At 66.6% G+C, this 40943-nt stretch carries 44 protein-coding genes; 20 read left to right on the top strand and 24 right to left on the bottom strand.

The window, feature by feature from the left end:
• Positions 1-273: 273 nt before the first annotated feature.
• The 4 genes from DFR41_RS27055 to smpB all read right to left on the bottom strand — a co-directional run bounded on the left by DFR41_RS27055 (position 274) and on the right by smpB (position 2636).
• Positions 274-666, bottom strand: a complete 393-nt coding sequence (locus DFR41_RS27055) for a COG4315 family predicted lipoprotein (protein ID WP_043118015.1) — start codon at positions 664-666, stop codon at positions 274-276.
• A 102-nt stretch (positions 667-768) separates the two neighbouring features.
• Positions 769-1500 (bottom strand): anti-sigma factor family protein, encoded by a 732-nt coding sequence (locus tag DFR41_RS27050; RefSeq protein WP_114805011.1) that lies wholly within the window; start codon positions 1498-1500, stop codon positions 769-771.
• 16 nt (positions 1501-1516) lie between these two features.
• On the bottom strand, positions 1517-2041 hold the full coding sequence (locus DFR41_RS27045) for a sigma-70 family RNA polymerase sigma factor (protein WP_114805010.1): 525 nt from the start codon (positions 2039-2041) through the stop codon (positions 1517-1519).
• Between the two features lie 115 nt (positions 2042-2156).
• Positions 2157-2636: an SsrA-binding protein SmpB gene (smpB, locus tag DFR41_RS27040; protein ID WP_017756946.1), complete on the bottom strand. Its 480-nt coding sequence runs from the start codon at positions 2634-2636 to the stop codon at positions 2157-2159.
• A gap of 62 nt (positions 2637-2698) precedes the next feature.
• Here smpB and DFR41_RS27035 point away from each other — a divergent pair, with 62 nt between their 5' ends.
• Positions 2699-3157: a type II toxin-antitoxin system RatA family toxin gene (locus tag DFR41_RS27035; protein WP_043118012.1), complete on the top strand. Its 459-nt coding sequence runs from the start codon at positions 2699-2701 to the stop codon at positions 3155-3157.
• Positions 3154-3483 (top strand): RnfH family protein, encoded by a 330-nt coding sequence (locus tag DFR41_RS27030; RefSeq protein WP_017756948.1) that lies wholly within the window; start codon positions 3154-3156, stop codon positions 3481-3483. The genes DFR41_RS27035 and DFR41_RS27030 overlap by 4 nt, the downstream gene beginning before the upstream one ends.
• 73 nt (positions 3484-3556) lie before the next feature.
• Here the strand turns inward: DFR41_RS27030 and DFR41_RS27025 are convergent, their stop codons facing one another.
• On the bottom strand, positions 3557-4048 hold the full coding sequence (locus DFR41_RS27025) for a DUF4124 domain-containing protein (protein WP_114805009.1): 492 nt from the start codon (positions 4046-4048) through the stop codon (positions 3557-3559).
• A 59-nt stretch (positions 4049-4107) separates the two neighbouring features.
• Here DFR41_RS27025 and guaB point away from each other — a divergent pair, with 59 nt between their 5' ends.
• The 4 genes from guaB to guaA all read left to right on the top strand — a co-directional run bounded on the left by guaB (position 4108) and on the right by guaA (position 8082).
• Positions 4108-5574 (top strand): IMP dehydrogenase, encoded by a 1467-nt coding sequence (gene guaB / locus DFR41_RS27020; RefSeq protein WP_017760531.1) that lies wholly within the window; start codon positions 4108-4110, stop codon positions 5572-5574.
• Between the two features lie 96 nt (positions 5575-5670).
• The gene (locus DFR41_RS27015; RefSeq protein ID WP_017760532.1) at positions 5671-6015 is read left to right on the top strand and encodes a type II toxin-antitoxin system Phd/YefM family antitoxin; all 345 of its coding nucleotides are present in this window, start codon (positions 5671-5673) and stop codon (positions 6013-6015) included.
• Positions 6002-6418 (top strand): type II toxin-antitoxin system VapC family toxin, encoded by a 417-nt coding sequence (locus DFR41_RS27010; protein WP_114805008.1) that lies wholly within the window; start codon positions 6002-6004, stop codon positions 6416-6418. The genes DFR41_RS27015 and DFR41_RS27010 overlap by 14 nt, the downstream gene beginning before the upstream one ends.
• 44 nt (positions 6419-6462) lie before the next feature.
• Positions 6463-8082, top strand: coding sequence for a glutamine-hydrolyzing GMP synthase (gene guaA, locus DFR41_RS27005; RefSeq protein ID WP_114805007.1), 1620 nt, complete (start codon positions 6463-6465; stop codon positions 8080-8082).
• A 196-nt stretch (positions 8083-8278) separates the two neighbouring features.
• Here the strand turns inward: guaA and DFR41_RS27000 are convergent, their stop codons facing one another.
• The 4 genes from DFR41_RS27000 to DFR41_RS26985 are packed head-to-tail and all read right to left on the bottom strand — an operon-like array spanning position 8279 to position 13010.
• Entirely contained in the window at positions 8279-9766 is a 1488-nt protein-coding gene (locus tag DFR41_RS27000) for an efflux transporter outer membrane subunit (protein WP_425326733.1), read from the bottom strand.
• The gene (locus DFR41_RS26995; RefSeq protein WP_114805006.1) at positions 9763-10749 is read right to left on the bottom strand and encodes an HlyD family secretion protein; all 987 of its coding nucleotides are present in this window, start codon (positions 10747-10749) and stop codon (positions 9763-9765) included. Before DFR41_RS26995 ends, DFR41_RS27000 begins: the two co-directional genes overlap by 4 nt.
• A 27-nt stretch (positions 10750-10776) precedes the next feature.
• Positions 10777-10983, bottom strand: a complete 207-nt coding sequence (locus tag DFR41_RS26990; protein WP_017758672.1) for a DUF1656 domain-containing protein — start codon at positions 10981-10983, stop codon at positions 10777-10779.
• Complete coding sequence (locus tag DFR41_RS26985; protein ID WP_114805005.1) at positions 10980-13010, bottom strand: FUSC family protein; 2031 nt, start codon at positions 13008-13010, stop codon at positions 10980-10982. The genes DFR41_RS26990 and DFR41_RS26985 overlap by 4 nt, the downstream gene beginning before the upstream one ends.
• 226 nt (positions 13011-13236) lie before the next feature.
• Between DFR41_RS26985 and DFR41_RS26980 the strand changes: the two genes are divergently transcribed.
• A complete protein-coding gene (locus DFR41_RS26980; protein ID WP_017758670.1) occupies positions 13237-13962 on the top strand; it encodes an AraC family transcriptional regulator in 726 nt (241 codons plus the stop codon).
• Between the two features lie 64 nt (positions 13963-14026).
• On the opposite strand, the gene DFR41_RS26975 is transcribed toward DFR41_RS26980, so the two are convergent.
• On the bottom strand, positions 14027-14806 hold the full coding sequence (locus DFR41_RS26975; RefSeq protein ID WP_114805004.1) for an SDR family oxidoreductase: 780 nt from the start codon (positions 14804-14806) through the stop codon (positions 14027-14029).
• Positions 14803-15996 carry a 2-methylaconitate cis-trans isomerase PrpF family protein gene (locus DFR41_RS26970; RefSeq protein ID WP_114805003.1) on the bottom strand — a complete coding sequence of 398 codons (1194 nt, stop codon included), beginning with the start codon at positions 15994-15996 and terminating at the stop codon, positions 14803-14805. The genes DFR41_RS26975 and DFR41_RS26970 overlap by 4 nt, the downstream gene beginning before the upstream one ends.
• A 185-nt stretch (positions 15997-16181) precedes the next feature.
• Here DFR41_RS26970 and DFR41_RS26965 point away from each other — a divergent pair, with 185 nt between their 5' ends.
• From DFR41_RS26965 to DFR41_RS26935, 7 genes are all read left to right on the top strand, one after another.
• Complete coding sequence (locus DFR41_RS26965) at positions 16182-16538, top strand: Zn-ribbon domain-containing OB-fold protein (protein ID WP_114805002.1); 357 nt, start codon at positions 16182-16184, stop codon at positions 16536-16538.
• Positions 16539-16544: 6 nt separating this feature from the next.
• Positions 16545-17681, top strand: a complete 1137-nt coding sequence (locus DFR41_RS26960) for a thiolase family protein (RefSeq protein ID WP_017758666.1) — start codon at positions 16545-16547, stop codon at positions 17679-17681.
• Positions 17682-17692: 11 nt separating this feature from the next.
• Entirely contained in the window at positions 17693-18472 is a 780-nt protein-coding gene (locus DFR41_RS26955; protein ID WP_114805001.1) for an SDR family NAD(P)-dependent oxidoreductase, read from the top strand.
• Positions 18473-18498: 26 nt separating this feature from the next.
• Positions 18499-19467, top strand: a complete 969-nt coding sequence (locus tag DFR41_RS26950) for a Bug family tripartite tricarboxylate transporter substrate binding protein (RefSeq protein WP_114805000.1) — start codon at positions 18499-18501, stop codon at positions 19465-19467.
• Between the two features lie 25 nt (positions 19468-19492).
• Positions 19493-20659, top strand: a complete 1167-nt coding sequence (locus DFR41_RS26945; protein WP_244917894.1) for a CaiB/BaiF CoA transferase family protein — start codon at positions 19493-19495, stop codon at positions 20657-20659.
• A gap of 12 nt (positions 20660-20671) precedes the next feature.
• On the top strand, positions 20672-21448 hold the full coding sequence (locus DFR41_RS26940; protein ID WP_114804998.1) for an enoyl-CoA hydratase/isomerase family protein: 777 nt from the start codon (positions 20672-20674) through the stop codon (positions 21446-21448).
• Between the two features lie 111 nt (positions 21449-21559).
• Positions 21560-22543 carry a Bug family tripartite tricarboxylate transporter substrate binding protein gene (locus DFR41_RS26935; RefSeq protein WP_114804997.1) on the top strand — a complete coding sequence of 328 codons (984 nt, stop codon included), beginning with the start codon at positions 21560-21562 and terminating at the stop codon, positions 22541-22543.
• A gap of 16 nt (positions 22544-22559) precedes the next feature.
• Here the strand turns inward: DFR41_RS26935 and DFR41_RS26930 are convergent, their stop codons facing one another.
• From DFR41_RS26930 to DFR41_RS26870, 13 genes are all read right to left on the bottom strand, one after another.
• A complete protein-coding gene (locus DFR41_RS26930) occupies positions 22560-23432 on the bottom strand; it encodes a LysR substrate-binding domain-containing protein (protein ID WP_043117966.1) in 873 nt (290 codons plus the stop codon).
• An 83-nt stretch (positions 23433-23515) separates the two neighbouring features.
• Positions 23516-24238, bottom strand: coding sequence for an ABC transporter ATP-binding protein (locus tag DFR41_RS26925; RefSeq protein ID WP_114804996.1), 723 nt, complete (start codon positions 24236-24238; stop codon positions 23516-23518).
• Positions 24231-24986 carry an ABC transporter ATP-binding protein gene (locus DFR41_RS26920; RefSeq protein WP_017758658.1) on the bottom strand — a complete coding sequence of 252 codons (756 nt, stop codon included), beginning with the start codon at positions 24984-24986 and terminating at the stop codon, positions 24231-24233. The genes DFR41_RS26925 and DFR41_RS26920 overlap by 8 nt, the downstream gene beginning before the upstream one ends.
• Positions 24983-25996, bottom strand: coding sequence for a branched-chain amino acid ABC transporter permease (locus tag DFR41_RS26915; protein WP_114804995.1), 1014 nt, complete (start codon positions 25994-25996; stop codon positions 24983-24985). Before DFR41_RS26915 ends, DFR41_RS26920 begins: the two co-directional genes overlap by 4 nt.
• The gene (locus DFR41_RS26910; protein WP_017758656.1) at positions 25993-26862 is read right to left on the bottom strand and encodes a branched-chain amino acid ABC transporter permease; all 870 of its coding nucleotides are present in this window, start codon (positions 26860-26862) and stop codon (positions 25993-25995) included. Before DFR41_RS26910 ends, DFR41_RS26915 begins: the two co-directional genes overlap by 4 nt.
• Positions 26863-26877: 15 nt before the next feature.
• Entirely contained in the window at positions 26878-28056 is a 1179-nt protein-coding gene (locus tag DFR41_RS26905; protein ID WP_114804994.1) for an ABC transporter substrate-binding protein, read from the bottom strand.
• Positions 28057-28143: 87 nt separating this feature from the next.
• Positions 28144-28782 (bottom strand): isochorismatase family protein, encoded by a 639-nt coding sequence (locus tag DFR41_RS26900; RefSeq protein WP_114804993.1) that lies wholly within the window; start codon positions 28780-28782, stop codon positions 28144-28146.
• Positions 28779-29822 carry a 2,5-dihydroxypyridine 5,6-dioxygenase NicX family protein gene (locus DFR41_RS26895; RefSeq protein WP_114804992.1) on the bottom strand — a complete coding sequence of 348 codons (1044 nt, stop codon included), beginning with the start codon at positions 29820-29822 and terminating at the stop codon, positions 28779-28781. Before DFR41_RS26895 ends, DFR41_RS26900 begins: the two co-directional genes overlap by 4 nt.
• A gap of 23 nt (positions 29823-29845) precedes the next feature.
• Positions 29846-30841, bottom strand: coding sequence for an amidohydrolase family protein (locus DFR41_RS26890; RefSeq protein WP_114804991.1), 996 nt, complete (start codon positions 30839-30841; stop codon positions 29846-29848).
• 17 nt (positions 30842-30858) lie between these two features.
• On the bottom strand, positions 30859-31374 hold the full coding sequence (locus DFR41_RS26885) for an aromatic-ring-hydroxylating dioxygenase subunit beta (protein ID WP_114804990.1): 516 nt from the start codon (positions 31372-31374) through the stop codon (positions 30859-30861).
• Positions 31371-32681, bottom strand: coding sequence for an aromatic ring-hydroxylating oxygenase subunit alpha (locus DFR41_RS26880; protein WP_114804989.1), 1311 nt, complete (start codon positions 32679-32681; stop codon positions 31371-31373). Before DFR41_RS26880 ends, DFR41_RS26885 begins: the two co-directional genes overlap by 4 nt.
• Before the next feature lie 9 nt (positions 32682-32690).
• Positions 32691-33962 carry an NAD(P)/FAD-dependent oxidoreductase gene (locus tag DFR41_RS26875; protein WP_114804988.1) on the bottom strand — a complete coding sequence of 424 codons (1272 nt, stop codon included), beginning with the start codon at positions 33960-33962 and terminating at the stop codon, positions 32691-32693.
• Positions 33959-34276: a non-heme iron oxygenase ferredoxin subunit gene (locus tag DFR41_RS26870; protein WP_017758648.1), complete on the bottom strand. Its 318-nt coding sequence runs from the start codon at positions 34274-34276 to the stop codon at positions 33959-33961. The genes DFR41_RS26875 and DFR41_RS26870 overlap by 4 nt, the downstream gene beginning before the upstream one ends.
• Positions 34277-34701: 425 nt before the next feature.
• Between DFR41_RS26870 and DFR41_RS26865 the strand changes: the two genes are divergently transcribed.
• The 6 genes from DFR41_RS26865 to DFR41_RS26840 all read left to right on the top strand — a co-directional run.
• Entirely contained in the window at positions 34702-37083 is a 2382-nt protein-coding gene (locus tag DFR41_RS26865) for a xanthine dehydrogenase family protein molybdopterin-binding subunit (RefSeq protein ID WP_114804987.1), read from the top strand.
• Complete coding sequence (locus DFR41_RS26860) at positions 37080-37931, top strand: FAD binding domain-containing protein (RefSeq protein WP_017758646.1); 852 nt, start codon at positions 37080-37082, stop codon at positions 37929-37931. The genes DFR41_RS26865 and DFR41_RS26860 overlap by 4 nt, the downstream gene beginning before the upstream one ends.
• A gap of 6 nt (positions 37932-37937) precedes the next feature.
• Positions 37938-39155: a xanthine dehydrogenase family Fe-S subunit gene (locus tag DFR41_RS26855; RefSeq protein ID WP_114804986.1), complete on the top strand. Its 1218-nt coding sequence runs from the start codon at positions 37938-37940 to the stop codon at positions 39153-39155.
• Between the two features lie 118 nt (positions 39156-39273).
• Positions 39274-40080 (top strand): alpha/beta fold hydrolase, encoded by an 807-nt coding sequence (locus tag DFR41_RS26850; protein WP_114804985.1) that lies wholly within the window; start codon positions 39274-39276, stop codon positions 40078-40080.
• A gap of 89 nt (positions 40081-40169) precedes the next feature.
• Positions 40170-40721: a MarR family winged helix-turn-helix transcriptional regulator gene (locus tag DFR41_RS26845; RefSeq protein ID WP_017758551.1), complete on the top strand. Its 552-nt coding sequence runs from the start codon at positions 40170-40172 to the stop codon at positions 40719-40721.
• A 106-nt stretch (positions 40722-40827) separates the two neighbouring features.
• Positions 40828-40943: acyl-CoA dehydrogenase N-terminal domain-containing protein (locus tag DFR41_RS26840; RefSeq protein WP_147284450.1), on the top strand; the 116-nt coding region annotated here is incomplete at its 3' end.

Here is a 40943-nt window from a genome sequence, read left to right as displayed (position 1 = left end):
TGGCTCTTTGCCCACTCGCCCTGCTCGGCACTGCCTTCTATCCGGTTCTTGTTCATCGGCTCGCAGCTTCGCTCCACGCTTCCTCCCCACACTCGGTCGCCCTCGTGCAGTTGCGCTTCACTTCGTTCGTCGTGATCAACTTACGGCGGGACTTGCACCCGCAAGAGGGCGCCCATGCTGGGCGCACAAAGAAAAGGGGGCGTAATGCCCCCTTCGTGCTTTTGTCGCCCTGGTCGCCCTTCAAGTGCGACCGCGGCGCTTTTCAGTCTCGTCTCAAGGACGGGCAACCTTCCAGGCACCGTTGAGCATGCCTTCGCCGGTGCGGTCGCCCGGCTTGGCGTCCTTGGACCAGTAGTAGAGGGGCCAGCCGTTGTAGGCCCATTGCTTGCTGCCGTCATCGCGCATCACGATGGTGTAGCCGCCCATGGGCTTGGGATCGGCCGGGGCCATCAGCGGCGGCCAGTTGGTGGCGCACTGGGCATTGCACATCGACTTGCCGCTGTTCTGCGCGTCGCGGGCGAAGGTGTAGAGCGTCTTGCCGTTCGGGCCGATCAGCACGCCGTCCACGGTGCGGGTGGGCATGTCGGGCGCCGGGGTGGTGGCGCAGCCGGCCAACAGCGCAGCCAGTGCGAGGGCGGGTACACCGATCAGGGTGGTCTTCTTCATGGCAATCATGCAGTTCTCCTGGTTGAACGAAAGGCAGCGGGACGAGTGTAGGAAGAGGGTTGGGGCCTGCCGCGTAGGCGCAGGGCGAATTCGGTGCCTGTCTCACAGCTGCCCATGGACGGTTTGCGCCAGCGCAAGCAGGCGGTCGCGGCCGAGGGGCGCGCTCAGCGCATAGCCGAAGCCGTCGTCCACCCAATAGAAGGTCGACAGCTGTGGGCCGGCTTCGAAGCGGAAGGCGGCGCCCCTGGCTTCGGGTGCGCCGGCATCGATCTGCCCGAGGTAGAGCGTCAGGCGCTGACCTTCGGCGTTCTGGTACATGAACTGCGCCCGCGCGCCCGCCGTGCCCGGCAGCAGGCGGCCGCCGACCAGTGCGTAGCCTTGCGATGCCAGGTCAGGCAGTTTCAGGGGCCGATCCAGCCGGTGCGACAGCCACTGCACCAGGTGCTGCTCCTCCGCGGCCCTGACTTCGACAGGGTGGCGCTTCTCGGGCACGTAGAGGCTGTAGGCCACCGCGGCTTCGCGGACGAAGCCGTGCAGAGGCGGCGCCTGGGTTGCGGCCATGGTGTGCCCGCCGGTGGCACCTTGCAGTCCATTGGCCGACCAGCCGGCGCCGAAGGCGAGCACGACGGCGGCGGCCATACCGCTCCATCGCAGCGCCTGGGCTTGGCGACGCTTGCGCGCCACGGCTTCTTCGAATGCCTTGGCGGCGGCCAGGAGGCCGGGGGGCGGGGCTTCCTCCAGCACCGGCGCGTGAAGCTGCCGCAATTGCCGGCGCAGGCGATCCCACTCCTCGTCTGGAGAATGGTGCGTTGGCGGCGGGGCGGGGCGGTTCATGGCGCGGGTCGTGGGCTCATTTCAGGCGCCGCAGGGCAGGGCGGCCGCTGGGGCCTGTGCCGGCGCGCTCGGGGGGATGGCCGTCCATGAGCTGGCGTAGCCGCTCGCGGGCGCGGGACAGCCGAGACATCACGGTGCCGATGGGCACGCCGAGCACGCGGCCGATCTCGGCATAGGAGAGGTCTTCCAGCGCGGCCAGCAGCAGGACCGCACGCTGCTCGTCGGGCAGCAGCAACAGGCAGCGCTGGAGGTCGAGCGATCCGTCGGCTGCCGCCGGCATGGCCGCGGGTTCCGCTTCCAGCGCGTCGATATCCACCGCGGGTGCTGGCGCCCGCCGCAGCTGGCTGGCGTGCAGGTTGTGCATGAGGGTGAACAGCCAGGCCCGCAGGTCGGTGCCCGGCGTCCACAGCGACCACTTGTGGCAGGCGCGCTCCAGCGTGTCCTGCACCAGGTCATCGGCGGCCCAGACATCGCCCGTCAATGCGCGGGCGTAGCGCCGCAGGGCGGGGATCTGGCCGACGATGGCGTGGGAGGCGCTCATTGACTGCATGAACGCCAGCGCATCGCCGTTTATTCCAGGCGGGTCGAAAAAAATGTGCGGGCGCGGTGCCCGGCTGGCGGATTCGCGCTGGCGCGCATCCGCCCGTCCGGCCGCCTCAGCGGTTGTGCACCTTGAGCGCCCGCTCGACCTCGCGCTTGCCCTCGCGGTCCTTGATGGTGTCGCGCTTGTCGTGCTCGGCCTTGCCCTTGGCCAGGGCGATCTCGCATTTGACCTTGCCGGCCTTCCAGTGCAGGTTGAGCGGCACCAGCGTGTAGCCCTTCTGCTCGACCTTGCCGGTCAGGCGCCGGATCTCTTCCTTGTGCAGCAGCAGCTTCTTGGTGCGGATGGCGTCGGGATTGACGTGGGTCGATGCGCTCTTGAGGGGGTTGATCTGGCAGCCGACGATGAACATCTCGCCGTCGCGGATCATCACGTAGCCGTCGGTCAGTTGCACCTTGCCTTCGCGCAATGCCTTGACCTCCCAGCCTTCGAGCACCATGCCGGCCTCGTGACGCTCCTCGAAGAAATAGTTGTAAGCCGCCTTTTTGTTGTCGGCGATGCGGGGATTGGTGTTGTCCTGCTTTTTGTTGGCCATGTGGATTCCATTTGGGGGCGCATGGCATTTCTACAATCGGCCCGCACACACGTGCAGATTCTATGAAAAGTGTCCATAAGTCCGTCCTGATCTGGTACAGCGCCACCGAGATGTATGACCTGGTGACCGATGTGGCCCGCTATCCCGAGTTCCTTCCATGGTGTGACCGGGCCCAGGTGATCGAGCAGGACGATGCCGGCATGACCGCGGAAGTCGGCCTGGCGTTCGGCGGCATCCGCCAGAGCTTCACCACGCGCAACACGCATGTGCCCGGCCGCGAGGTGCAGCTCAAGCTCGTCAAGGGGCCGTTCTCGCAACTCGAAGGCATCTGGAAGTTCGCCCCGGTCGGCCAAGAGGGTGAACGGGCCTGCCGCGTCACGCTGGACCTGAACTACGGCTTCGACAACTTCGCGCTGCAGGCGCTGGTGGGCCCGGTATTCGACAAGATCGCATCGACGCTGGTCGAGGCCTTCGTCAAGCGGGCCGAGCAGGTCTACGGCGAGGGCGGCCCGGCTGCATGATCGACATCGTCGTGTGCTGGTCGGCCGCGCCGCGACAGGTGGGCGAGCAGCGGTTGCAACTTGCCGAAGGCTCGACGCTGCGCGAGGCGGCCGCCGCAAGCGCCGTGGGCGAGCAGTGGCCTGCCTGGGCCCATGAAGCCAGCCCTGGCATCTGGGGGCGAGGGGTGACCTGGGAGACGCCGTTGCGTCCTGGAGACCGTGTCGAGCTGTGCCGGCCTCTGCTGGTGGACCCGAAGGCGGCGCGGCGCGAACGCTTTCAACGGCAAGGTTCGCGGACGGCCGGGCTGTTTGCCAAGCGACGGCAGGGCGCCAAGGCGGGCTACTGAGGCCCACAGGCCCGCGCTTCGCCGGCGCGGGCGCGGGCGCCGATGCGCCGGTGGCGCATCCCTGCGGCGGACTTCAGCGCGCCACGCAATCGCTCTGGACCACGCCCTGCAGCCGTCGCTGTTCGGCCACGCGTGCGGCGTCGTCCATGATCTCGCGTTCGCCCTGGCCATTGACGCGGGCAATGCGGATGCCGCTGTCGAGGGTGGCCAGCCCCTGGCGGGCGCGGGCGCAGTTGTCCTGCCTGGCCTTGGCGGCCCTGGCCTCGGCCTCCGCCCGCTTGGCCTTCTCGGCCTCTTCCGCCTGACGGGCCTTTTCTTCCAGGACCCGGTCCACGCGCGGCGCGGAGGCGGGCGCAGCGGGGACGGGGGCCTGCGGCGCAGCCATCGCCGACACGCCAGCGCTGCCGCCTGCCGGCCGGCCGAGGATGTTGCGCGCCGGAACATCCGCGGGCGGTGGGCGGTCGCTGAACACCTTGCGTCCGTTGCCATCGATCCATTGCCACTGGGCTTGGGCGGCCAGCGGCAGTGCCAGCAGGGCCAACAGGACGCAGGTTGCGGGTCTCATCCGGCCAGTGTAGTGGCAGCAATGGCGGCTCGTTACAATCCGTCTTTTGGAGCTTCACCATGCGCCTTCTCGGCAAAGCGCTCACCTTCGACGATGTGTTGCTGGTGCCTGCGTTCTCCCAGGTCCTGCCCAAGGACGCCTCCCTCAAGACCCGCCTTTCCCGCAACATCGAGCTGAACCTGCCTCTGGTTTCGGCGGCGATGGACACCGTGACCGAAGCCCGCCTGGCGATTGCCATCGCCCAGGAAGGCGGCATCGGCATCGTGCACAAGAACCTCACGGCCCAGCAGCAGGCGGCCGAGGTGGCGAAGGTCAAGCGTTACGAATCCGGCGTCCTGCGCGACCCGGTCGTCATCACACCCCAGCACACGGTGCTGCAGGTGCTGCAGTTGTCGGAGGAGCTGGGCATTTCCGGCTTCCCGGTGATCGACGGCGGCAAGGTCGTCGGCATCGTCACCGGCCGTGACCTGCGCTTCGAGACGCGCTACGACGTGCCGGTCACCGAGATCATGACGCCGCGGGCCAAGCTCATCACCGTGAGCGAGGGCACTTCGCCCGCCGAGGCCAAGGCGCTGCTGAACAAGCACAAGCTCGAACGGTTGCTGGTCGTGGCCGACGACTTCGAGCTCAAGGGCCTGATCACCGTCAAGGACATCACCAAGCAGACCAGTTTCCCGAACGCGGCGCGCGACGCATCGGGCCGCTTGCGCGTGGGCGCGGCGGTGGGTGTGGGCGAAGGCACCGAGGAACGTGTCGAGGCCCTGGTCAAGGCCGGCGTGGACGCCATCGTGGTCGACACCGCCCACGGCCACAGCAAGGGCGTGATCGAGCGGGTGCGCTGGGTCAAGCAGAACTATCCGCAGGTCGATGTGATCGGCGGCAACATCGCCACCGGCGCCGCCGCCAAGGCGCTGGCCGAGGCGGGCGCGGATGCGGTCAAGGTCGGCATCGGCCCGGGTTCCATCTGCACCACGCGCATCGTGGCCGGCGTGGGCGTGCCGCAGATCATGGCCATCGACAACGTGGCCACGGCGCTGGGCGACAGCATTCCGCTGATCGCCGACGGCGGAATCCGCTACTCGGGCGACATCGCCAAGGCCATCGCGGCCGGCGCCAGCACCGTGATGATGGGCGGCATGTTTGCCGGCACCGAAGAGGCGCCGGGCGAGATCATCCTGTTCCAGGGCCGCAGCTACAAGAGCTATCGCGGGATGGGCTCCATCGGTGCGATGCAGCAGGGCAGCGCCGACCGCTACTTCCAGGAATCGAGCACGGGCAATCCCAATGCCGACAAGCTGGTGCCCGAAGGCATCGAAGGCCGTGTGCCCTACAAGGGGTCGATGCTGTCCATCGTCTACCAGATGGCCGGCGGCCTGCGGGCCTCGATGGGCTACTGCGGTTGCGCCACCATCGACGAGATGAAGTCGAACGCCGAGTTCGTGGAAATCACGGCGGCCGGCATCCGCGAAAGCCATGTGCACGATGTGCAGATCACCAAGGAAGCGCCCAACTACCGGGCGGAGTGACCCGGCGTCGCGCTGAAAAGGGCCAGATTGTTCTGGCCATTTTTCTTTCCTGGCTAGAATATGGTCCGAATTCCCCATAGACGGGCCAGATTCGACATGCACACCGTCCCCATCCACCAAGCCAAGAGCCAGCTTTCCGAACTGATCCGCGCTGTCGAGAACGGAGAGGAAGTCGTGCTGACTCGCCACGGCAAGCGGGTGATCCGGCTGATCAAGGAGCCCGAGTCGGTGCAACCCAGCATCGAGGCGCGTCGACAGGCCATCGTGGCAGAGCTGCAGGCGCTGCGCGCCAAGGTGGCCGCGACGGCGGCAGAGCAGGGTGCCGGCTTCGACCTGCTGTGGCAGCAGCACGAGGCCGCCCAGGCAGCGCGCACGGGGTCATGGGTCCAGGGCGACCTTCCCACGGCCGGGCACCCGAAGGACGACGATGCTGGTCATTGACGCCTCGGCCTTCACCCGCTGGGCCTTCCCGGCCGAGGGCAGTGACCGCGTGTCGCAGGCGCTGATCCGCGTCATGACCGAGGAAGAAAGCGCAACCAGCGCCGCCACCTTCCCCCTCGATGTGCTCCAGGCCACCGGTTGCGCGCTGGCCACCGGCCGGTTCACGACGGCCGTCCACCAGCACGTGCTGCGGCTGCTGAGCCGGCTGCCGGTGGCATTGGCGCCCATGCGCATCTCGCCGCTGGAGTTCTGGACCTGGGCGCAATCGATGCAGCTCGGCCCTCACGATGCGGCCTATCTCAAGTTGGCCGTCGACCTCAAGGCGCCGCTGGTCACCATGGCGCCTGCGCTGCACCGCGCCTGCCTTCAACTGGACCATCCCGTCATCACCGACCTGACCTGACGCGGCGCCCACGCGGCCGCATCTCCCTTCTTTCGGAGCCCACCATGCAACACGACAAGATCCTCATCCTCGACTTCGGCTCGCAGGTCACGCAGCTGATCGCCCGCCGCGTGCGCGAAGCCCATGTGCTGAGCGAAGTGCATCCCTGCGATGTGACCGACGAATGGGTGCGGCAGTACGCCGCCGACGGCTCGCTCAAGGGCGTGATCCTGTCGGGCAGCCATGCCAGCGTGTACGAAGAGAGCACCGACAAGGCACCGCAGGCCATCTTCGAACTGGGCGTGCCGGTGCTGGGCATCTGCTATGGCATGCAGACCATGGCGCACCAGCTGGGCGGCAAGGTCGAGGGCGGCCACAAGCGCGAGTTCGGCTTCGCGGCCGTGCGGGCGCGCGGCCACACCGAGCTGCTGCGCGACATCGCCGACTTCACTACGGACGAGGGCCACGGCATGCTCAACGTCTGGATGAGCCATGGCGACAAGGTGAGCGAGCTGCCGCCCGGCTTCAAGCTGATGGCCAGCACCGACAGCTGCCCCATCGCCGGCATGGCCGACGAAGCCCGCAAGTTCTATGCGGTGCAGTTCCACCCCGAGGTCACGCACACGCAGCAGGGCAAGGCGATCCTTGAGCGCTTCGTGCTCGGCATCTGTCAGGCCCAGCCCGACTGGGTCATGAAGGACCACATCGCCGAGGCGGTGGAGGCCATCCGCCAGCAAGTCGGCGACGAAGAGGTGATCCTCGGCCTGTCGGGCGGCGTCGATTCATCCGTGGCGGCGGCGCTGATCCACCGCGCCATCGGCGACCAGCTGACCTGCGTCTTCGTCGACCACGGCCTGCTGCGCCTGGACGAAGGCAAGATGGTGATGGAGATGTTTGCCGGCAAGCTGCATGCGCGGGTCATCCACGTCGACGCCAGCGAGCAGTTCCTGGGCCATCTGCAGGGCGTGCGCGACCCGGAGCAGAAGCGCAAGATCATCGGCCGCGAGTTCGTCGAGGTGTTCAAGGCCGAGGCCGCCAAGCTCAAGGCCGGCACCGGCGGCCACAAGGGCGCGACCTTCCTGGCACAGGGCACCATCTATCCGGACGTGATCGAGTCCGGCGGCGCCAAGAGCAAGAAGGCCGTCACCATCAAGAGCCACCACAACGTGGGCGGCCTGCCCGAACAGCTGGGCCTGAAGTTGCTGGAGCCCCTGCGCGACCTGTTCAAGGACGAGGTGCGCGAACTGGGCGTGGCGCTGGGCCTGCCGCCCGAGATGGTGTACCGCCATCCCTTCCCCGGCCCCGGCCTGGGCGTGCGCATCCTTGGCGAGGTGAAGAAGGAGTACGCCGACCTGCTGCGCCGTGCCGACGCGATCTTCATCGAGGAGCTGCGCAACTTCCGCGACGAGGCCACGGGCAAGAGCTGGTATGACCTCACCAGCCAGGCCTTCACGGTTTTCCTGCCGGTCAAGAGCGTGGGCGTGATGGGCGATGGCCGCACCTACGACTATGTGGTGGCGCTGCGCGCCGTGCAGACCAGCGACTTCATGACCGCCGACTGGGCCGAGCTGCCCTATGCCCTGCTCAAGAAGGTGTCGAGCCGCATCATCAACGAGGTGCGCGGCATCAACCGGGTGACCTACGACGTGTCGAGCAAGCCCCCGGCGACGATCGAGTGGGAGTGACGCTGAATCGCTGCAGCACGCCACTCGATGGAGTGCAGCTGGATCCCTGTTTACGACCACTGGCGCCCGCACCCGGCGCTGACCATGGCGCTCGAGATCCCGAGCATTGATGCTGGGATCGTCACGCGCGCACAATTCGATGCGCCGTTGCGGAATTCCGGATGCCTCACTGAAGCTCGTCGCGTGGGCTTGTTCTTCAAGTCTTGCCGGGCGGCCGTCGCCCGGGCCGGCTTGGGGGCGAGTGGTCTGCCGCTTGTTCCCAGCCGCCTCCCAAGGCCATGAACACGGCAATCTGGTACTGCGCAATCTGTGCATCCGAGACCGCCAGCGAAGCCTCGTGGGAAGCCAGGGTGCGCTGCGCATCCAGGACATCGAGCTGGCCGATCTTTCCGCTGATCAGAAGCGCCCAGGACTGCTCTGCCACGATCAGGCTCTGGTCCCGTGCGGCGACGAGCGCCGCATGGCGATCGAGCTCCCGCGCGTAAGCGCCCAGTGCGGTCTCGACTTCGCGCAGCGCATTGAGAACGGTGCCGTCGAACCGTGCGAGCGCACCTCGCGACGTTGCTTCGGCTTGGCTGATCCGCGCGCGGGCCACACCGGTGTTCGGAACCGTCCAACTGATCAGCGGACCAACGCCGTAGCTGAAGGTTTCACGGTTGGCGAAGCGTCCGAGAAAGCCTGACGATCCCGATGTCAGACCCAGTGTCACCTTGGGATAGAGATCACCTGTCGCCACACCGATTCGTGCGGTGGCCGCTGCCAGACTTCGCTCCGCCTGCCGTACATCGGGCCGACGTCCAAGCAGCGCGGCGCCTTCGCCGACCGGGAGCAAACCGGCCACACGCGGAGGCTGCTCGCACTGGCTGACGGCATGAGGAAAGTGGCGCGGCGGCGCACCCGTGAGCGCGGCAAGCCGATACAGGGCCTGCTGGCGTTGGGTTTCCAGCGGAGAAATCGCGGCGCGCAGGGCTTCAAGCTGAGCGCGCGCACGCGCGGCGTCCATGGCGCTGGCCTTGCCCGCGCGTTGCAAGCGCTGCGCGAGCGCGAGCGCCTCCTCCTGCAAACGTACCGACGCCTGCGCCACGCGCAACTGCAGACCGGCCGAGCACGCCGAAGCGTAGGCCTGTGCCGTGCCGCCCGCGACGCTCACGCGCACGACATCCACCGCTGCGCGCGCGGCGCCTGCATCCGCCTCGGCAGCGTCGATGGCGCGCCGCAGCTGGCCGACGAGGTCCAGTTGATAGGACACGGCCACCCCCGCGCTGTAGTTGGCTCGGCTCGGCGGCGCTTGATCCTGCTGCAGGACGGACAAGCCCGAAGCGTGACCAAAGCCCGGCCCGCCCTGGATGACGACCGATGGCTTCTCGCTGCCGTGCGCCTCGCTCCCGATCGCCGCGGCACGCTCGAAGTTGGCCAGGGCTTGCCGCAGATCAGTGTTGTGCGCCAGGGCCTGGGCAATCAGGCTGTCGAGCTGCGGGTCGTCGAAAAGGCGCCACCAGTGCGCGGGCATGGTTGCATCTGATGTGGCCTCGCCACCAGAGAGGAACGGCCCTGCCGAGGCGGACTGCTCTGCGGTGAGTGCTGCTGGCGCCACGTAGTCGGGGCCGACGGGAACCTGGGCACAGCCAGCCAGCATCCCACATGCGGCGACCATTGTTCGAGCGAGGACCCGAAGCGGCGTCATGACCGCGGCTCCTGAACGCCGGTCTCGGCGGCGGTGGCCGCTCCCCGACCTTCCATCACCTCGACGGAGACGGTCTGCCCGACGACCAGACGAACGTGGGCCGGCAGCGGATCGAGCTTCACCCGAACCGGAACACGCTGGGCGAGCCGCACCCAGTTGAAAGTGGGATTCACGCTGGACAGCAGGTTGGCGCCGGTGCTGCGGTCGCGGTCGCCGATACCAGCGGCAATGCTGTCAACCGAGCCTTCGAGCGAGGCTGCGCCCATGGGGGTCACGCGGACCCGGTCGCCCAGTCGGATGCGCGAGAGCTTGTTCTCCTCGAAGTAGCCCTCGACGTAAATGGAATCATCCGCCACCAGCGCCAACGCGGCGTGGCCGGCCGTCGCATAGGCGCCCTGGCGCAGATCGAGATTGGTGACACGACCTGCCGCGGGTGCGCGCACATCTGTGCGCTTGAGGTTCAGGCGGGCCACATCGAGCGTTACCTCCGCCTGGCGCAGGGCCGTTTCGGCAGCCCGCAGCGCTCCCTTGGCTTGCTCGACACGCAGGCGCGACTGCTCGCGCACCTCCTGCGCGACGAGCCCCTCCAGCTCGTCGTTGCGGCGGCGCTCGCGTTGCGCCTGGGTCAGTGCGACTCTCTGATTGCCGATGACGATCCGCTGCGCGGCGACGGCAGCCTCGGCCTGCCGCAGGGCCAGCGTGAAACGGGCTTCATCGATCGAGAAGAGCAACTCGCCGGCCACGACCGGCTGGTTGTCGCGCACCGCCACCTCGGCCACCATGCCGGACACATCGGGCGCGACCTGGACGACGTCCGCCCGCACCCGGCCGTTGCGTGTCCAGGGGGCAAGCTCATAGTGGTCCCAGAGTTGGAGAGCGGCCGAGCAGGCGGCGACCGCGACCAGCGCGGTCAGCAGCATCCGCAAAAGGGATGGAGTCCGGCGCAACAGCCAGTGGGGAAGACGGACGGATGTGGTATTCATGGTCGATCAGCAGGACAACGGGTCGGTTCAGGAGGAGAGGGCGCCGGTCAGCCTGACCAACGCATAGAGCGACAGGAGATACAGCCCCAGGTCGAAAAGCGGTGGGTGCCACACCCACCGGTAGGCACCCACGAGCGACAGCAGGCGGCGAACCCACCAGGCGCATGCCATGGCGCCTCCGGCGACCAGGAGCAGACCGGGAACGTAGATGCCGAAAACGCTGGTCTCGATCATGGTTGGAGCTCCGAAGGCGCTGAAGGAAAGAGGTCCCTGCGCAACCCCACGAGGGCCGACACAGCGGGCTCGCATGCGGTGCTCGCAAGGCAAAGGGCCAGCAGCCGGTCGATAACCGGCAACAGCGCGTCGAGCCGCCGCGGCGACTCCGTGGCTTGGGCGAGGAACGCGCGCTCAAGGCCGACCAGCAGCTCGCGCACCGGCGTTTCGGGCAGCAGGTGGCGCTGCTGTTGAAGGACGGCGACGCTCGCGCCCAAGCGAAGTTCGCGCATGGCGAGCTGCGCCGCCTGGCCGCCGTGATCTGCGGCGCTGCCGGCGGTGCGCGGGACCAGCAGCGCGATCCGGTCCAGCATGCGGCCGGCGAATGCGTCACGCGCCAATGCGCGTCCTGGCCGTGCCGCCGTGCCGGCCATCCCGGCAAGGTCGCGCCAGGTGGCCCGGTGGATGCGCCGCGCACTCCATTCGCTGCTCACGCTGCGCACGAGGGCGGTGACGCGCGCGGCGATCAGGGCACCGGCGAAGAGCGCCAGATTGCTCTCGAGAAAGCTGACCCAGTCGGCACTGGCGATGTCGTGCAGGGCCAGCGTACCGGCCACACCGAAAAACATGCCCAGCGCCGTGAGGCTGCTTGCCGGACGAGCGAGGTAGCCGCCCACGACCAGGAACAGCGGCGCGATACAAAGCACCAGCATGCCGAAGTCGTGCGCCAGCGGCATGACGCCGAGGATGTAGAAGGCCGACACGGGCATCGACCACAGCAGCGCGACCAGGAACTTGTGCATGCCCGGCAAAGGGTCGTCCATGGTCGCGAAGAAACTGCAGAAGATCGCTGCCGCCATGGCCATCGACGATCCCGCCCGCCAGCCGCTGAATATCCAAGCCGCGCATGCAGTGCAGGTGGACAGCACCACGGTGAACGCAGAACGCATCGCCAGGCCTCGGTCCACGTGAAGGACGGAAGGCCGCGAAGGCTTTCCTCGCGTCGGATGCGGGGCGTGGCCGGCCAGACCGGCGGCAATGTCGACGCGAAGCGCGTGGCACCGGCGCCATCCGGCGACCAGTTCGTCGACGTGGGCGGCCACGCCGATGTTCAGCGAACGCACCCAGGAAGAGTTCCGCCGGTCGGCGCCCTCCAGTCGTGCCGCCTCCCGAACGCCGTCCAAGGCGCCGGTCGACACGTCGGCGCCGAGGCCGGCGCTGTTTTGTGCCATGGCCCGTGCGATGCGGTTGGGCACGCCGCCCGTTGCATCGCGCAAGCCGGCGAGCCGGTCCTCCAGGGCCGAAAGCGAAGGTGTGAGTGCCGCAAGGCCATCGTGCAGCTCGCCCACGGCATATTGGGTCCATCGCAGGCCGCTGGTATCAAAGGGCACGTGGGTGGCCAGCAGGCGCAACTGGGTGATATCGGTGGCGATGCGCCGTCTGTCCTGCGCCAGCCGCGCCCGAAGCTCATCGTCGGTATCCGGGCTCAGCAGGTCGCCGGCCCATCGGCGGACGTCGCCCAGCGTGCGGTCGACAAGCCCGAGGAGCGAAGGTGCGAGGCTGGCGGGTAACACGATGCTGTGCACCAGGCTCGCGCAGACGATGCCGAGCGCGATCTCCTCGGTCCGGGCGACGGCGGTGTCGAACATCGAGGCGGGTGCGTCCACCAGCGGAAAGCCGATCAGGGCCGCAGAGTAGCCCCCGAGCATGAACGCATAGGAGCGCGCGCTTCGGTCCATCAGCGACAGGTAGAGGCACGCGCCAACCCACAGCGCAAGGGCGAGCGACAGAAGCACAGGCGAGCCCGACAGCGACGGAATCAGCACCACCGCGGCTGCGCACCCCAGCAAAGTGCCGCACAGGCGGTACAGCGACTTCGAGCGCACATGGCCCGCCAGGGGGTGGGCCACGATGTACGCGGTCATCATGGACCAGAAGGGCCGCGGCAGCCCGAAACGGCTGGACAGGTACAGCGCGAGCATGGCCGCGGCAAAGCTCTTGAGCGAAAAGAGCCACTCCTGCCTTGAGAAAGCGGGCCACGCGGTCATGCGGCACCCCTGGAGAGCGGGTTCGGCACGGTCGATGCGGCCCCGTCTTTGTTGAGAATGGTTTGCATGTAGAGATGCTAGGCATCGGCAGGCTCGTCAGAAATCGTAAACTTGGACAGATGATTTCTTTTTTCGGTCATCCAGGGTGAGTCGGCCGGTCCGTCCGACGTCTCGTGCCAGCCTCGACCTGCACTACGAGCCGTCGGTGCCCGTCATGGCACATCGCGTGGACGTCCAGGAACGCGAGCGCGAGGTTCCCGTTCACAGGCATCGCTCCGGCCAGCTGGTGATGGCGCTGCGCGGGGCGGTCTCGTGCGACGTGCCCGGTGCGATGTGGATGGTTCCGCCCCAGGCGGGCGTGTGGATTCCGGGCGGTACGCCGCACAGCAACCACGGCACGGCCAACGCGGTGATCTATTACCTGTTCGTCGCGCGCGACGCGGCGCCCTTGCCCGCCAGTTGCTGCACCCTGCGCATCAGCCCGCTGCTCAGCGAGATGATTCAGTACCTGGCAGCGCAGCCGCCCTCCTATGAGGCCGGCGGGCCGACGGGCCGGCTGGCGCGGGTGCTGCTGGACCAACTCTGCGCCATGCCCGCAGAAGAGGTCTCGCTGCCTTTGCCTGAGGACACCCGCCTGCGGCAGGTCTCGCGAGCCATGATGCGAGACCCCTCTGACCGCCGTACCCAGGCGGATTGGGCCCGCCATCTCGGCATGAGCGAGCGAACGTTGAATCGCCTTTGCACGTCGCAGACCGGCCTGAGCTTCGGGCGGTGGCGACGCCAATTGCACATGATGGTCGCGCTTCGTGAGCTGTCTGGCGGCGCGACCGTGCAGCAGGTCGCCTACGACCTCGGCTACGAGTCGCCCTCGGCCTTCATCACGATGTTCAAGAAGGCCTTCGGCAAGCCTCCGGCCACGTACATCAATGACCGGTTGATGGCCGGAGGATGAGGGCCTTCATCGGCCGGCAGCACGTCGTGTCCGCGTGAACGCAGCCGCGTTCCGCCTCCGGAATTCAGCGGTAGGGGCGCGCGTGGGTCACGCCGCCGTCCACCACGAGGGTGGCGCCCATCACGTAGTCGCCGGCGCGCGAGGCCAGGAAGATGGCGGCGCCCGCAATGTCGTCGGGTGTGCCGATGCGTCTTGCGGGAATGTGCTCCGACAGCGCTTCTCCGTGGTCGCGGGCATTGCGGTTCATCTCGGACGGAAACGCGCCTGGCGCAATGGCGGCGACCGCAATGTTGTCCTGTGCCAGGCGCATCGCCATCCGCCGTGTCAGGTGAATCAGCCCTGCCTTGCTGGCGACGTAGGAATAGTTTTCCTGGGGATTGAGCCCGATGCCGTCGGTGGAAGCGATGTTGATGATCTTCCCGACACGCGCCTGGGCTGCGGCGCGCATCGGTTGGGCCAGCGCCTTGGTCAGGAAGAAGGGCGTCTTGAGGTTCAGATCGACCACCTTGTCCCAGCCGCCTTCGGGAAAGGCGTCGAAATCCTCTCCCCAGGCCGCGCCCGCGTTGTTGACCAGGATGTCGAGCGTCGACTCATGCCGCCCGTAGGCGTCGGCCACGGCTCGGCAGCCTGCGACGGTGGACACGTCGTGGGGCAACGAAACGCAGCGGCCTGCGCTGGCGAGCTCCTGCGCTGCCAGATTGCAGGCCTGTGCCTTTCGCGCAGTGATATAGACGCGGGCGCCATGAGCGAGAAAGCCCTCGGCGATCATGCGTCCGATGCCTCGCGAACCGCCGGTGATGAGTGCCGTGCGCCCCTGCAGCGAGAAAAGATCCCCGCCGTTCATGACGTCGACCCCACAGCGACGGCCTGCACGGCGTTGTCGTCCCGTGCGTCCATCCCGAGGCGCGATCGCCGCACATAGGCCGTGCCGTCGAACAGCCGTCGGGCCGTGCGTGTGAAATGGACCTCCCGAACCGCCCATTCCTCGCCGCCCACATGTTCGACGTTCGCATAGATCTTGAGCACGCCGCTCGGATGCCCGATCCGGATGCGCGCCGGTCCGGCGTGCGTGCCTCGCGCTTCGGCGGGAATCGTCCCCGCAATCTGCGCCGCCACCGAAAGGCAGACCGAGCCGCCGCCGGGGAACGCCTTGTGCATCGCGCCACCGTTGAGCACCATGCGGGCAATGAAATCGACCTCCGACGAGTGCACGACGCGGTCGCCAGCGATGGTCCGGTAGTCCTGTGCTTCGCTGATGAGAATCTGGTAGGGCGTCAAGAACCCTGACGAAGGAAGGTCGCAGCGTTCCACGGCCCAGCGCCTGACCTCCTCGGCCATCTCATAGATGTCTGCGCTGAGCTGGCCCGGCAACTCTGTGCCGGTGATGCCCAGATCCGCCGCTCGAATGAAAACGCAGGCGGTACCGACATCGACCACGGACACCGGAATTTCGCGCCCAAGCTTCGATATGGGGACCCAATCGCGGGCCTGCCCTGTAGGCAGAAGCTTGCCGGTGGTGGAGCCGCTCGTGTCCGAATAGTCCAGCGCCACTTCCGCGCCGGTGCCGGGCACGCCGTCCACCTCGCTGTCGCCTTCCACGCGCGGCTCGCCGTCGGCGCACTGCACGGCCATGCGCAGGATCTTTCCGGTGTTCGTGTTGTGCACCCGCACGGTGGTGACGGGTTCATGCACGGGAATCAGCTTTTCCTGCAATGCATAGACCCCGGTGGCCGATGAGATGTTGCCGCAGACGATCTCGAAGCTGAGGGTGGGTTGATCGATGCCCACCTGCACGAAGGTGTAGTCGATGTCCGCGTCCGGGCGTGACGGCGGTCCAATGATGGCGCATTTGCTCGTCAGGATGTCAGCGCCTCCGAGCCCATCGATCTGACGGACGTCCGGACTTCCGAACAGAGCCAGAAGAAAGCGAAGACGCTCTTGCGGATCGCTGGGCACGTCATGCTGAGACAGAAAAACGGCCTTGCTGGTGCCACCACGCATCAGGGTGACAGGGACGCGAACTTGTTCTTTCATCGATCCAGTATGCGGCGCCAGAAGGTGCCTGTCCTTTGAGTTTTGCTGGCCTCTTTTTAGGTCCGCTAAATGCTCCGGATGCTTTAGCACCACTAAAGAGTGCCCAGCAAAAGTCCAATGACTGCAGACATTCGGATCTCGATACTTTTCCTCGCTGACGAACTCCAGACGAACAGGAGACACCTTTGAAGATCATCAAGCGAACGGAATCCCCCTTCCGTCAAGCCCCCGGCGGCATGGTGCTTGTCGCCACCCGAGTAGCCGGGCAGCCAGCCCAGTTTCCGCCGATCGAATTCACCCATGACGACCAACCGGTCGAAGTCGTCGAGCTCGGACCCATCGGTTCTCTCTACAGCTTCACGATCGTGCATCCCGGCAAGGAGAAGCAGCCCTATGGCCTGGCCATGGTCGACTTCGAACCGGGTGTGCGTGCGTTTGGTCGGCTGCTGTATGACGCCGAGCCGCCTGCCATCGGCGCCCGCCTTCGGGTGGTGCCCTTCGCGTTGCCGGACGGCACGCCCGACTATGCATTCCAGGAGTGATGCCCCATGAAGCAACCACTGATCACCGGCGTTGGCATCACTGACTTCGGTCGCTTTCCCGAGCTGACCGAAGAGGCCATGGCCCAGGCGGCCATCCTCGATGCGCTGGCCGATGCCGGCACACCGCTGTCCGAGGTTCAGGCGTTCTACTGCGGCAACGCGCTCGGCGCGATGCTGCCCGGGCAGCGCGCCTTGCGCGAACTGCACGCCAGCGGCGGCGCGGTCTACAACGTGGACAACGCCTGCTCCAGCGGAGCCACCGCGCTGAATCTCGCACTGCAGGCGCTCAAGGTCGGCCAGTACGACACCGTCGTAGTGTTCGGCATGGACCATCTGAGCAGCCTGGGCGGCGGCCCGCTGCAACTCAGCCAGAAGGACTGGAACAACCGACGCGGCATGATCATGCCCGCCCTGTACGCCATGCGGGCCCGGCGCTACATGCACGACCACGGCCTCGACCTGACGACGCTGGCGGACATCTCGGTCAAGAACCGCAAGCATGGCGTCCTGAATCCCATCGCCAAGTTTGCCAAGCTCGCGAGCCGCGACGAGGTTCTGGCGTCGCGTCCCGTGGCTGAGCCGCTCACGCTGCTGCAGTGCTGCCCCGCCGTGGTGGACGGCGCCGCTGCCCTCGTGCTCACGACCAAACCCTCCAGGGGCGTCGCCAAGCCGGTGCGTGTTCTGGCGTCCGTGGTGCAGTCCGGCTTGTTCGAGACCACACCGGTCGACATGACCGAGGCCGAGATCACCGCGCGTGCCGCCAGGCTGGCCTACGAGCAGGCCGGCATCGGGCCTGAGGACCTCAGCCTGCTGGAAGTGCACGACGCGTTCACCATTTCCGAGCTGCTGTACTACGAGGCGCTTGGCCTCTGCAAGCGCGGCGAAGCGGCAAGCCTGCTGAGGAGCGGCGCAACCACTCTGGGCGGCCGCGTGCCGGTCAACCCCAGCGGCGGACTGATCGCCAAGGGGCACCCGCCGGGCGCGACCGGTGTCGCACAGGTGGTGGAAGTCTGCGAACAACTGCAAGGCCGTGCCGGCGCGCGCCAAGTGCAGGACGCACGCATCGGCCTCACGCAGGTCACCGGCGGCGGTATCTGGGGCGTCGACCACGCCGCCTGCTCGATCAACATTCTTTCGCTGTGATGGCCCTCTCCATGAACCCGACAGACATCATCACGCCCACCTCGCTGCACGGCCTCGTCGCCGTCGTGACCGGTGGCGCCAAGGGCATCGGCCTCGGCATTGCGCGCGAGCTGGCACAGGCGGGGTGCCGCCTCGCACTGTGGGACTTCGACGATGCCGCGCTGGAGGAGGCCAGGCGCACGTTGTCGAGCGAAGGGGCGGACGTGAGCACCTTCAAGGTCGACGTCAGTTCCGTGGACCAGGTGGAGGCGGCGGTGGCGCGGCTGCTGGCGTCGCATGAACGCATCGACGTCCTGGTCAACAACGCCGGCATCGGCGGCGACAAGCTGGTCTCCAAGATGGATCTTGCGTTCTGGAGCCGCGTGATCGAGATCAACCTGACCTCGCAGTTCATCTGTGCGAAGGCGGTCCTTCCGCAGATGGCGCAGAACCGCTTTGGACGCATCATCAACATCGGTTCTCGCGCATGGCTGGGCAACCGCGGCCAGGCGGCCTACTCGGCCTCCAAGGGCGCCGTGGTGAGCCTGACACGCTCGCTGGCGCTCGAATATGCGCGCAAGGGCATCACCGTCAACGCTGTGGCGCCTGGCATCGTGGAGACGCCGCTGTTCGCCACGCTCACCGAGGACGTGCGGCAGAGCCTGCACAAGACCGTGCCGATGGACCGCATCGGCCAGCCGCAGGACATCGCCCGCGCGGTGCGCTTCTTTGCGGAGCCCGGGTCGAGCTACATCACGGGCCAGCTGCTGTACGTCTGTGGCGGCCGCAGTCTGAGCAGTCCTTCCGTCTGAAGCCCAACGACATCGGCGGGGCCGGAATGAATCGCAGAAAACTTATCCAGTCTCTCGCTGCGCTGGGGCCGGCATCGGTGGCCTCGGCGTTTGCGCAGGAGTATCCGGCCCGGCAACTCCGATTGCTCGTTCCCTATACCGCCGGTGGAGGCACCGATCTGGCGGCGCGCGTGGTGATGAAGAAGCTCAGCGAGCAGTTGGGTCAGCCGATCATCGTTGAAAACAAGCCTGGGGGCGGGGCTGCACTGGCTTACATCGAGCTCCTGCGCAGCAAGCCTGATGGATACGTGTTGACGACAGGCTCCGGCGTTACATCGCTGCTGAACCTTCTCAACAGCAAACTGCCATTCGATGCTGCGACAGAACTGGTGCAGGTCGCACCGCTGGCGAGCGTGCCGATTGTTCTGGTCGCGAGCAACAAGGTGCCCGCTGGAAACGTGGCCGAGCTCATCGCCTATGTGAAGCAGCACCCTGGATTGAGTTTCGGCACGCCCGGTCCCGCAACGCCACATCATCTTGCCGGGGTGCTGTTCGCCTCGATGGCCGGTCTGCAGATGACGCACGTGGGCTATCGCGGCACTGCGCCCGCCGTTCAGGATGTCGTCGGTGGGCACCTGCCGTTGGCCATCGTCGGACTGTCGACGGCAATTCAGTTTGCCCGAAGCGGTCAGTTGAAGGTTCTCGGCGTGGGAAGCTCGCAACGCTCCGGGCTGGCGCCCGACATACCGACGCTGGCCGAAGGCGGCCTCGCCGGGTATGACGCGAGTTACTGGTACGACATCTGTGTGGCGAGCGGGGTGCCACAGCCTGTCGTGGAACGCCTGCATGCCGGCATCACCAAGGCCGTCCAGGACCACGACGTCCGCGCAGCGCTCACCGCGGCGGGGCTGGAGCCCATGGCGGTGACCCGGGACGTGTACCGCCGCATGTTGCGATCGGAACGGGCCAAATGGGAGCCGGTCATCCGCGCCAACAACATCCAGATGGGTTCCTAGGATGCTGGCAAACGCTCTCCAGGGCTTGAGGGTCATCGACTTCACCCAGGTCATGGCCGGTCCGACCTGCACCTTGTGTCTGGCCGACCTCGGCGCCGATGTGGTGAAGGTCGAGGCGCCCAGCGGCGATCTCTCCCGCGCCCTTTCACCATGGGTCAACGGGGAGGGCGTCCCGTTCCTGGCGCTGAATCGCAACAAGCGCGGCATCGTGCTGGACCTGAAGCAGCCGTCGCACCGGAAGGCCGCGCAGAAACTGATCGCGCAGGCCGATGTGCTGGTCGAGAGTTTCCGTCCCGGCGTGATGGCGCGCTTCGGGCTGGACTACGCCACGGTGTCCGCGGACAACCCGCGGCTCATCTACTGCTCGGTTTCGGCCTACGGCCAGCAGGGTGCCAGCAAGGACTTGCCCGGTGTGGATGGCGTGCTGCAGGCCGTGAGCGGTCTGATGAGCGTCACCGGCGCGCCAAATGGCGAGCCGTGCAAGGTGCCGGTGCCGGTCGTCGACCTGGTCACCGGATCGCTTGCAGCCATCTCGGTGCTGGCCGCTCTTCAAGACCGCCTGCGCACCGGCAAGGGTCAGCACGTCGAGGCCAGCATGTTCGCCAGCGCCATCGCGCTGCAGCACGTGAGCTTCGCGTCCTACTTCGCGGACGGCGTTGTGCCCGGGCCGCAAGGCAACGCGGCCCCGTATTCGACGCCCAACGAGGCGCTGCGCTGCGCCGACGGGTGGATCATGGTGGCGGCCTATCACCCTGCCCGGTGGCAGGCCCTGTGTACCGTCATCGGTGCTCCGGAACTCGCCTGCGATCCGCGCTTCGCCGAGAACAAGAGCCGGTTGCAGCACCGCCAGGCGCTGCTGGACTTGCTGCAGATGCACATGGTCCCGCATCCACGCGCCTACTGGCTCGAGAAGTTTGCCGCGGTGGACATCATCTGCGGCCCCATCAACGACTATGCCGAGGTGTCGCAGTCCCACGCCTTTGCCGAGGCGGAACTCGCGGAGCGCGTGCAGCATCCCGTCGCCGGCGCGTTGACGTTGCCGCGCAGCGTGCTCGGCGCGGTGGGCGAGCGGCCGGCTGCGCGCCGCGCCGCACCCACGCTGGGCGAGCACACGCGCGAGGTGCTCGCCGAGCTGGGCATGTCAGCCATCGCCATCGATCCGGTGGCCCCCGCCAGCCCTTCACTCACCTGAACAACGATACCCATGCCCATCATCTACACAGTCCAGGATGGCGTCGCCATCGTCACCCTGAACCGGCCCGAGGCCATGAACGCCATCGACCCGGAATCCAACGAGCAGCTGCTCAGCATCTGGGATGAAGTCTCCAACAACGAGGACGTCCGCGTGCTCGTGCTCACCGGTGCGGGTGAGCGTGCCTTCTGCACGGGTGCGGACCTCAAGAAGACGATGCCGTCAGCGGATGGCGTCGCCCGCGAAGTCTTTCGCGGCGGCAGCCGGCACTTCAACTTCGGCACGCTGCATACCGACAAGCCCGTCGTGGCGGCGATCAACGGCTATGCCCTCGGCGGCGGACTCGAACTGGCCCTGCTGGCGGATATCCGCATCTGCTCGGACAACGCCCAGTTCGGCCTGCCGGAGGTGCGTGTCGGCAGCATCCCGGGGGCTGGCGGCACACAGCGCCTGATCCGCGCGGTGGGTCAGTCCGATGCCATGTGGATGCTGCTGACGGGTGAGCGCATCGATGCCGCCGAGGCACTGCGGATCGGCCTGGTCAGCAAGGTGGTGCCGCTTCCTGCGTTGCAGGACACGGCCATCCGGATCGCACGCGCGATGGCGGCCAATGCCCCGCTGGCAATGACGGCCGCCAAGCGGCTCGCGATCAATGGGCGAGAGCTGCCTCTTGCCGGCGGGCTGGCGCTGGAACGCCAGGCTTTCGGGCTGCTGCGAGACAGCGAGGACCGGCTTGAGGGACGCCGCGCCTTCGCCGAGAAGCGCGCTCCGGTGTTCCGGGGCCGCTGAGTTCTTCGACTGAAGTACGGCAGGGGCCGACGAAGACGTCACCGCTTGTCCGCGCCACCTGAATCGGCCTGCATTCGGACAGCCGATCCGACCTTCCTCCTGGAGCACCCCGTGAAGACACCCCCGGCTTTCTTGCGCTGTAGCCTCGCACTCGCCATCGCGGCCTTCCTCGGCGCACCGCCGGTCGTCGCTCAGCAAGCCGGTCGGCCACCGGCCAGGATACTGGTGGGCTTTTCTGCCGGCGGCACTCTCGACGTGGTGACGCGTGCGCTTGCAGATCAGCTGGATGACTCGCTCCACCGTGCAGTGGTGGTGGAGAACAAGCCGGGCGCCGGAGGAAAAATCGCCATCGATGCGATGCGCGCCGCCCCCACGGACGGCAGCGTCGCCATGCTGTGTCCCGACTTCCTTGCGTCGATCTATCCCTTCGTCTTCAACAAGCTCAACTACGACCCGCAGCGGGACATCCTGCCGGTATCGACGGTGGTCGAGTTTGCGATGGCGCTGGCCGTTCCTTCCTCATCGCCCGTGAAGACCTTCGGCGAATATGCACAATGGGTGCGCGCACATCCCGAAGGTGCCAACTTCGGTCATGCGGCGTCTGGCGGTCCTACGCATTTCCTGGGGCTGCAGATCGGCAAGATCATCGGTACGCCGCTGCAGGACGTCCCTTTCCAAGGCGCAGCCCCGATGATCGTGAACCTGGCCGGCGCCAATATTGCCGCGGGCACGTCCACGGTCGGGGACTTCGCGCAGCACCACGAGGCCGGCAAATTGCGCGTGCTCGCCGTCACCTCGGCCCAGCGCTCCGCGCTCCTGCCGGACGTGCCGACCTTCTCTGAGCTGGGTCGCAAGGAGCTCACCACGGTCGGCGTGCTGGCCATCTGCCTGGCGCCTGGCACGCCGGCACCCGTCATCGCCGAATGGAGTGATGCCGTGCGAAGGGCGGCCGCAGCCGATCAGTTTGCGAAGAAGATCCGGACGCTCGGTTTCGTGAACACCGGAAGCTCGCCCGCCGATGCCCGTGCAAGGTTCGGCGAGATGCGGGCATTCTGGGAGCCTGTCGTCAGGGCCTCGGACTTCAAGGCCGACTAGCGGCGCCGCAGCGCGCCTAGCGGACCGTCCGGATCCAGTCTCTGAAGAGCTGCACTGGCGCCGTGGCGGCCTTGATCGGGTCGCAGACAAGGTAGTAGCCGAGTTCCGTCCGCGCCGAGTGATCGACGGCAACGACCAGTCGACCCGTGCGCAGGTCGTCTGCGACATAGGCGCGCTGCGCCATTGCGACACCCAGCCCGTCCGCAGCAGCCTGATAGCACAGCGCGGCGTTCGCCAGCGTGATGCCGCGCGGGCGAGCGGGATCCGCAAGGCCGGCAGAACCGAACCAGAGCGGCCACGCCTGTGGTCGCATCATGGAGTGCAGCAGGTTGGCCTGCAGCAGGTCGCGAGGCGCCTGCAGCTGCCCGGCCTGGCCCGGTGCGCAGACCGGGACGAACTCGTCGTCGAAGAGATGGTCCAGCTCGACGTCGGCCCATTCGCCCATGCCATGGCGTATGGCGCAATCGGCGCCTTCGAGCCGCACGTCATCGGCGATGGCGATCGTTGCAATTTCCAAGGCGATGTCGGGGTGCTTTGCATAAAAACCATGCAGCCGAGGAACAAGCCAGCGGATGGCCAGGCTGGGCGTCACCTTGAGGCGCAGCTTCTTCTGCCTCTGGTCGTCGGCCAGATCGCCAAGCGCGTCCTGGAGGCGGTCGAAGGCGTCGCAGACGCGGTGGGCAAGCCGCTCGCCCACTGCCGTGAACTCGATCACGCGGCCGGACTTCTGGAGCAGCTGCACGCCCAGCCCGGCCTCGAGCTGCTTGATCTGCTGACTCACGGCCCCGGGGGTGACGTGAAGCAGCTGGGCCGCCCGAGACACGCCCTTGGTCCGGTAAACCGCATCGAAAGCGCGCAGCGGACTCAGAAAAGCGCGAAGGTTCTGCATGGCCGACCGCAGCTGTACGGATCAGCCGCCGCTGCAGAGAAGGGCCCTGACCCGTTGCCGCGGCCGAAGGGTGCGGATCGACCTCAGCATTTCTGGATACCGATGGTGCGGTTCAGCAGTTCCTCTTCCTGACGAAGCGCGACTGCAGGGCCGGAATAGGCGGCAAGGCCGCGTTCCAGCACGATGACGTCGGTGGAAAAGTCGAGCACGACGTCGACGTGCTGTTCCACGAGGACGCAGCCGACTCCGAGCTGGTCGCTCATCCGCACGATCGCGTCCATCAGTTCCTCGCGCACCATCGGGGCCAGGCCCTCGAGCGGCTCGTCGAGCAGCAGGATGCGCGGCTGCCCGACGAGCGCCCGCGCCACGGAGAGCATCTGCTGCTCGCCGCCCGACAGTTGGGTGCCACCGTTGCGCCGCCGCTCCTTCAGCCGTGGGAACAACGCATAGACCTCGGGAAGGGCCGTGGCGGCCGAGCGCCCCTGCAGGCCCGACAGCAGGTTCTCTTCCACCGTGAGCGAAGGGAAGATGTCGCGGCTCTGCGGTACGTAGCCCAGGCCGGCCCGGGCCCGAGCGAATGTGCTGGCGCCGCTGATGTCGTGGCCGCCGAAATGAACGCGCCCCTTCATCAGATCGGCCAGGCCCATCGCGGTCGCCAGCGTCGTCGTCTTGCCGGCGCCGTTGCGCCCGATCAGCCCCAGGCGCTCGCCTTCGCGCACGCGGAAGCTCAGATGCTCGACCACGGGCACACCGGCGTAGCCGGTGGTGACGTCGTCGAACCGAAGTTCGATGGGGGTGCTAGGCATGGTGACCGTCTCGTCCGAAGTAGATCTGCTTGACTTGTTCGTTGGCCGCGACTTCCTGCGGCGTCCCCTCCACCATCACTGCGCCGGCCACCAGGACGATGATGTGCGTCGCGAAGCGGAACACCAGGTCCATGTCATGCTCGATGAGCAGGACCGACAGGTCCTTCGGAAGGCGCTCGATGGCGCTCATGATGCGGCCGCCTTCTCCCTGCGGAACGCCCGCGCCGGGCTCGTCCAGAAGCAGTACTTCGGGTTTCATGGCGAGCGCAAGCGCGATCTCGGCAAGCCGCTGCTCGCCGAGCGCCAGCCGCCCCACCACCCGGTCCGCATAGGGCTGCAGGCCCAGCATGGCGAGGGTCTCGTGGACCTCTTCTTGTACGCGCGCCGAGCGCCGCGGGGAGGGCCACCACTGCATGGAGGCACGCAGCCGCTGCAGCACAGCGACCTTGACGTTGTCCTCGACGGTCAGCTCCTTGAACAGGCGGCTGATCTGGAACGTGCGAACGATGCCGTTGCGCACGCGTGCGTACTGCGGCAGCTGCACGATCGAGCGGCCGTCGAGCTGGATGTCGCCTGACCGCGGCCGGATCGCGCCGCTGAGCAGGTTGACCAGCGTGGTCTTGCCCGCGCCGTTCGGGCCGATCAGCGCCGTTCGAGCGCCCTGCGGCAGCGAAAGTGTGACGTTCTGCGTGACAGCCAGGCCCCCGAAGGCATGGCACAGGTTGTGGGTGTGCAGCCGGGGCGTCATCGGGTGCCTCCGCTGCGGTGCAGACGCTTGGCAACTGCCACGGCGCGGTCCGGAAGTCCCACCAGGCCTTCGGGCAGGACGACGAGCACGAAGATCAGCATCGAGCCGATCACGAAGAGCCAGTGGTACGGATTCAACGTCGATGCGATGTGGTGGATGGTCATGTATGCGACCGTGCCGAGCACCGCACCGGCAAGGCGGCGTGTGCCACCCAGGACGATCATGACCACGACACCGGCGGACGTCGTGAAGTCCAGCATGAAGAGATTGGCCACTTTGCTGGTTTGTGCGGTCAGCGCGCCCGCCAGGCCCGCCACGACGCCGCCGACGGTGTAGACGGCCAGAAGGTGCAGGTAGACACGGCCTCCCAGCGCCTGGACGCGGCCCGGGTCCTGCCGTATCGCCCTGGCCGTCAGGCCGAAGGGGGACTCGACCAGGTTGCGCACGAGGAAGTACACCAGCACCAGCGCACCCAGCGCATAGAAGTAGCCGGTGTGACCCATGAAGTTGAATTCCCAGATGCCGAACAGCGGAGCGACTTCGAATCCGGCAAGTCCGTCGTCGCCGCCGGTGAGCCATCTGGCCCAGTTGGCGAGTTCGAGCAGCAACTGCGCCACGGCGATGGTCAGCATGACCAGCGTGAGCTTGGTCGAGCGCAGCATCACCGCGCCGCTGAGCAGCGCGATCAAGCCGCCGCCCAGTGCGCCGAGCAGCAGCCCGATGATCGGATCGGCCGTCAGGTACAGCGCGGTCCAGCCCGCGACATAGGCTCCTGTGCCGTACAGCGCGGCCTGTCCGAGCGTCGCGATGCCTGCCTGTCCCAGCACGAGGCTCAGTGAAAGCGCGAAGATCGACATCGTCGCCATGTTGGTCAGCAACCCGAGGTCCGTCGGGAACAGCATGAAGGCCAGAAGCCCCACCAGCGTCAGGACGATCTCGGCACGCAGCTGCTTCCACGGGCGAGTGCGAGGTGGCGCAGCCAGCGTCATCGGCGGGATCACCGTACTCATGCCTGCCTCCCGAACAGCCCCTGAGGCCGGAGCAGCAGGACTATGATCATCGTCAAGAAGAACGCAGCCGATGCGAGCTGCGGAACCATGTACTTCATCGAGGTCTCCACGATGCCAAGCAGCAATGCTGCGAAGAACGAGCCAAAGAGATTTCCGTTTCCTCCCACGGCAACGACGGCCAGGAGGATCACGAGGTACTTGGAGGCGTAGGTCGGCTCCATCGGCAGCATCTCGGCGCCGGCAATGCCCCCCAGCGCCGCGAGCGCGGCGCCGATGGCGAAGGTGGCTGCGTAGATCTTCGTCGTGTCGATGCCGATGGCCCGGGCGATGGGCGCGTTGTCCACGGCGGCGCGCACCCGGATGCCGAAGGACGACCGGTCGACGGTCAGCCACAGGACGACGACCACCGCCAGTCCGCAGGCCACGACGATGAGCCGGTGCCGGGGAATGGCGCGAAAGCCAAGGTCCACCGAGCCGCCAAATGCCTCGGGCAGCGCGACGGAGGTCACGGACGATCCGAACATCAGGTTGACCGCCGCGGTCGCGACGAACATTAGTCCGATCGTCACCAGCATCTGGTCGAGATCGTCGCGCCGGTAGAAATGGCGCAGCAGAGTGCGCTCGAAGAGGACGGCCAGGACGGCCACCAGGGCGATCGCCAGCACGAAGCCCAGCCCGATGGGCACGCCCAGGCGCTGCGGAATGCTCGCCGCGAGAAATCCGCCGAGCATCGCAAAAGCGCCATGGGCCAGGTTCACCACACGCATCAGACCCATCGTCATCGACAGGCCGACCGTGATCATGAACAGGATCATGGCGTACGTGACGCCGTCGATCAGGATGCTGCTGAGAAGCGCAAACGACATGCTGCGGTCTCTGCGCTACTTGGCTGCGCCCTGGATGCGCCCATAGTCGGGTTGCATCTCGAAGGTGCGGAACTCGCGGTTGACGAAGCGCCCGGCGGAATCCTTCTCGACCACCCGCATGTAGACGTTCTGCACGAACTCGCGGGATACCGGGTCGATCTTCACGGGGCCGCGCGGGCTCTCCCAGGAAAAGCCTTTGGCAGCGGCGAGGGCCTTGGGCCCGTCGCGCTTGCCGTCCGTCGCCTTGACCATGTGATAGATCACATGCAGGCCGTCGAACGCATTCGCGAGCTGGACGGTCGGAATGGCCTTGGGGGCCACCTCGGCCAGGGCCTTGACGGCGGCATGGTTCAACGGCGAGTTGTGCGTTGCCGAATAGAACATGCCGGTCTCGATCCCCAGCAGCTCGGGGCCGATCGCGCGCAGATGGTCCTCGTCCGTCTCGGCCGTGCCCAGGAAGCGCACACCCGCGGCCCGCAATCCCGCCTCGTTGTAGGCCTTGATCATCGCGTAGGTCGCCGGCCCGCCGGGACCGAAGACGTAGAGCGCATCGGGCTTGAGCGCCTTCACGCGTTGCATCAGGGGGCCGAAGTCCGTGGTCTTCAGCGGCGCACGGATGGCTTCGAGCAGCTTGCCGCCGCCGGCGATGAACTCGGTGTTGAACGCCTTCTCCGCGTCGAGGCCGGGCCCGAAGTCGCTCACGAGAGACACGACGGTCTTGACGTTCTTCTCGAGCGCGTACTTGGCCACGGGCACCGCCATCTGCGGCAGCGTGTACGAGGTGCGCAGCAGGTACGCAGACCTCTCAAGAAGCGAAGAGGTCGAGGCATTGAAGATCACGACGGGCACCTTCGCCTCCTGCGCGAGGGCAGCGACTGCCAGGGTGTCCGGCGTGAAATACAGGCCGGCGATGTACTGGGCGCCATCCTTGATGATGAGCTCTTGCGCCAACGCCTTGGCCTGCGCCGGATTGATCTCCGGCAGGTCGCGGTAGATGAGCTCGATCGTGTGTCCGCCCGCTGTCGTGCCGTTGAGCTTCTGGTAGGCCTTGGTCGCTCCTTCCCAGGTCTGCCCCACCGCGGAGAAGGGTCCGGACATGGGCGCGATCACACCCACCTTGATGACGTCGGCGCGGCTGTGCAGCGCGATTGACGCCAGTGAGACCGCGATCGCGGCAATGAGTTTTTGGGTCATATTCTTCTCCAGGTAGCGGGGTTTCTGGGGGGCGTGCGCCCGGGTTTCGACGAGATGGGGAAGGGGGAGGGCGGGAAGCAGCGGGCTTCAGGCAGGCACGCCGTGCGCTGCTTCGGTGGCGTGCAGGGCGGCATCGCGCGGCATCAAGGTCGCGTATTTCTGCTCCATGTCGAACAGGTTGGCCTCGTGCGCCTGCAGCGACCGGTCTCCCACGCAGTCCGTCACGACCAGGGGGCGAAAGCCGTGACACATGGCATCCACCACGCTGGCCCGGACGCACCCGCTGGTGGTGCATCCCGCGATCAACAGGGTCTGCACGCCGCGCTGAGACAACCAGGACGCCAGCGAAGAACCGAAGAAGGCCGAGGGGTGGATCTTGCGCAGCACGAGCTCGCCACTGGCCGGCTGCAGTTGCGGCACGATCTGGCTCTGCGGCGCGTCCTCGCGCAGGGCCAGGATGGGCGGTACCTTGAGCGCGAAGATGTTGGCGTCGGCACTGTCGTCCTGGTACACGACCCGCGTGTGGACGATGGGCCATCCGCGCTCGCGTGCCGCGTCCAGCAGGCCGCGCGTGCATTCGATGGCCGGCGCGATGTTGCCGCCGCCGAACGTGAGAGGATCCGCGAATCCGGTGACGAAGTCGATGATCAGCAGGGCGTACGGCGCCTTCGGTGCGACGGCGTGGCCGAAGCCCTGCTTCTGGTAGACGTCCGGATCGGCGCTCATCGGAAGGCCTCGTCGATGACCTTGCCGTCACGAACCACGACGACGTCGTCGAGCTTCACCGTGCAGTTGCGCAAGGGGATGTCGAGGTGGCAAGGCGTGGTGCGAGGCCCTCCAGCCTCGTTGTTGGGGCCCAGCGAGAACAGGAAGTTGCCCTCGAACGCACGCGCGTCCTGCCCCGATGTGGCTTCGCGGTCCACCAGCGACAACGTATGCCAGTAGCAGCGCGGCTGCATTCCCCAGCCGATGTGCGCGATGGCATAGGCCTCGGGGTCGTTGTAGGCCTCCATGAACTCGCGAAGCAGGGCGGCATCGACGTCACCTTCGATGCTGCGCACGAAGCCTTCGCGCAGGTGCATGGTGATCTTGTCCGAGACATAGTTCTTCTGCGGCAGGAGGATGTCGCCGCGGTCGATCACGATGGTGCCGTCGCTGCCGCCTTCATTGGCGAAGGTGAAGAGGAAGCCGCTGGGCCAATGGTCCCACCGCCCCGGCTCCTCGCAGAAGCCGTACTCGGAAATGGTCGGGAACTCGCCGAGCTTGAAGGTCACGTCCGTGCCGGCCGGCGAGGTCACATGCATGCGCTTGGCGGACTTGAGCAGCCTCGATGCGGCGAGTACGCGTTCGCGATCGGCCTCGGTGGGCACTGCCCGGACCAGCACCTCCGGTGGCTCGACAGCCAGGAGGATCTTCGTCCCCGACTCGAGAATCTCCATCTGCTCGGGCGAGAACAGCAGCAGCATCAGGTCCAGGACGATGTCGCTGTTCTTCATCGCCGCGAGCGCGACCGGGTTGTTGGTGAGGGGCGTCTCCCCCAAATAGTTCATCAGGTCGCGGCTGGTGGCCTTCTCCGCGTTGATGGGCTGCAGATCGATCCGGGTGACGACCGCGCCCGCGGCCTGCGCTGCGATCGTTGCGGTCTGCAGCGTCTGCGGATGGGTGTGGGGACCGCAGAGGATCGTGACCTTCTGGCCGCGCTCCACCTTGCTGAGCTTCAGAACCGCGTCCCAGGCCTTGACCATCTGGTAATCGCTGACTGGCATTTTTCGTCCTTGGTTTGAAAGTTTCAGATCTGCAGGAGTGCGAGGTCCTGCGGGCTGCCCAGCTTGAAGAGTCGGCGGGCATTGCCATGGCACACCAGCTCGCGGGTGCGCGCGTCGAGCGGTGCCTGCTCGATGAAGGTGCAGGCCTCGGCCGTGGACTCGTAGGGATAGTCCACGGAGAAGAGCACGGCCTGGGCGCCGAGCTCGCCGATGGCGCCCAGCAGTGCCGGCGCGGAGCACACGCCGGATGTCGTGATCAGGATGTTGCTGCCGATGTACGCGCTGGGCTTGCGCGCCAGCTTGATGCCCGAGGGGTACGCGGCGAAGCGGCTGTCGATGCGCCAGCGTTGGTACGGCAGTGCCTCGCCCATGTGGCCCAGCAGCAAGGTGAGTCGCGGGAAGCGGTCGAGCACGCCGCCGAACAGCAGGCGCAGTGCGTGCCCTGCCGTCTCTACGCCCCAGCCCCAGGTCGCGCCCTGGAGCACCGGCATGCCCTCCAACAGAGCCGGCGGCTGGCTGAACGCGTTGGGGTGCAGATAGATGGGCACGCCGAGTGCTTCCGCACGCTCCCAGAACACGTCGTACTCGCTGCCTTCGTAGTAGCGGCCCAGGGTATGGCCGTTGATCAGCGCCCCTTTGAAGCCGTACTCGACGACGGTGCGCTCCAGCTCGTGGGCTGCGGCCGCCGGGTCCTGGAGCGCGACATGCGCGAAAGCGCCGAAGCGTTTCGGATGGCGTGCCACGCGCTCGGCGAGGAACTCGTTGTTCTCGCGTGCGCGCCGCACGGCGGCGGCGCCATCGACCTCGGCCTGGACGCCAGGCATCGTTTGCGACAGCACGGCGTACTCGATGTTCCCGGCGTCCATCTCGGCCAGGCGCTGGTCGTCGAAGTCGCTCAGCCTGGCGTCGAGCCGGGCGACGAAGTCGGCCGGCAACGCTCGCGTGTACTTCGCGGAATAGGCGTCGAATCCGGGCGCGCTGAAGTGCTCTTCGAGCGCGATCTTGGGAGTTGAATTCATTGGGGTCCTCGATGCATTCAGGCCGGATAAGCCAGGGCCGTGTCCAGAATTTCTGTGTCGTGCACGACCTCGCGGCTCGCGATGAGCAGCCGCTCACCGTCGCGGACGAAGCGGTCGTGATAGATGCCCGCGAGATGCACGGTCGAAGGCCCCTCGACCAGGGTCTGCATCAGGATGAAGGGCGTCTGCGAGCTGATCGTGTCGCCCGTTTCCTCCAGCACACGCGTGATTCCCAGCACATGCAGGATGTGCCGGGGGGCGAACATCTGCGAGTGCGCCACGGCGAGGGCGCGGTCGGTGATCATGTCCAGGCCCTCGCAGTAGATGAGGCCCACGGGCATGCCCAGCAGCGCGTTCTGGCGCGAGGTGATCCGGTAGCTCGCGTCCTTGCTGAAGAACTCGGGCCAGCGCTCGATGTCGTTGGCGTCGAGGGCGGCGCAGTACTCGACGTGGAAGGAGTCGATCTCTGCGCGCAGATCGGCTGCACGGCGAGGCAGGATCGTGGATCTGGTGTAGGCGAGCCGCTCTTTCATGCTGCCACCTCCGCGACGGGGATGCCCATGACGCCCCGGTAGTACTGGTAGAGCGAGCGGATGCACGACTCCGAGATCAGGTTGCGCGCCGTTCCCTGGTGGCCCGCATCGAGCTTGACGACGTTGTTGTCGGTGGACGAATTGCGGATGCCCTCCTGGACGAACTTCAATGCCTCGTTGTCTTCGAGACCCAGGAATCCGGAGGGTCCCATCAGGTTGCCCTGCCGGAGGCGGTGCCGTGTCATCTCGGGCGAGTCGTCCTCGTAGCCGAACATGGTCCACTGCATCACCATGCTGTTCGGGCCGTTCGGAATGATCTGGCGCACACCCATCGTGTTCATCTGGCGCTGCACGATCAGGTTCGGCCACATGGTCATCATGTTGGCGGACCACGGCGAGTCGAACTCGCGCACATAGTCCAGGAAGCGCTCGTCGCGCAGCCGGAGCTTGTCGCTGAACGACCGCATTTCCGCCTTGTCGTCGGCGGCGACCGTGGCATAGACCTGGTCGGGCTTGGACGAAGCCATGTAGCCGTGACGGCCATGCTCCTTGTCGGCGAAGACGATCGACTTGATGCCAGGCACCAGAAGGCCAAACACCACGAGGAACGAATGCAGCAGCGTAGCGTGGTACGGATCCTTGAGGTTCTCGTGGTACATCTTCCAGTTGCACGGAAGCTCGTTGCGGCAATACCCCAGGATCTTGAGCTTCCTGCCCGAGAACGGAACGTCGAACTCCTCGACGATCTCCTTGGTCATGTACTCCTCCAGCGGCGGCGTCTTGTCGGAGTAGGTGGCGAACACCACGCCGTTGCGCGTGGCCACGCTCAGTTGCCGGGTGCCGTGCTCGTCATTCTTGAAGTCCGGTGGCATGCCGCCGACCTTGTTGATTCCGCGCTTGAACGGGACGCCCTGCAGATTGCCCTTGAGGTCGTACGACCACTGGTGGTAAGGGCAGACGAACTCCTTCGTGTTGCCGTGGCTGGCGCGGCAAAACTCGGCGCCGCGGTGGGCGCAGCGGTTCTCGAAGACGGCGATCGTGTTGTCTTCCGCGCGAACGATCACCACCGCCGTGGCGCCCACATAGCCTCGCTTGTAGTCGCCGGGATTCGGGATCTCGGCTTCCAGCGCGACGAAGTTCCAGGTGTCGCCCCGGAAGATGCGCTCGATCTCCTGGTCGTAGATGGCTTGGCTGGTGTAGACCCAGTCCGGAATGTTGTTGAGTGCGTCCGCGGGCCAGACGCACTGCTCCAGGGGCGGGTTCTTCCGGGCATTGGTGATGCCGATGACCGCCTGCGATTGATACATGAATGCTCCTTAGGCTTTGAGGGGTGGTTGAACGGTGGAACGCACGCCGCCGCGCATCTGCTTGGCCCATGCACGCAGATCGGTGGCGTCCTGCTGGAATTCGTCGAGCAGGACCGGCTTCCCCTGTTCGAAGAGGGGCCGGATGGCGCGGAGATCGGCGCCGGCGTCGATCGCCACGCCGTGCAACGGAACGCCGCCGCGGTGGCCGATCCACAGCACCTTGCCGGTGGCTGGATCGCCTCGGCGCACGTATTCGAGACCGGGGGCTGGCAGACCCAGCATCTGGATGTTGTGCCGGCCCTGGTCGGTCCAGAACCACGGCACTGCCGGTGCGGGTGCGGTCGCACCGACCATGGCGGCAGCGGCGGTGCGTGCCTGCTCGTTGGCGTTCTGCCAGGATTCCAGGCGCGTCGGCGTCTCGTACCCGGGCCGTTGCTGGCTGGTGCAGTCGCCACACGCGAACACGTGTTCGTTGCTGGTGCGGCAATGCGCGTCGACGAGTACGCCACCGCCGGCGGCGACCTCCAGGCCGGCATCGCGCGCCAGTGCGTCATTGGGCGTGAGTCCGATGGCCACGACGATCTCGTCGGCCTCCAGTTCGCCGACATCGGTCGACAGGCGCATGCGATCCTCCGGCAGGATGTCGATGCGTTCGAGCGCGGCGCCGAGCATGAGCCGCGCGCCAGCCTGCTGCAGACCGGATTCGAGCCAGGCCGACGCTTCCGGCGGAAGGAATCGATCAAGCAGGGATGTGGCGCGTTCGATCACCGTCACGGCCGAACCCGCCGCCATCGCGGAACTGGCGATCTCGAGGCCGAGAAAGCCGCCACCCAGGATCGCGATCCGCGGCTTGCCCTGAAGGGCGGCGCGCAACCTTCGCGCGTCATCGATGGTGCGCACGTAATGCACGTGCGATCGGCCCGGGGGTGCTGACGCCAGTGTGCGTGCTTCGCCGCCTGTGGCGATCAGGCATATCTCGTAAGGGAGCACCTGGCCGTCGGCAAGGCGAACTTCTCGGGCCGAGAGATCGAGCGCGACCGCCTCGTTGCTGCTTCGCAGATCGATGTCGACCCGTTCCCACGCATCCTGCGCAATGACGTCAAGGCCCGGCTCCTCGGGTGCCACCAGCACGGCCTTGGACAGTGGAGGACGCTCGTACGGCTTGTGGCGCTCCCGCCCGAGCATCGTGATGCGTCCGCGATAGCCGTGTCCACGCAGTGCGTGGGCAGCCACGGCCGCAGCCTGTCCGGCACCCACGATGACGACGCCGGGCGCGGTCATGGCTGGTCAGGCGACATCACGTAGATGTCATCGCCGTCCTGCTTTACGGCATGGGTGCGCAGGTCCACGGTGACCGGCGCGCACATCGCCTTGCCGGTGCGAATGTCGAAACGGCCCTGGTGCAGCGGGCACTCGACACAACCGTCCTCGACATAGCCATCCGCCAGCAGCGCGGTGGCATGCGTGCACATGCTGTCCGTTGCGAAGAACTCGTCGTCGATGCGAAAGAGCGCGACGCCGTGGCCTGCGACATTGACGGTCTTCGCTTCATCGTTTTGCAGCTCTTGCGCCGAAGCGACTTTGATCCAGTTCATGGCTCCATCCGGTGATCTCCGGATCTCTCAAAAGTAGTCAGTGAACTGTCATATTAGTGAGAGTTGAGGATGTTTTCAAGTGCGGGTTTGCACTGCAACGTGGCTGCACCAGAGTGGGCCATCGCGGCCTGAAGGTACCCCATTGATGGGCATTAAAAGTACTCTGATGCACCAGATTCAGGAGGCAATGCTCTTAGGGTTTGCATCGACTTTGGCAAGCTTCCCTCGTTCTGCCATCCGCCCTATACTTTTTATCAGTGAACTGTCATATATTGATGGTGTTGCCCGGAGGGGCGTTGGCAGCAGGGCCCGGCACGAGTGCGGCGAAGAGGCTTGCTCCGCACGTCGATCACCCGGGCATTGCCGGAGATGGGCGGACTCGATGGAGTCCGGCACCCGCAAACAACTCAAGGAAAAGGAATTGCATGGACCGAGCAGACATTCCGGCGAGGCTCTTGAAGCACGAGGGCATTGGCGCCCGGGTCCCTCGAAAGGAGGATGCGCGCCACCTGGTGGGCAAGGGCAACTTCGTGGGCGACTTCGTGCTGCCGGGCCTTCAGGAGGTCGCGTTCCTGCGCAGCCCGCTGGCGCATGCGGTGGTCACGGGTGTCGACATTCCCCCCGCTCTCGCGGGGAAGGTGTTCGTGCGGGACATGATGTTGGACGCCGCCGACATCGGCTCGCCGTCTTCGGTGCCCACCTACCAGTACTCGGCATTGCCTCCGTTGGCCTCGGGCAAGGTCCGTCACGTGGGGGAGGCCGTCGCCATGGCCGTTGCTCCGACGCGTGCCATCGCTGAAGACCTGCTGGAGGAGGTGGACGTCTCGTACGACGAATTGCCCGTGTACTACAGCGCTGAGGCGGCCCTCGCGGCCACCGGCGAGTTCATGCATCCCGAATGGAAAGACAACGTCTTCCTTACGCTGCGTGCAGACCGCGACTTCGACGCGCTGGCCGCCCAGGCCGAAGTGAAGGTCAGCCGCACGGTCGAGTTGTCGCGCCAGTGCATCGTTCCGCTTGAAGGCAAGTCGGTCCTGGCCTACTGGGATTTCCAGACCGATCAGCTGGTCGTCGTCAGTGCCACCCAGGTCCCGCATCTGCTTCGCGTCGGCATCGCTCAGCACCTTGGCATGAACGAGGAAGCGGTGCGCGTCGTGTCCCCCGACGTCGGCGGTGCTTTCGGCTACAAGGGGCAGCTCTATCCCGAAGACCTCTGCGTCGCCTGGCTGGCCAAGACCTACCGCACGCCGTTCCGCTACCTCGAGGATCGGCGCGAGCACCTGATCGTCGGTGCCAATACGCGGCAGCATCACTACCAGCTCACGGCCTATGCGGACCGCACCGGCAAGCTGCTGGCCCTCGATGCGGTCATCACCATCGATGGGGGAGCCTATTCCTACTATCCCTTCTTCGTCGGACTCGAGCCTGGCCAGGCGATCGGAAACCTGCCCGGTCCGTACAGCTTCCGCGGCTACCGGTGTGAAACCGTGTGCGTCGCGACCAACAAGCCCGGGTTCATGGCCTACCGTGGCGTGGCGCGCACGGGCGTGTGCTTCGCGATCGAGCTCCTCATGGACGCGGTGGCCCGGGAGGTGGGCCGCGAGCCCTGGGAGGTCCGGCTGGAGAACCTGGTGCCGGCCTCGGCCATGCCCTACGTCAACGTGGCCAACAAGCACTTCGACAGCGGCGACTTTCCGGCGAGCCTGCGCCGCGCCGTGGAGATGATCGGACTGAAGGCCGTCCGAGAGCGGCAGGCGCGCGGTGAGCCGGACGGGCGCCTCATCGGGTTTGGCACCGCCACATACACCGAGCAATCGGCCCATGGCACGACGGTGTTCGCCAACTGGGGCCTGCCCGTGGTGCCCGGCTTCGATCAGGCGGTCGTGAGGATGACGGCGGACGGCGGTCTTGAGGTTCGCGTGGGCGTGCACTCGCATGGCCAGGGCATGGAAACCAGCTTCGCGCAGATTGCCAATGACGTTCTGGGCATTCCGGTCGCAAGAATCCGGGTGGTGCATGGCGACACCGCACTCACGCCGTTTTCCTCGGGTACCTACGCCTCGCGCGCCACCGTCATGTCCGGCGGTGCGATCTCGGTCGCGTGCAAGGAACTGCTGCCGCGCATCCAGTCGATCGCCGGCTATCTCATGGGCGTAGAGGCGCAGACCGTTGCATTGGTCGAAGGACGCGCAGTGTCGGGCGACAAGTCGATTCCGCTGTCGGACGTCGGTGGCGCCTGGTATCTCACGCCGCAGGACCTGCCCGCCAACGTCCATCTGGGGGGGCTGGAGGTGTCACGCGCCTACAAGCCCGCCGTCGACACCGGCACTTTCACGTATGCCACACATGCCGTGGTGGTGGCCGTCGACACCGAGACGGGCGAGGTCGAGATCCTCGACTACGTGGTCGTCGAGGACTGCGGGACCATGGTCAATCCGATGATCGTCGAGGGTCAGACCATCGGCGGCATTGCGCAGGGCATCGGGACTGCGATGTACGAGGAGAGTCCGTACGACGAACAGGGCCAGCCTCTGGCGTCCACGCTGGCGGACTACATCCTTCCTGGCGCCACCGAGGTGCCACGCATCCGCATCGACCATTTCGAGACCCCTTCGCCGCACACCGAGTTCGGCGCCAAAGGCGTGGGGGAGGGAGGGGCGATTGCACCGCCTGCGGTGATCTTCAACGCGGTGAACGACGCCCTGCGCGGCACCGGTGCCGCCGAGGTGCTGATGACGCCGCTGACGCCGCGTCGCCTGCTCACCGCTCTCGAGACCGCGAAGCGCGGGCAGGAGCACATGCGATGAAGGCACCGAAGTTCGGATACACGCGCGTTCTCTCCATCGACGACGCGATTTCGGCACTGGCGGCGGGCGCGGGCACCGCCAAGGCCATGGGCGGCAGCCAGTCCCTCGGCCCGATGCTCAACCTGCGGCTGGCGCGGCCGGCGCAGGTGGTCGACGTGGCGCAGATTGCCAGCCTGCGCACCGTCAGCCGCACGGCCGGCTGGATCGAAATCGGCGCCGCCGTCACCCACGCGGAGATCGAGGACGGCATACATCCTCCGCTGGCGGAGCACCCCATGCGTCAGGTGGCGTCCGGTATCGCCTATCGCGCGATACGTACCCGAGGCACCGTGGGTGGCAGCCTGGCCCATGCCGATCCTGCGGCGGACTGGGTGGTGGTGCTTGCCGCACTCGGCGCACGGGTGGTGGTCAGATCGCCGCGCGGCGAACGCACGATCGACGTCGATTCGTTCATGCTCGGTGCCTACACGACGGTGCTCGAGTCCGATGAACTGATCGTGTCCGTCGCGGTGCCGGCGCCGACCTCTGCAACGCACTGGGGCTACCACAAGGTCTGCCGCAAACCAGGCGAGTTCGCGGAAGCGAGCGCGGCGGTCTACTTTGACGCTTCGGCCCAGCGTGCACGGATTGTCTTGGGGGCCGCGGATGGTCCTCCCATCCTTCTGCATGCCCTTGCAGCCGAGATCGAGCGCAAGGGCGCCAGTGCTTCCGATCGGAAGTCGCTCGGGGCGGCGGTGCGTGCGGGGCTGCCCGGCCGCGACGCGATCGATCACAAGCTCTTCACCGCCTGCGTGGAGCGCGCACTCGAGCAGTCCGGCGTCCTGACCGGTACCCAACACGCGGAGTAGAAGCACTTGGACCCCATCAGCATTCACGTCAACGGTCGCAGCGTCACCCGGGCGAGCGAGCCCCGGACGCATCTTGCCGACTTCCTGCGCGACGAACTCCGCCTCACCGGCACCCACCTCGGCTGCGAACACGGCGTGTGCGGCGCCTGTACCGTGCTTGTCGATGGCCAGCCCACGCGCTCCTGCATCACCTTTGCGGTGGCATGCGAGGGCCGGGAAGTCACCACCATCGAGGGTTACGACGACGATGCAGCGATGCGACTGCTGCGCCAGGCGTTCACGCGGCACCATGCGCTGCAGTGCGGCTTCTGCACGCCCGGGATGCTGGCCACATCGCGAGACATCGTGCTTCGACTTCCCGATGCCGACGAAGCCCGTGTGCGTCTGGAGCTTTCCGGGAATCTGTGCCGTTGCACGGGATACCAGGGCATCGTCGATGCCATCCTCGACGTGCTGCAGCAGCAGCGCGACGCGCCCGACGCGCAGTTCGAAAGGCTGCGCCAGAGACTGAGCGCGCCGCGGACGGCCGCGGTGACGCGTCCAGATGCCACCTTGCCGGCCGAACCACCGGCGCCATCGCCCGCCAATGCTGCCGCGTCTGATGCGGCCGGCATCGCCGACATGGCGGAAGTCGATCCGGTGGCCATGGCCAAAGCCAAGGCAAAGGGCAATGCGATCGAAGTCCACTTCGATGTGCCTCATCCCATCGACCGGGTATGGGCGTTCATGGGTGACCTGCCCGCGGTGGCGTCCTGTCTGCCCGGCGCGACCATCGACTCGCACGAGGGAGAAAAGGTCAAGGGCACCATCGCCATCAAGTTCGGCCCGATGTCGGCCGCTTTCGCAGGCGCGGCGCGGCTGGAGCGCGACGATGCCGCCCGGCGCGCCGTCCTCAGGGGCGCAGGTCAGGACAGCCTGAGCAAATCGCGCACCCAGGGCGACATCACCTATCGGCTCGAAGCGCTGTCCGCCGACAGCACCCGGGTCCACGTGGACATGATCTACGCGCTGCAGGGCCCGCTCGCGCAGTTCTCGCGCTCGGGCCTCGTGAAGGATTTCGTGCGCCGCATGGTGGCCGACTTCGGCCAGCAGATCTCGCGCCGGCTGAGCGGGCAGGCGGGGCCGATCGATGGAGCGCCCCCCACGGTGTCCGTGGCCGGGATGATGTGGAGCGTGCTGTGGAACCGGATTCGCGGCTGGCTCGGAGCGAAGCCGCGTTCATGAGAGTTCCCCCGTCATGTGTCGCCATGCACCAGAGAAGACGGCGCCAGCGCGTGTCCACGCAAGCTCCGACGCGCCCCTGGCTGACCGCGGCTGCTGAGCGGACGACCGAGGAGTTGCATTGAGCCACTTTCTTTATGGGTACCAAGTCCGTGCCAACGGGGTTCGCCTGCACCTGCTGCGCTACGGCGGGCAGGGCCCCTGCATGCTGCTGCTCCCAGGCATCACCAGTCCCGCGATCACCTGGGGCTTCGTTGCCGAGCGGCTGGCCCGCCACTTCGACGTCCACGTCCTGGACTTCCGTGGGCGGGGCTTGTCGTTTAGCGGGCCCGGCATGGACGCGAGTCTCGACGCCATGGCAAGCGATGTGGTCGAGCTGATGGCGCTGCAGGGTTGGGCTCCCGTGACGCTGCTCGGGCACTCCATGGGTGCCCGCGTCGCGATCCGCGCTGCCACGCGAGACGCTCGGCGCATCGATCGGCTGCTGCTGATCGATCCCCCTGTCTCCGGCCCGGGCCGCCGTCCCTATCCGGTGCCGCTGTCGTGGTACGTGGATTCCATCCGGCTGGCTGCACAGGGGATCTCGGCCGAGGAACTGCGCCGCTACGCGCCCACCTGGACCGACGAACAGCTGCAGTTGCGGGCCGAATGGCTGCACACGTGCAGCGAGGAGGCGATTGCCCAGGCGCATGCCGGTTTCCACGACGACGACATCCATAGCGATCTGGCGAGCCTCAAGACGCCCGGACTACTGATGGCTGCAGGGAAGGGCGGCACAGTGCTCCCGGACGACCTGGCAGAGATCAAGGCGCTGGCGCCGGGCTTGACGCAGTGCGTGGTGCACGGCGCCGGGCACATGATCCCCTGGGACGACGAAGATTCGTTCTACCGCTTGCTGGGAGCGCATCTTGAGGTTGAATTCCTCTAGCGTCGGCCGCAGCGTTGGGACAGTTGCATCGTGCTTTGGGCAATGAGGCAGTCGATACACTCGATGGAGAAAGTACTGGCGATCTCGACATGACGAAGCGTTCCTCCGTGGCCAAAGAGAAGAAGGGTGGGTCGGCAGCGCCGGTGAAGCGGCAGGGTGCCCAGCCCTTCAATCCGTTGCGCGAGGTGATGTGGCGTCGCCCTGGGTTCCTGATTCGCCGACTCACCCAGATCGGCCAGGCACTGTTTTTCGATCTGTGCAAGTCCGAGAGCATCACGCCTCTCCAGGTGGGCATGCTCACGGCGCTGTCCATGAACCCTTGGCTGGACCAGAAGGCCATCGGTCGGGAGCTCTCCCTGGACCGTACGACGACGGCCGAGGTGCTCAAGCGCCTGGCGGACAAGGGGCTGGTCGAGACGCGCGTGAACCCCGAGGACCGCCGCTCCAGGCTGTCTGTCATCACCGCGGAGGGCTTGAAGCTCATCAACGACCTGCAGGAGAGCATTCATCGATCGCAGGAACTGCTGATCGAGCCGCTGCCTCCCGAGGACCGGGAAGTCTTCATGAAGCTCCTGGCGCGGCTTGTCGATGCGCACGAGAAGATGGAGCGGCAACTGGAGCAGCAGGAGCACCCGGAATAGCCGAGGGGCTCCACCCTCCAGCACTGTCACTGGCGGCGCGGTGCATACGGCATCGTGCCAGTCGCGTTCACGCCTGCGGCGCAGGCATACCAACCAATTCGCTGATATGAGCTACACGGCCCCCCTGAAGGACATGCTGTTCGACATCGAGCATCTGGCGCGCATCGACGAGATCGCCCAGATGCCGGGTTTTGGCGACGCCGGCCTGGACACCGCCGCCGC

Origin of the sequence: Pseudacidovorax intermedius (assembly GCF_003350475.1) — a bacterium.
GTDB classification, from domain to species: domain Bacteria; phylum Pseudomonadota; class Gammaproteobacteria; order Burkholderiales; family Burkholderiaceae_C; genus Xenophilus; species Xenophilus intermedius.
This window is presented reverse-complemented; position numbering and strand designations above follow the sequence as displayed.

What these genes read in the sequence shown, in the direction of transcription:
- DFR41_RS26950 (WP_114805000.1), top strand. Translation starts at nt 18,499, where the DNA reads ATGAATCGCAGAAAACTTATCCAGTCTCTCGCTGCGCTGGGGCCGGCA.
- DFR41_RS26955 (WP_114805001.1), top strand. Translation starts at nt 17,693, where the DNA reads ATGAACCCGACAGACATCATCACGCCCACCTCGCTGCACGGCCTCGTC.
- DFR41_RS26880 (WP_114804989.1), bottom strand. Translation starts at nt 32,681, where the DNA reads ATGTATCAATCGCAGGCGGTCATCGGCATCACCAATGCCCGGAAGAAC.
- DFR41_RS27035 (WP_043118012.1), top strand. Translation starts at nt 2,699, where the DNA reads ATGAAAAGTGTCCATAAGTCCGTCCTGATCTGGTACAGCGCCACCGAG.
- DFR41_RS27050 (WP_114805011.1), bottom strand. Translation starts at nt 1,500, where the DNA reads ATGAACCGCCCCGCCCCGCCGCCAACGCACCATTCTCCAGACGAGGAG.
- DFR41_RS26895 (WP_114804992.1), bottom strand. Translation starts at nt 29,822, where the DNA reads ATGCCAGTCAGCGATTACCAGATGGTCAAGGCCTGGGACGCGGTTCTG.
- DFR41_RS26915 (WP_114804995.1), bottom strand. Translation starts at nt 25,996, where the DNA reads ATGAGTACGGTGATCCCGCCGATGACGCTGGCTGCGCCACCTCGCACT.
- DFR41_RS26985 (WP_114805005.1), bottom strand. Translation starts at nt 13,010, where the DNA reads ATGACCGCGTGGCCCGCTTTCTCAAGGCAGGAGTGGCTCTTTTCGCTC.
- DFR41_RS27000 (WP_425326733.1), bottom strand. Translation starts at nt 9,766, where the DNA reads ATGACGCCGCTTCGGGTCCTCGCTCGAACAATGGTCGCCGCATGTGGG.
- DFR41_RS27055 (WP_043118015.1), bottom strand. Translation starts at nt 666, where the DNA reads ATGAAGAAGACCACCCTGATCGGTGTACCCGCCCTCGCACTGGCTGCG.
- DFR41_RS26910 (WP_017758656.1), bottom strand. Translation starts at nt 26,862, where the DNA reads ATGTCGTTTGCGCTTCTCAGCAGCATCCTGATCGACGGCGTCACGTAC.
- DFR41_RS26930 (WP_043117966.1), bottom strand. Translation starts at nt 23,432, where the DNA reads ATGCAGAACCTTCGCGCTTTTCTGAGTCCGCTGCGCGCTTTCGATGCG.
- guaA (WP_114805007.1), top strand. Translation starts at nt 6,463, where the DNA reads ATGCAACACGACAAGATCCTCATCCTCGACTTCGGCTCGCAGGTCACG.
- DFR41_RS26940 (WP_114804998.1), top strand. Translation starts at nt 20,672, where the DNA reads ATGCCCATCATCTACACAGTCCAGGATGGCGTCGCCATCGTCACCCTG.
- DFR41_RS27015 (WP_017760532.1), top strand. Translation starts at nt 5,671, where the DNA reads ATGCACACCGTCCCCATCCACCAAGCCAAGAGCCAGCTTTCCGAACTG.
- DFR41_RS26870 (WP_017758648.1), bottom strand. Translation starts at nt 34,276, where the DNA reads ATGAACTGGATCAAAGTCGCTTCGGCGCAAGAGCTGCAAAACGATGAA.
- DFR41_RS26865 (WP_114804987.1), top strand. Translation starts at nt 34,702, where the DNA reads ATGGACCGAGCAGACATTCCGGCGAGGCTCTTGAAGCACGAGGGCATT.
- DFR41_RS27010 (WP_114805008.1), top strand. Translation starts at nt 6,002, where the DNA reads ATGCTGGTCATTGACGCCTCGGCCTTCACCCGCTGGGCCTTCCCGGCC.
- DFR41_RS26920 (WP_017758658.1), bottom strand. Translation starts at nt 24,986, where the DNA reads ATGACGCCCCGGCTGCACACCCACAACCTGTGCCATGCCTTCGGGGGC.
- DFR41_RS26875 (WP_114804988.1), bottom strand. Translation starts at nt 33,962, where the DNA reads ATGACCGCGCCCGGCGTCGTCATCGTGGGTGCCGGACAGGCTGCGGCC.
- DFR41_RS26885 (WP_114804990.1), bottom strand. Translation starts at nt 31,374, where the DNA reads ATGAAAGAGCGGCTCGCCTACACCAGATCCACGATCCTGCCTCGCCGT.
- DFR41_RS27025 (WP_114805009.1), bottom strand. Translation starts at nt 4,048, where the DNA reads ATGAGACCCGCAACCTGCGTCCTGTTGGCCCTGCTGGCACTGCCGCTG.
- DFR41_RS26900 (WP_114804993.1), bottom strand. Translation starts at nt 28,782, where the DNA reads ATGAGCGCCGATCCGGACGTCTACCAGAAGCAGGGCTTCGGCCACGCC.
- DFR41_RS27030 (WP_017756948.1), top strand. Translation starts at nt 3,154, where the DNA reads ATGATCGACATCGTCGTGTGCTGGTCGGCCGCGCCGCGACAGGTGGGC.
- DFR41_RS26960 (WP_017758666.1), top strand. Translation starts at nt 16,545, where the DNA reads ATGAAGCAACCACTGATCACCGGCGTTGGCATCACTGACTTCGGTCGC.
- guaB (WP_017760531.1), top strand. Translation starts at nt 4,108, where the DNA reads ATGCGCCTTCTCGGCAAAGCGCTCACCTTCGACGATGTGTTGCTGGTG.
- DFR41_RS26860 (WP_017758646.1), top strand. Translation starts at nt 37,080, where the DNA reads ATGAAGGCACCGAAGTTCGGATACACGCGCGTTCTCTCCATCGACGAC.
- DFR41_RS26845 (WP_017758551.1), top strand. Translation starts at nt 40,170, where the DNA reads ATGACGAAGCGTTCCTCCGTGGCCAAAGAGAAGAAGGGTGGGTCGGCA.
- DFR41_RS26975 (WP_114805004.1), bottom strand. Translation starts at nt 14,806, where the DNA reads ATGAACGGCGGGGATCTTTTCTCGCTGCAGGGGCGCACGGCACTCATC.
- DFR41_RS26995 (WP_114805006.1), bottom strand. Translation starts at nt 10,749, where the DNA reads ATGAATACCACATCCGTCCGTCTTCCCCACTGGCTGTTGCGCCGGACT.
- DFR41_RS27045 (WP_114805010.1), bottom strand. Translation starts at nt 2,041, where the DNA reads ATGAGCGCCTCCCACGCCATCGTCGGCCAGATCCCCGCCCTGCGGCGC.
- DFR41_RS26970 (WP_114805003.1), bottom strand. Translation starts at nt 15,996, where the DNA reads ATGAAAGAACAAGTTCGCGTCCCTGTCACCCTGATGCGTGGTGGCACC.
- smpB (WP_017756946.1), bottom strand. Translation starts at nt 2,636, where the DNA reads ATGGCCAACAAAAAGCAGGACAACACCAATCCCCGCATCGCCGACAAC.
- DFR41_RS26990 (WP_017758672.1), bottom strand. Translation starts at nt 10,983, where the DNA reads ATGATCGAGACCAGCGTTTTCGGCATCTACGTTCCCGGTCTGCTCCTG.
- DFR41_RS26890 (WP_114804991.1), bottom strand. Translation starts at nt 30,841, where the DNA reads ATGAATTCAACTCCCAAGATCGCGCTCGAAGAGCACTTCAGCGCGCCC.
- DFR41_RS26905 (WP_114804994.1), bottom strand. Translation starts at nt 28,056, where the DNA reads ATGACCCAAAAACTCATTGCCGCGATCGCGGTCTCACTGGCGTCAATC.
- DFR41_RS26925 (WP_114804996.1), bottom strand. Translation starts at nt 24,238, where the DNA reads ATGCCTAGCACCCCCATCGAACTTCGGTTCGACGACGTCACCACCGGC.